The following is a 56,434-nucleotide window of genomic DNA, read 5'->3' as shown; positions in this document are numbered from 1 at the left end:
GTGTAGCACCCCGCCGATGAAGTGATAGGCCAGTTGAGAAAGCCCCAATTCCCCTTGAGGATCGGCAAACAGGTTTTGTTCGCCTTGCCAAAGAGAAATATGGGTGTGGCAGCCGTTGCCCGTCAGCTAGAAATCGCAGGAGCCCCGCACTGTACCCGTAGGGTCAGTGTCGGGAGGAATGCGGAAGTTATGATAGAACCATGACCCAAGTCCTGACCGTCCCCTGCAAGCTCAAGGTGTCCCAGTCGCAAGCCGCAAAGTTGGATGCGACAATGGATGCCTTTGTGCAGGCGTTGAACTGGGTCAACCAAAACACACCAGAAAAAGTAGTCAACGCAGTCAAACTCCAGTCCCTTTGCTATTACCAGATTCGCGCTCGGTTTGGCTTGTCCAGTAACTTGGCAAGGACTACGTCCCGCTTACGCGACCAGCAGGTCTGCAGACGGCTGGCCGGTGCCCGTAAAGTTGCCCGACAGAAAAACCGTCCGGTCAAAGCGTTCAAAGGGGACTTCGCTACCTACGACGCTCGTATCTTTTCGTTTCGCGAGAAAGACTGGACGGTGTCGCTGACCACGGTTGGGGGTCGAGAGCGCTTTGAGCTGGCGATTGGCCGTTACCAGAGAGAACAGTTGGCAGGCTCCAACCCCAAATCCGCCACTCTGGTCAAGCGCAAAGACGGTTTCTACTCCATTCAAATCTGTGTGGAAACGGAACCGTGCCCACCGCAAGGCACGGATAGAGTGCTAGGCGTGGATTTGGGAAGGACGGATATTGCTCATACGTCAGAAGGGGATAACTGGAATGGACAGCAGTTGAACCGAATCCGAGACCACTACTCCAAGCTGAGGGCGGCACTCCAACGTAAAGCCAGTAAGGGCACCCGCAGTTCGCGGCGCAGATGCAGAGAACTGTTGCAACGGCTGTCTGGCAAGGAGAGACGCTTTCAGTCGCGTCAGCGTTGCGTAGCAAAAACGTGGGTCAATCATCGCATCTCCAAAGCTATTGTCTCTAGGGCAAAGACCACAAACAGCGCTATTGCCCTGGAAGACCTGACAGGGATTCGGGAAAGGGTCAATCAACAGCCACGCAGCAAAGCTGAGCGCCGCAGAACCAATAACTGGGCGTTCTACCAGCTTAGGATGTTCGTGGTCTACAAGGCTGCCATTGCCGGAGTACCTGTGGTGCTGGTTCCGCCTGCCTACACGTCGCAGACCTGCCACCGGTGTTTGCACATCCATCCCGATCCTACGCAATCCTATCGCAGTGGAAAGAAGTTTAAGTGTGGACACTGTGGATGGGAAGGGGATGCGGATTTGAATGGTGCGAATGTGATTGCGCTTTTGGGGGCTGCTGTAAACCAGCCTAGAGGTTCGTGGTTGGCTTGCCAACTGCAGGGCTACCGAAAGCCCGCCCTGTACTGCGAAGCAGTCAGGGTCGGGTAGTTTACTGAATTAGGATGGGAAAGCGTGGTTTTCCGCTTGTTCTTCTCTTGGGTAGATCTGGAGCAGCGTAGATGGCAGTTTACGAGGGCAATTTTGTTCAGACGGAGGATCTGCGTCTAGCCATCGTCATCGGTCGGTTTAACGACCTAATCACTGGCAAATTGTTGGAAGGGTGCCAGGACGCGCTGAAGCGGCATGGTGTGGATGTCGGCCCGGAGAGCAAGCAGGTGGACTACTACTGGGTGCCGGGCAGTTTTGAGGTGCCTTTGCTGGCCCACCAACTGGCCCAATCTCGCCGTTATGACGCCATCATCTGCCTGGGGGCAGTGATTCGCGGGCAAACTCCCCACTTCGACTATGTGGCGGCGGAGGTCTCCAAAGGCATTGCGGCGGCAGGATTTCGTACCGGAGTGCCGGTTATTTTCGGGATCCTCACCGCCGATACCCTGCAGCAGGCTCTGGAGCGGGCCGGGGTCAAGAGCAACAAAGGTTGGGAATACGCCATGAGTGCCCTGGAGATGGCGACGCTGATGCGCCAAGTTGCCCCCGTGCTCCAAGGCAGCTACGGCCACAGCGGCAACGGGGCCGGATCCCGTCCGTCTCTGCCCGGTGGAGCGGAAGCCCTGCAGTCTACCCTGGACAGCGCTGCCTATTGAGGGCGGGTGAGCCGAGTCAGCACTTCGTTGGAGCGCTGCACAAAGGCCCGCGCGGCTGCTGGGTCAAAGCTTTTCTGGGTAATCAAAGCCAAATCGTAGATGTGATTGCAGATGAGGTGAACCAAGTCGGGATCCCGACCCTGATCGGCAAGAGACTGTAGGTTTTGGATAAGGGGATGGGCCGTGTTCAGAACCAGCGTGTGCTCTTCCAGAAACTCCAGCGGCTTCTGCTGGATGACGGCGTTGAGCTCCTGCAGGCGCCGCAGCGTCTCCGGTAGCAAGATCATGGCCGGAACCGACTCCGATTTAAGGGCTTCTGCTTGGATCTGCAACTTGTCTTTGCCCAGGGCCTGCCGAAAGAGATCGACCAACTTTTGGCTGCGGGTTTTTTGCGTGACCGGATCCACAATTTCGGCGGCTTTGTCTTTATCCACCAGCGTTTCATCCAGCTCAGAGTCCACCCGCTTAAATTGGATCCCTTCTTCTTTGTATTCCCGCTCCAAAAAGCTGCTGAAGTGGCTGTCGATCCAGCTATCCAGCATGATCACTTCCAGTCCTTGAGAGCGGTGGAGATCGATGTAGGCACTCTGGGCAGCCTCATCGGTGGCGTAGTAAACTCGCTTGTTTTGCCTATCGCGGGTGCGCTCTAGGTATGCTTTCAGGGTCACATATTCGGGTTTATCGGCAGGGGATCCGGCCACTCGGAAAATGAGAATATCCTTAATCTGGGCAAAGAACTTGTCGTTGTTCATCGCCCCAAACTTCATAAAGAGGCTGATGTCGGGCCAGACCTTGACGTATTTTTCGTAATCTTCCCTGTACAGTTCATTGAGACGATCCGCCACCTTTTTGGCAACGTGATCCCCAATGCGTCTTACGGTGCGGTCATTTTGCAAGAAGCTGCGGGAGACGTTGAGGGGAATATCCGGACTGTCGATGGCCCCCCGCAGAGGTAGGAGGAACTTGGGGATGACTTCCTCACAGTTATCTTGGACAAAGACTTGATTGCAGAACAGCTTGACTTGACCCTTGGTGGGATCAATATCCGGGCGCAACTTGGGAAAATAGAGGATCCCTTGCACGATGAAGGGATAGTCGGTGTTGATGTGTACCCAAAAGTGGGGATCCTCTTGGAAGGGGTAGAGGTAGCGATAAAACTCTAGGTAATCCTCATCTTTGAGTTCGGAAGGTGAGGTTCTCCACAGGGGCTTTTGCTTGTTGATCACTTCCCCGTTTAACTTGATGGGAACGGGGATGAAATCGCAGTATTTACGAACCAATTCCCGAATGCGGCTTGGCTCCAGGTATTCTTCATTTTCGGGGGTGATGTAAAGGGTAACGGTGGTGCCGATGCTGGAGCGCTCAGAATCGGAGAGGGTAAAAGTAGTGGTGCCGTCACAAGCCCACTTCACCGGCGTGCTGCCGGGCCGATAGGAGAGGGTGTCGATCTCCACCCGCTGCGACACCATAAAAGAGGAGTAGAATCCTAGACCAAAGTGGCCAATGATTGCTTGCTCTGCGTCTTTGCCCTTGTACTTTTGAATGAACTCTTCAGCGCTGGAAAAAGCCACCTGGTTGATGTATTTTTTCACTTCCTCGGCAGTCATGCCAATGCCGTTATCGGCCACCGCTAAGGTCTTGGCCTCCTTGTTGAGGGCAATCGTAATCTCCGGCTCTGGGAGATCCGCCACTTCGCCGGCAAGGCTGGCCATCTTCAGCTTGGTGATGGCATCAGCAGCATTGGAGATCAGCTCCCGCAAGAAGATCTCTCGATCCGAGTAGAGAGACTGCTTGATGATGGGAAAGATGTTCTCGGTGTGGATGGTGATGGATCCCTGTTCCAGCACGGTCATAGGTGGCTCAGCACTCAAACAAGCTCAGTGCTAATCTACAGAGACCGAAAAGTCCCCGACAAGCAGGCTCTTTTTCGGAAATCCGCACTCGCAACCGAACCGGCTCTCTAGAGCTGAGCTGCTCCGGGCGGAGCTTGGGTTTGGCCGTTGGCGTCAGCGGCACGGAGTGCTTCATCCAAAGCCAACTGTTGAGCCCAATCTTGGCCGACTCGAATGGTGACATCGGAGTTGAGAACGCCAGTAGATTCTACCCGCACTTCTCCCAGGCCAATAGCGGCGCGGATCTGTTTAGCCCCCTCCCGATCCCCGCTCTGGGCGAGGATCTCCGTTTGCTGCAGCACCTGAGTGCTGTCTTCCACGGCAAAAGCATGGACGTATCCTTGTCTCACCAATTCTTGCACCATACGACGGGCCATCCCCGGCTCTCCGGTCGCGTTTTGCACGGCTATGCGCAGGCGGTGTGGAGGAATGCGGGCTACCTCTGCCTCCAGGCCAAAGTGGGAGACGGCCACCCGTCGGATCCCGGCTGGATCCGGCAGCCAGTAGCTGGTGGAGAATTCTCCCGGCTGGCTGAAGCGGCCCGGCAACAGCACCAGGTCGATGCGATCGCCCCCAGAGGTGAGGACAAACTTGGCCAAGCTCAGAACCTCTTCCCAGGTGAGGTTGGTATCGAGGTTGGTGCGGATAACCTGCAAAATCTTTGGGATCCGCGGCCAGACAGCAGGGGAGAGCAGTTCCCGGCTCAGGGCCCGCAGCAATTCCTGTTGCCGTTGCACCCGACCGATATCCCCCAATCCCAGGTGATCGCGGCGAAAGCGGGCAAAGTGGTGGGCTTGTTCCCCGTTGAGGCGTTGCCAGCCGGGCTCCAGGTGGATGAACAACTGCTGGGTGTGATCCACGTATTGCATCGGTTCCGGCACGTAGATTTCCACGCCGCCCACCGCATCGATCAGCTTTTCCAGAGCGTCGGTATTGAGGCGAATGTAGCGGTCAATCGGGATCCCACCCATCAAGTGGCTGACCACCTGAGCCGTCAGCGCCGGGCCCCCTGCCAAGTTGGCAGCATTGATCTTGGCCACACCAAAGCCGGGCAAGCGCACACGAGTGTCGCGGGGGATGGACAAAACGGTAATCCGCCGCGCCTGGGGATCAAAGCGGGCCAAGAGAATGGTGTCGCTGCGGGTGTGGAAGCGATCTCGCTCTGTGGGCAAGGGCAGGCTGGGATCCGGGTTGTCCGTGCCGAGAATGAGGATATGCAACGAGCGATCCAGAGCCGCAGCCCGTAAGGCATCGGGACGGAAGGCTTCTTGTTCTGCAGGTGTGAGGGAAGTTGGGATCACCTGACGGGGCAACATCACGGCCAAGAGGGCACCGGCAGAACCCGCCAACACAGCCGTGAACCCCAACAACAGCCAGAGGATCCCCTGACGAATAGCCTGCTGACGAGCTGCGCGGACACGGTCAGGACGGGGGGGATAGTGGAAGGAGGGCATCAGGTCAGACCAGGTCTCGCGAGCGCGTACAGGAAAGGGTGTACTGTCTGGGTGGTGTTGCCAACTCCACCAATTTAAGGCCATGTTATCCCATCCTTATTCCTTAGAGTTGTCTAGACCCAACTTCACAGTGGGATCCCTGCAGCCGTTGTCGGGAAAGTCAGAGGTGCATCTTTGGCTGCAGACAGTCCCCCCGTTGGAGAAGTTGCTCCCCCAGCTCGGCCTTCTTTCCCCTGAAGAATGTCGGCGGGCAGAGCGTTTACAACTGCCGGCAGATCGGCGCCGCTTTCTGGCCGGTCGTCTTGGGTTGCGGAGCTTGCTCAGCCGCTACAGCGGCATTCCACCCCAGGCGATCCCCCTCGACCACAGTTCTACCGGCAAACCCTACTGGCGGGATCCACCCCTGCCGCTGCAGTTTAACCTCAGCCACTCCCACGAGCGCGTCCTGATCGGCCTGAGATGGCAATACCGCATTGGAGTGGATCTGGAATGGGTTCGACCTGTGCTCCGCTGGCAGCGCATCGCCCAACGCTATTTTTCGGCTGCTGAGCAGGGCCGTTTGGCCAGCTGTCCAGCTCCAGAGCGGGATGCCCTTTTCTTTCAAATGTGGACACAAAAGGAGGCGCTCCTGAAGGGAACAGGCAGGGGTCTGGCCGGCTCTGCAGCTTTGGGCGAGGACTCCCGCTGGGTGACCTTACCGCTTCAGGTTGCCGGTGGCTACGCCGCTGCGGTAGCCCTTGAAATAAGGAAAGACGGAGAGGAAGCCCCAGCCGTGCAGCTCTACGAGGATGTGGATGGCTAGACAGGGCAGAAGGGAATCAAAACCTCTCCGCCTAGAGATGCTATCTTGAATTTCCAGGCTACTCGCAGAGGAGTGAGAAGGGAGGAGTGAGAAGTGAGAAGGAGAAATCTCTTCTCTTTGCTCTTTTCTCTCTCCTCGTTGCTCTTTTCTCTTTGCTCTTTCCTCTCTCCTCGTTGTTGCAATGTTAAACAGGTTCTGTCATTTCCTGGTGCTGGGAATCTGGCTATCGGCCCTCATGATTGGGATCCCTGGCCTGGCGCAGGCGCGGGATCTCTCCAGACAAACGCCGCAGGAGAAGGTTATTGAGTTGGGTACTGCCGACAATCAGTTGGTGTTTGCGCCCAAGGAACTGTCTTTTCACAACGGCAGCCTCTACCGTCTTCGCCTGAGCAACCCCAGCCAATTGAAACATTATTTCAGCGCCAAAGATTTTGCCGATGCCGTTTGGACCCGTAAGTTGGACGTGGCCGGCGTGGAAATTAAGGGCCAGATCCGAGAATTGGAACTGAAGCCAGGCGCTTCGGTGGAGTGGCAATTTATTCCCCTGAAATCTGGAGTCTACGCTTTGGTTTGCACCATTCCCGGCCATGCAGAAGCAGGTATGGTGGGGCAGATTACCATCGGCGATTGAGATCCTCTTCCTGGGCTACCCGGCCAAAAGGGGATAGAAAAGAGAAAGACGCTGCCAGGCCAATCCATGAAAAACCCGCTCACGCCCAAAGCCCTTCGCGCTGCCGACGCGAACGCGGAACACTGGACTCGGGGATGCCAGGCAGCCCCCCCTCGAAAGAGCAGGCTCTCCCTTTCGGAACGGGTTGCTGGCTATGCCATAGCGCTTCTCTCCCTCACTGCTGTCCACGGGATCCGCTACTACAACGAACCACAACTGACCGTCGGCAGCCGCTCCCCGCAGACGTTTCTTGCCCCTGCTGCGGCGGAGATTGAAGATGTGGAGGCTACCCAGGCCCGACAAGCTGAGGCGCGGCGGCGGGTGGTTCAGGCCCTTAAAATCAACAGCACCGCCAACGACAGCATGCGGCAAAATCTGGAGGCTCTCCTGGCTGAGGTGGAGGCCATCCGCCAAGAGGCAGGTTCTCTGCCCTATGTTTCTGTCCAGTTGCTGTCTCTGCCAACGCAGATCTATCTGCGCCAGCTTTCCCCAGAGGAGTGGGAACTCCTTCAGGCTCGCGCCCGACAAGAGGCCATCCGCGCCCGTGCAGCCACCCCATCTCCTTTGGAAGAGCCTTCTTCGGGGCGACCGGAGCAGCTTCCTCCGGAGCAGCGGGCCAAGCAAGAGCTTGTCGAGGTTTGGCAGCGGGTCTGGTTGGACGGATCGGCCACCCAGATGGCGGCGACGGATCCCTATACCCAGTTGATTGCCCAGGTGGAAGCGGCGCAGCAGCGCTATCGGGCAGCTTTGCCGGCTCTGGAGCAGCTCACCCCCCCTGTTCCGGCCACAGTTCTCAACTTGGCAGATGCGGATTGGCAGCATTTGCAAACCTTGAGCCGGCGGGTCTTGGAGCGCCTGCAGAAGATAGGGATTGTGGATGGCCTGCCCCGCGAAGTTCGCGCCGAAGGGATCCAAGCCCAACTGGACGATTTGATTTTTCCGGGCAGCGCCGCCCAACGACAGGAGCTGCAGGCCCTGGTCTATCAGTGGCTGCAGCAGGTGCTCATTCCCAACGTGGAGGTGGATCCCCAGCGCACCGAGCAGCGCATCCGCGCCGAGCTGGAAAAAGTCGAGCCGGTTCTGATCTCGGTTGCCGAGAACCAGGTGATCGTGCGAGCAGATCAGGTCATCACTCCCGAAATTTTCCTCATCTTGGACCACTTTGGGCTCACCCAGCGCGGGATCAACATCTGGGGCTTGGTGGGAGTGGCCGGAGTGATGGGCATGGGCCTGGCTGTCTTTGTGCCTCTGCAGCAACGCTTGCGGCCAGGGTTGCGCCGCCGGGATCGGGTGTTGATCCTCATAGTTTCCCTGACCGCTCCCCTTTTGGCGGCCTTGTTCAAGCTGGAGTTCAGCTCCCTGCCGGCAGTGGGGCTGTTGCTGGGCAGTTTTTACGGGGCAGGGCTGGGCTTGGTGGTGGTGGTAGGCCAGGCGCTGTTTTTGCCCTTGGTCTCCCCTGTCAACCTGCTCACCCTTGTACCCTTGCTCTCCGGCAGCGTGGTGGCCTCTGCCCTGGCCGGGCGTTCCCGTTCCCGCGAAGAGCTGGCCTTGTTGGGAGGAGGAGCGGCAGCGGTGCAGATGCTGGCCTACGGGGCGGTTAGCTTGGCCACCACCGGTGGCATCGACCTGTTGGCCATGGCTTTGGCAGGGGGAACCAGCTTGGGATGGAGCATTGTTGCCCTGGGAGCCAGCCCCTACCTGGAGCGCCTATTTGACTTAGCCACCCCCATTCGTCTGATCGAGTTGAGCAATCCCAATCGCACGCTGCTGCGGCGGCTGGCTGCAGAGGCCCCCGGCACCTTCCAGCACACTCTGCTTGTGGCCACTTTGGCAGAACGGGCTGCCCAGAAGCTGAACCTCAACGTGGAGCTGGTGCGCACCGGCACTCTTTACCACGACATCGGCAAGATGCTGCAGGCCCGCTACTTCATCGAGAACCAGATGGGCAGCCTCAACCCCCACACCCAACTGGACGATCCCTATCGCAGTGCTCAGATTATCAAGGCCCACGTCAGCGATGGCTTGCGCCTGGCCAAGCAATATAATCTGCCTACCGCCGTCCAGGCGTTTATCCCTGAGCACCAGGGGACGATCCTGATTGCCTATTTCTACCATCAAGCCCAGATGAAAGCCGGGGGTCAGCCCGTACCCGAAGAGCCGTTCCGCTACGATGGCCCGATCCCCCAGAGCAAGGAGACGGGGGTGGTGATGATGGCCGATGCCTGTGAAGCCGCCCTGCGCAGCATGACTCTGAGCGATGGCTTCGGCCCCGATGTGGTCGAGCGGGCAAAAGCTGTTGTCCGCAAAATTGCCCAGGCCCGTTGGCAAGATGGCCAGTTGGTTGATAGTGGGCTGACGCTGGAGGATTTGGAGGTGGTGGCAGACGCTTTCGTGGAGGTCTGGCGGGAATCCAACCACGAGCGCATTCCTTATCCCAGTTTCACCCCTGCCCCCTCGCTGCCTGAGACTCCTTCTGCTCAGGCCCAGATCCCGGTGTTGATGAGCCCCTCTACGGGATCCCCTTAGCCAAGTAACCTCTTCCCGAAGAAGCTGGGTAGGTAGAGAAAGGTCTAGCCCTGCGGCTCATCGATCAGTACGATAGGGGATCGTTCTGTGGATCCAATGTGAACCAAGGCAGTCCTAGGATTTGCAGCCCTAGGCGGAGGATTTTTGTTTTATTGTTTTTGGATGGCCTGCTGAATGCTTCATGGAGCTCCTACTTCCTCTGCCGATCCCAAAGCTTCTGCAGCTCCTTTTCAGATTCCACCTCTGTCTCAGTCCAGCCCTGTCCAACTGTCGCTGGTCATTCCCACCTACAACGAAGCCTCTAGCATTGGCAGCTTGGTCAGACAATTGTGCGCCCACCTCGACACGATTCTACCGGGGGCCTATGAGCTGATTGTGGTGGATGACAACAGCCCGGATCACACCGCCAAGTTGGCCCAGGAGCTGCAGGAGGAGTTTCCCCAACTCAGCGTTATCTGCCGGCAGCGGGAACGGGGCCTGGCTACAGCAGTGGTGCGAGGATGGCAGGCTGCCCGCGGAGAGGTGCTGGGGGTTATGGATGGGGATTTGCAGCATCCGCCGGAGATTGTCCTCAAATTGTGGCCGCTCATCCAGAAAGGGGCAGATTTGGTGGTGGGCAGCCGCTATGCACCATCGGGAGGGGTGAGCCACTGGAGCCTGGGCCGGCGCATTGTCTCCCGCGGGGCCCAATGGATTGGGCTGGTTCTGCTGCCGGGAGTTTTCAGCCGTGTTTCCGATCCGTTGAGCGGACTGTTTCTGGTCAGACGCCAGTCTATTGCCGGGATCCCGCTCAACCCCAAGGGTTACAAGCTGCTGATCGAGGTGCTGGCGCGGGGCCGGGTGAAAACCATTGCTGAAGTCGGCTACATCTTTCAGGAGCGCCAAAACGGGGAGAGCAAAATCCAACTGCAAACTTGTCTCCAATATCTTCACCACCTGATGGTGCTGCGCTTTTCGCTAGGGCAGGTGGGATCCTTTTTGCGCTTCAGCACGGTCGGCCTATCCGGCACCTTGGTGGACATGGCTTTGCTCTATGTTTTGCACGATCCCGCCAACTTGGGATGGGATCTCATAACCAGTAAGCTGGTTGCTTCGGAGGTGGCCATTCTCAATAACTTCCTCTGGAACGACCTGTGGACTTTTCGCCATGTGACCCGCTTGCAGCCGGGGCCCTGGAATCGCCTGAAGCGGTTGGCGAAGTTTAACGTTATCTGCTTAATTGGCTTGGTTCTCAACACTTCACTGGTGACCTTGCTGAGCGAGCGCTTGGGCATTCATTATTTGTTGGCCAACTTAATTGCCATCGGTATTGTTGTATTCTGGAACTTCTACCTCAACTCCAAGCTGAGCTGGAGGAGTGCAGAGGTTAAGTCGGACTCTGTGGGTGGCCAGTCTTGAGTATGGCTTTTTCCAGGAAGAGCCAATCCGGAGGTATGGGCATTTCGCTCATTTCCTCACGGTCTGGGCCCCCTTTGGCATCCACCTTCGCCCCTTGTTCCTATGGCTGCGCTAAGTAGAGTTAGGGCGGATCCCCTCTAGGGCGATGATCTCCTGGATCACCGAGCGAACAACGGGAGCAGCCGTCGTCGAGCCGAAGGCATCTTCCCCCTGGGGCTCGTCGATCACCGCCAAGATCACGTAATTGGGGCGAATGGCCGGGAAATAGCCCACAAAACTGGTGATGCGCTTGCCGGGCAAATAGCCCCCCCGTGGCCCGGCTTTCTGGGCAGTGCCGGTTTTGCCGCCGATCTCATACCCCTCGATCTTGGCCGATTGCCCCGTGCCAAAGTCCACCACATCCCGCATTTGGATACGCACTGCCAGGGTGGCTTGCTCGGATAGTACCCGCACCGGCTGGGGCTGCGGGGATCCCCAAACCAGAGTATCCGTATCCTTTTCCACCAAGCCTCGCACCACATGGGGCTGTACTTTCAGTCCGCCATTGGCAATGATGCAGTGCATGGCAGCCAACTGTAGAGGAGTGAGGGCCAGCCCCTGGCCGAAAGCGACAGTGGCCCGCTCCACTGGCACCGTAACAAACTGTCGCAGCGGTTTCAAACGGCTGGCCGGCTCAAAGGGCAAATCCACGCCACTGCGCTCGTTGAACCCCAGCCGCACCAAGGCATTGTAGTACTGGCGGGGATCCAGCTTGCGCATCAGGTGTACCATACCCACATTGCTGGATTGCCGCAGGATATCCGTGACGCTCATCCAGCCATGGGCCCCTCGTTGGTGGTAGTCGTAATTTTGAATGGGCCACTGACCGATGAGAATCCGACCCTCGTCATAGACCCGTTCATCTGCTGTAAAGGCTCCAGCATCCAACCCAATGGCAATGTTGATGGGCTTGAAGGTGGATCCCGGCTCATACAAATCCGTTACCGCCCAGTTGCGAAAAAGACCGGGGTCATACTCAAAGTAGCGGTTAGGGTCATAGGTGGGCTCGCTCACCAGCGCCAGGATTTCCCCTGTCTGGGGCTGGAGGACAATCACCGTGCCCCGCAGGGCTCGAAACCGCTCCAGTTGCACTTTCAGGGCAGCGCGGGCAGCTCTTTGCAGGCGCATATCTAGGGTAAGTTGCAGCACCGTCTCGCGGGATTGCAGCAGCCCTTCCGGTACCTCTGCAGCCAACAGTCGTCCGTAGCCATCGCGAGGAATAGTAACAGGCTGAACAGTACGCTCCAGCAGCTCTTGCCGGGAATATTCCACTCCCGCTTGGCCCTGATGATCCAGATCCACATAGCCTACCACCTCAGCGGCCATCTCTTTTTGGGGGTAAACGCGTTGCCGCTCGCTCACCAGCTCCAGGCCATCCAGATGCAGAGCCTGAATTTGATCCGCCACCTCCTGGGATACCCAGCGCTCCACCCGCACCGCATGATTAACCGACAGCCGCTGCGTCAGTTGCTCTACTGGACGCCGCAACAGGGGAGCAAGAGCGGTGGCAATTTCCTCTGGAGTGCGTTTGCCAAAGAGGCGGGGATGGGCCCAGAGAGTATAGACGGGGCGATCTACGGCCAGCAATTCTGCCTGCTGCTTGGCAATAGAATGACGATCCACAATTGAGCGACGAGGAATGAAAGGTCTTAGCTGGGCTCGCTGCTGGGCTTCGGCTCGCTGCTGCAATAGGGGTGCCTGTTGATGTTGCAAATAAACCAGACGTGCTCCTGTCAGAAACAGGGCAATGGTCAGAGCCAGTCCGGTCATGCCGGCGCGAAAGTCAAGCTGGCGGGCCGTCGGGATCCGATCCCCCAAGAGCCATCCCAGCGCTGTTCCCCACTGCCTAGAGCTTCGCGGTGAAGGGATCCAAGAACCTCTGCGTCGGCGCCGTTGAGCAAGTTGCCGGCCATTTTGCCTTGTCTCCAGGGTTTTCGGCACAAGCCGCCTTACTCCAGCCCTAGATCTGCCTTCCATCACCATCCCCATGTAGGCACCACCGCTAGTTTGGCCCTCATCTCACCTTCATGTCAGCGCTGCGTAGCAACCCTGCCGCCCTCTAGCTTTTGAGAGAAACCTTAGGGGTCCCGAAGAGCAGCCCCAGCAATTCTAGAGTACTGGAGATAACTGAATGCCTCAGAACATGAATGCGGAAAGCCTAACCTTTACTTGCATTCATCCAGCAGTCCATACTTTAACTTGTTTGACTGGAAACATTTCCCCAGCCCTTCGCGCAGCCGATACCCCAACTTCCCCTGCCAGCTAAGGATAAGGAGAATCTGGATACAGCGCAGCCGAAATCGGAGAATTCACAGCTTTTTGTAATTTTTCAAGTGCCTTGTAATCTCGGAAACAGACAACCGACGGACTAGTAAGTAATAATCTGAACAAATTCAGCTTTCCCGGAGTTGAGTCTATGAAATGCGTGGAGGAGAGCCACAACAAGCGCGTGTACCAAGAGTCTTCTGTAGGTTTCCTTGGGTCTCTTGCTACTTTTGTTTTTATCTGTTTCTTTGCGTTCATCCTTTTTATGGCTTTATCTTCGATCTGGTCTTCCCAGGGTGAGCGCCGTTTCACTTGTTTTCGAGTTGACCAGTCTACGGTTAATTGTGAAGTGTCTTTCCAGCCGTTTCTACCTTTGCCGAGCCAAACTACACTTCACATAGATGTAAGAGGAGCTGCAGTCAAAACTGAAATTGTGGAGGATGACGACGGAGAAAGGACTGAGCGCTACTATGTCACGCTGGAAAAGCCTACAGGGGAAACTCCAGCCTGGTTGGCCTTTGGTGAAAGTGAAGCTCAGGAATTGGCAAGGCGCGTTGATTCTTTTGTGAACAGTACAGAGAGTCGGCTCTTGATAGATATCGATAGATTTCACTTACTGGAGTTAGTGTTTGCGATCTTGTATTCTCTCCTTCCAGGGCTATTTCTGGCTCTACTTCTTTGGGTAGGAGCTCTCATGCTGAAGGTGTCTTTTTGGTGTCGCCGTCTAACGTTTGACCGCTCTAGGTACCAAATCCAAGAGGAGCACCTTACTCCTTTTGGGTCGCTAGGGCGGAAAACTTATTCCTTTGGAGATGTACAGCAGATTTTGGTTCAGGCCAAAAGGAATTTTGTTGAATTCTTTTCGGTAGAAGTGAAATTGCAATCGCGGAAACCTTTGCTGTCAGTCTGCTACACTGATAAGGAACCAGAGGCGCGGGCAGAGGCCGAGAAGCTGGGTCAATTTTTGGGGTGTCCGGTCATTTTTTTGCGGGAAACAAAGTCATAGTGCTAGAGGGACGTAGCCCCGAGAGGTATTCAAGGTAAGTTAGATCTGTCCATCTGCCCATAGGGATCCCCTCCATTGCCTAGAGCGGTTTGGCTAATCCTGGGGTTGGGCTTGTTCATGCGGGGCCTGGTGGCTGCCCTTTTGCCGCCGGGCTTTGACGAAGCCTACTACTACCTCTACACCCGCCATCTGGATTGGAGCTATTTTGACCATCCGCCGCTGGTGGCCTGGACAACGGGCTTGGGGCCTGCCTTGACCGGCCAGGTGTCGGCTTTTTCTATTCGACTGGGATCCCTGCTGCTCTATTCTGGCTCTTCCCTATTCCTCTACTACACCGGAGCGCGCCTTTTCTCTGTTCGGGCGGGACTGATCAGCTTGGCGGCCATCAGCATCGCGCCGATCCTTTGGATTGGGTTTGGGGTGCTGACCTTGCCGGATAGCCCGCTGATCTTTTTTACGGCAGCAACCTTGTGGGTGGCCGCTCAGGAGTTTTTTCCGGCTCCTTTGGGGCAGGGGAAATTGGCTGTCTATGGGGCGGCTCGCTATCGGCCAGGGCCTAGGCTAGCGCTCATAGGTCTCTTGGTGGGGCTGGCCTGCTTGGGGAAGTACCACGGCTTGGCTTTGGGGTTCGGCCTGGTACTCTTTTGTCTGCTCAGCCCAGTTCATCGCTGTGCCTTGAGGTCGGGCTGGACGGTGCTGGCGGTGCTGGGTTTTGTGCTGGCCTTCAGCCCGGTGCTGATCTGGAACGCCCAGCAGGATTGGGTCTCCTTTCGCTTTCAGGCGGGGCGGGCGGTGCCGGAGGCAGGGTATCAACTGCCAGCGCTGGGGCTGACGATCCTTTCTGAAATCTTTTACCTGTTCCCCAGCTTGGGGATCCCTTTGGGGTGGGCGAGTTTGGCAGGGACGGGTCGGGTGGCCCTGCAGATTCTCCGCGGGATGCGGCTGACGGATGAAGAGCTCAAGCACCTTTTGATCCTGGCCTGTGGGTTGCCGCTGGTGTTGGCCTTTACCTTGATGGGAGGCTACCGGCCCATTCTGCCCACCTGGCCCATGCCGGGGTTTTGGGTGCTGACGTTGCTGCTGGGATCCTTCTGGGAACGGTGGCCGGGAGCGAAGCGAACCTTGGTGGGGACGGCGGTGATGGTGAGCTTGGTGGTGGGGGTAGGGCTGGCCCATGTGCGCTACGGCCTGCTGCAGGCTCCTGGCGGGCTGGGCCTGTGGCCCGTGGAGCAGGATCCCTCTACTCAGCTCATTGAAATTGAGCAGTTGCGGCAGCGCTTTCGGACGGATCCCCACCTGGCTCAAGCCCTTGAGGAGGCAGAGTTCGTTTTTACCAATGTCTATTTTTTGGGCGGTCAGATCGCCATGGCCCTGGCTCCGCTGACGGACAAGCCTCTGACCTGCCTGGATGCGGATTTGCGGGGCTTTGCCTTTTGGTCGCAGCCGCAGGATTGGCTGGGGCAGGATGGGCTGCTCATCACTTCCAAGTTGTTCCAGCCGAGGGCAGGGATCCCAGCCACCTATGGCGACTACTTTGCCCAAATCGAGCCTGTGGCCGAGGTTCCCCTGGTGCGGGCAGGGGCGGTGGCGCAAACCTTTCAGGTGTACCTGGCTCGACAGATGCGCAAGCCCTATCCCCGCCCTTATTCCCGCCTGCAATAACAGCAGAGGACATCCTGGGCAAAGCTAGAGGGGGCGATGTCTGTCGAACCAGCGCATCAGCATTGCAGCCAAGCGTTCGGGGTTGTGGCGCACCAAGCCGGTCTCTGGATCCTCTTGCATGACGTTAGCCAAAACGGCGCGGCAGCCCAGGTAAGCCAGTTTGTCGGGATCCAACACCACAAACTCAGAACCGCTGCGGCGGTAATGCTCCAAAGCACGTGGGGAGGGTGGCTCCCGCTGCACCAGCACGCCGTCAAATAGGCGCACTCCTGCCACCCGATCCAGAGCCATGACGTGATCCCCAACGGTATAGCCGTCGGTTTCCCCCGGCTCGGTCATGATGTTGCAGACGTAGATGTGGGGGGCCATATTTTTGGCCAGAGCTTCCACAATTTCCGGTACCAACAGGTTAGGGATGATGCTGGTGTAGAGGCTACCCGGCCCCAGCACCACAAACTCTGCCGCCTCAATAGCCTCGATGACTTCCGGTAGGGCGGGAGGGTTGGGGGGGTCACAGCCGATTCGGCAAATGCGTCCTCCGGCTTTGGCAATGTTGGACTCTCCCACCACGCGGCGGCCATCGCTCAGCTCCGCCCAGAGGGTAACATCCGCCAGGGTGGCCGGCAGCACCCGCCCCTGAATGGCCAAGACTTGCGAGGTGGCAGTGATGGCCCGAATCAAGTCGCCGCCGGTTACCGCGGTGAGGGCAGTGATGAACAAATTGCCGAAGCTGTGGCCGCTCAGCCCTTCCCCCGACTGGAAGCGATATTGAAACAGCTCGGTGAGCAGCTTTTCTTCGTTGGCCAGAGCAGTGAGGCAGTTGCGGATATCGCCGGGGGGCAAAACGCCGATCTCCCGCCGCAGACGCCCTGAGGATCCCCCGTCATCGGCCACCGTGACAATGGCTGTGATGTTGGAGCTGTAGCGCTTCAGACCCCGCAGCAGGTTGGAGAGGCCGGTGCCGCCCCCCAGTACCACAATGCGGGGACCACGGCTGAGACGCCGCCGCGACAACAGCTTATCCACCAGCGCTTCATCTCCCTCGGGGATCAGCACATCCTCGATGGAGCGCATGGCGCTGCGAAACCCCAGCACCACCATCACCAGCCCGATCCCGGTCACTAGGGGGCCACTGATGTTGTTCGGGATCCAAGTGGTGATCAGGCGCAGGGTGATGTCGATCAGCCGCTTCAGGCGAAAGATGGGGGTCAACTCCGTCCAGATGGCAATGCCCAGCACCATCAGCAGCACGCCCCCAACCGCCAGGCTCAGCCAGCGTTTAACGGCTAAACCGGGAAAGAGCCATTTCCAGCCACTTCCCGGCCAAGCAGCCTTGCGGCGGCGAATGCCCCAAGCGGCGGACTTGTTGCTGGGCACAGGCTTAGGCATGGGAAGGTGCAGGAACGCCGGCCAAAGGGATCCTAACCTGTTGCTGGGCAACGCCGGCTTCGCCGGGCGCCGGGCCAAAGCGGGCTTCCAGCTCCCGCTGAGAGTCGAGCAGATGGCGATGCTGAACCTGAACATTCAGGTCGGGAAGAACGTGGTTGCCGGCAGGGACAGTCCAAGGCTGCAAATCCTGGGCCAGGCGCTCCACCAGGGCCACCGAGCGGTGCTGACCGCCGGTACAGCCGATAGCCAAAGTCAGGTGGGGGCGACGCTCTGCGCGGTAGTGGGGCCAAAACGCTTTGATCAGGGACAAGATGTGCTGGTAGGTGGATTGTGTGATGGGATCCGCAAACAAGAACTCCTGCAGCAGGGGATCCTGCCCAGTGAGGCGACGCAGATGGGGCTGAAAGAAGGGGTTGGGCAAAAAACGCACATCGAACAGCAAGTTGGCATCGGGGGGAACGCCGTATTTGAAACCGAAGCTGACCAGCCTTAGGTTGAGGGGCTGGGGGATCCCTTGCACCAAAGCTTGCAATTGCTGCCGCAGTTGCTGGGCATTGAGGTCGGAGGTATCCAACCAGTGGGTGCAGCGTTCCCGCACCGGGGCCAGAGCCAGCCGCTCTTGCTCAATGGCCTCCAACAAACCGGCAGCTTCCCCGTAGGGATGGGGACGGCGGTGGGCGCTGAGACGGTTGAGCAACACTGGGGAGCGGGCCTCCAAGAATAGGAAAGGGATCCCTTGCGATTGCACCCAAGCAGCCAGGGTGGGAACTTGATCCCGGTACTCCTGGGCGTGGAGATTCAAGCTGATGGCCAAAGCAGCGTGATGGGTCCGCATCGCCTCAACCAAGGGGATCACCTGGGCAGGCGGGATCCCTTCTAGGCTGGTGTACCCCAGTTGTTCCAACTGCTGGATGGCCAAGGTTTTCCCGGATCCCGTCAGGCCGGCAATGACCAGAACGGGGGGCGCGACTGACATGGGTTTATCCTGCATGGAGCTTATTCTAGGGCGAGAGGCGGCCAAAACAAGCGCCGGAAGAATGGGGGGCTCAGCCACGCGGGGCGCCTAGAAACCATCATCTCAGGCCGGCGAGGCTTTGGTAGCTTTTTTATCCGTTTTCTCGGCCGGTGCAGCCGGTCTCAGGAGGGGAGCGCTGGGGCAGAGATCCACCAAAAAACATTGCTGGCACAGAGGCCTGCGGGCAGTGCAGATGGCCCGCCCGTGGTCGATCAGACGGATAGACCAGTTCTCCCAATCCGCCTGCGGCAACAACTGCATCAGATCCTTTTCGATGCGCACGGGATCCTCATGCTCGGTAAGGCCGAGGCGGCGGCTGAGGCGCTTGACATGGGTATCGACGGTAACCCCGGCATGGATGCCAAAAGCATGGGCCAGCACCACATTGGCCGTCTTACGGGCCACACCGGGTAGGGTGAGCAGCTCCGGCATGGTGCGGGGCACTTGACCACCGAAATGGCTTAAGATCCTGCGGCAGGCTTCCTGAATGTGCTTGGCCTTGTTGCGATAGAAGCCGGTGGAATGGATGAGAGCCTCGATCTCCTCTCGCGGCGCTGTCGCCAGGGCCTGGGCATCCGGGAAGCGACGAAACAGCTCCGGCGTCACCTGATTCACCCGCTCATCCGTACACTGAGCCGAGAGGATGGTTGCCACCAAGAGCTGCAGCGGCGTCTGGTAGTGGAGGGCACAGGTGGAGTTGGGGTAGTGGCGCTTCAGCCGAAGCAGGATCTCCAAAGCTCGCTGGCGCAGGGCCCGTTTGCTGGCCATCTTCCCCTAGCCTGACCCGGTGACAATGGCGAGGGTGTCTTTGAAGATCAGCACCACCCCCAATCCCAGCAACAACACCAAGCCCGTCTGCATCACCCGCTCCTCCAGATGCTTGGGCAGCCGTTTGCCGCGAATCGCCTCCAGGATCAAAAAGGCAATGTGTCCCCCGTCCAAGGCGGGCAGGGGCAACAGGTTGAGAAAGGCCAGGTTAATGCTAATCAAAGCGGTGAAATTAAACAGGCTGGCGGCGTCATCGCGGGCCAGATCCGCCCCAATCTTGACGATCCCCACTGGGCCGGAGACCTGAGCAGCCGTGCTTTGAAAATTCTGAACCAACTGCCGCAAGCCGTTCAGGTTGAGCATCACCACCCGCTGGTAGGCATTTCCCGCCTCCGTGAGGATCTCAGCCAAACTCTGAGGGGGACGCAAGGTTACCTCCTGGTGGGGGGCCAAGGTCACCCCAATGGCCACCGTCTCTCCCCGCACCTCTGGGATCACCGTCAATTGCAGGGGATCCCCTTCCCCACGCTGCACCTCCAGGGGAATGGGCCGGTTCTCGCTGCTGCGGATCAGCACCTGAAAATCGTTCAGAGCTGCCAAGGCCGCCGTCTCGTCGGCAATCCCCCTGTAATCGCGATCGGCTGCCTGCAACACCACATCCCCTGCCTCCAGGCCAGCTCGCTCCGCCGGGCTATCGGGCATCACCTGAGGGATGAGAATGCCGGGATGGAGGCGCGTTACCGAGGGGATCCCCACCGAGGCAAACATCAACACCAGCACCAGATAGGCGAAGAGCAGGTTGGCCATCACCCCTGCACTCATCACCACCAGGCGATCCAGCACGGGGCGGTTTTTCAGCAGATCCGGGTCGTCGGGGGGGTAGGGGGAATGTTCATCCTCGTCAGGAAAGCCCACGTAGCCCCCCAGCGGCAGGGCGCGAATGGCATACTCTGTCTCCCTGCCCTGGTATCGCCACAGCACCGGCCCAAACCCCAGCGAGAAGCGGTTGACATGGATCCCTTGGAGTTTGGCTGCCGCAAAGTGCCCTGCCTCATGCACCAGGATCAGCAGGGCGAGAATGGCGATGGAGAGGAGAACAGACATGCGCTAGCTCTGAAGAAGGCACAGAAGAAAGAAGTGGGGAGCAGAGAGCCACCCGAGGCTATTTATCAAGGCACATAATCCAACACATGATAAAGAACCCTAAAGGAATCTCACAAAAACCTACAGGGCCCCTCAGAATACCTGCTCCACCTCCAAAATATCGGGAATGCTCTCCCGCAACTTGCGCTCAATGCCCATCTTTAGAGTCATGGTCGAGCTGGGGCAGGCTCCACAGGCCCCCTGCAAGCGCAGCTTGACCACCGGGCCATCGATTTCCACCAATTCCACATTGCCCCCATCGGCCATCAAGTAAGGACGCAGCTCGTTCAGGACTTTCTCGACGTTCTCGGTATTGAGTTCCAGTGCTTGTGCCATGGTTGCTTTTAGCCTCGTTGAGATTTGGATTGTAGCGGTTTATCCACAGATCCCTCAAGCTGGCAAGGGATCGCTATGATTTCAGCATAGTCTGAATCCTTCTGGGGGAGGGCTGGCTTGGTTGTCCGGATCCCTCCAACACCAGACGACTAGAATGAGTAGGAAGCAGATTTGCCTATTCCCAGCAGCATCACCCACTCAGCAGGGCCGTCTTTTTTCTTATGCTAGACGCTTTACTGATCGCGATCTTCATGTTGGCGGGAGCTGGCCTCGGGTTTTATGGCCTGGATTTGCTCCCTCCTGCTGCCATTCAGGGGGCCAATGTGGAAGGAGCCCGTGTCGTCACCAGCGGCTTTGGCGTGCTGGCAGGACTGGCTCTGGGATCCCTGGTGCGCTGGAGCTACCGTCGCTTCGAGGCCAATGTGCGCTCCCTGCCGCCGGACGTGTTGATCAGCCGCTCGGTGGGGTTGGTGATCGGCTTGGTGATTGCCAATCTGGCCATGGCTCCTGTCTACTTGCTGCCCCTGCCCCCCCAACTCAATAGGTTCCTCGAGCCGCTGGCTTCGGTCTTTTTCAGCTTGGCCTTTGCTTACCTGGGGGTCAGCCTGGCCGATACCCACGGCCCCTCGCTGCTGCGGCTGTTTAACCCCAACTATGCTTTGCAGGCAGCCCTCTGGGCGGAGGGCAATGTGGTGGCTGCCACGGCCAAGGTTTTGGACACCAGCTCCATCATCGATGGCCGAGTGGCTCAGTTAATCGAGACAGGTTTTTTGGAAGGAACCCTGGTGGTTCCTCGCTTTGTGCTGACGGAATTGCAGACCATTGCCGACAAAGCCGATGCCCAAAAACGAGAGCGGGGCCGCAAAGGTTTGGATACGCTGCAGGCTCTACGAGAAGCCTACCCCGATCGTTTCGTTATTCACGAAGCCAACTATCCAGATCTGACCACTGTCGATGAAAAGCTGGTGCGCCTCACCCAAACCGTGGGGGGAACGCTGCTCACCACCGATTACAACCTGAAGAAGGTGGCGGCTCTGCAGGGGGTCAAGGTGCTGAATGTGAATGAGTTGGCCGAGGCGCTGCGGCCCATCTATGTTGCCGGCGACAGCTTTGATATCAAGATCACCCGCGAAGGAAAAGAGCCAGGTCAAGGGGTAGGCTACTTGGAAGACGGCACCATGGTGGTGGTGGAAGAAGGGCAGCGCTCTGTGGGCAAAACCCGCTCTGTGGTTGTGACCAGCGCCATTCAAACCTCAGCAGGCCGCATGATCTTCGCCCGCCTCAACAAGGACTCTGCCCCACTAACCCGCCCGGCCTCTGATCCGGCCAGCCCGGCTTCCTCTGGAAAAACCTGAGTTTTGGCCTACGTTCCCCTAGCGCAATGGTGGCTTCATCCCAAATGGGCGCCCTCCGACCCACTCCGATGTTCTACACGCAGGATCGCCAGAGGCGCTTCTGGAGTTTTTACTGGGAAGATGCCGAGAAATATGGCATCCACCCTCAGCACATCGTGAGCGGACAGCAAATCTGGGAGGTGGCCAACGCTGGAGAGTACGAAGCCAAGCTCAACCAGGTCTTTGCAAGCGGGGATCCCCTCTCCTACGAATGCCAGGTGCTCTCGCCCCGCTACAAGTTGCATCTGCATCTTTCGCTCAACCCTGTACGGGACACGGAAGGGGAGGTGGTGGCGATTTCGGTGGTGGGCAAGTTGCTGGGGGCCACACCTTTTGCGCTGGCCGGAGGAGCCAGCAGCCCCAACAGCCAGCCCCATCCTGTCCCGGCCGATCCGGTACAGGGGATCACGACGCAGTTGGTGCGCAACATCCGGCATTCCCTGGATATCCGGCAACTGTGCCAGCAGACCGTGGAGCAGTTGGGGCAACTGTTTGAGGTAGATCGCTGCCTGATGGCCCTCTACGAGGTGGGGCAAGACTCCCTCACGGTCAATGCCGAGTACCGCCGCCATCCTGGGGATCCCTCCCTGCTCCACCAGACCCTGAAGCTGGCAGATTACCCCCATTTGTTGCAGGCCCTCAGACAGGAAGAACCGGTGGAGGCGGGGCGACATCTGGCCATTGCCATGTCTTACCAGGGCTACGCCAACAGCCTGCTCTGGCTGGAAATGCTGGATCCGAACAGGGTTCCTGTTTGGCAGCCAAGCCACATTCAGGTACTCCAGAGCATTGCCACCTACCTGGGCGCAGCCATTGCCCACGCCATTTTGCTGGATCAAAGTCGCCAACTGGCAACCCGCTTGCAGTTAGCCAACCAGACGCTGCGCCAGAAAAATAAGGAGCTGGAGCAGGCCCGTGCCCAAGCAGAATCGGCCAACCAGCTCAAAAGCCAATTCTTGGCTAACACCTCCCACGAGCTGCGCACCCCTCTCAACGGGATCATCGGCTTTATCAAGCTGGTGCTGGACGGGATGGCCGAAAACCGCGAAGAGGAGCTGGACTTTTTGCAAGAGGCCTATCGCTCTGCCCTGCACCTGCTGGCCCTAATCAACGATGTGCTGGATATCGCCAAGATCGAGGCGGGCAAAATGCAGTTGGAGTTCCAGCCCTGCGACCTGCGAGCTTTGTTTAAGGATGTGGAGGCCAAGACTAGCCTGCAGGCCAGCCAAAAGGGCCTACAACTGAGCTTCCACCTGCCCAACACCTCGGATCAGATTTTGCTCTTGGGCGATTACCAACGCCTGTTGCAGGTCATGCTCAATTTGGTGGGGAATGCCATCAAGTTTACCCCCAAGGGCTCGGTAACCGTGCGAGCGGATATCCTGCCCGGCAACCCGGGTTTGGCCCGCATCCGCGTCATCGACACCGGGATCGGGGTATCGCTGGAAAAGCAGCAGAAGCTGTTTCAGGCTTTCACGCAGGTGGATGGTTCCACCACCCGCCAATATGGAGGAACCGGCTTGGGCCTGGCCATCAGCCAACGCCTGGTGGAGGCGATGGGAGGGGAGATCAATTTCTACAGCCTGGGCGAAGGGCTGGGATCCACCGTCACCTTTACGGTGCCCCTCTACCGCAAGCCGCTCCTGAGCGGGGATCCGAACCCAGAGGCGCTCCCTGCTCAACCCGCCCGAGATAGACCTGAGGATGCGGATCCCACCTTGATTTCTGTTCCCAACTCAGTCCAGCGATGACCCACCCGGCCATTTCTCCTTCAACCGCTCTGGGTACCTCTCGGTTGCGGCGCAGCACTGCGCGAACATTCCCCCATGCCCTATCCTCGTAAACGGTTTGGTCAGCATTGGCTCAAGGATCCCGCTGTTCACGAGGCGATTGTGCGGGCTGCCCAGTTGAATGATCTAGAGGGAGACGCGGATCCCACTTGGGTGCTGGAGATCGGCCCCGGCACCGGCCAACTGACGCGGCGATTGCTGGCCCAGGGTGTCCAGGTGGTGGCGGTGGAGATCGACCGGGATCTGTGCCGACTGCTGCAAAAACGGTTCGCCGGCCAACCCCGTTTTCACCTGCTGGAGGGAGATTTTCTTCGCCTGCCGTTGCCCCCTCAACCCCGCCTGCTGGTGGCCAATATCCCCTACAACCTGACCGGCCCCATTTTGGAAAAGGTGCTCGGATCCCCGGCCCAGCCGGTTCGGCAATTCGAGCGCATTGTCCTTCTGGTGCAAAAAGAGCTGGCAGAGCGCTTGCAGGCCGGCCCCGGCAGCAAAGCCTATGGTGCTCTGAGCCTGCGGACGCAGTATTTGGCCGATTGCGAGCTGATCTGCAGGGTGCCCCCCACCGCTTTCAAGCCCGCCCCCAAGGTGGAATCTGCCGTGATTCGCCTCACCCCCCGCCCCGCCCCCACCCCCGTCCGGGATCCCTGCTGGTTTAACCACCTCCTTCGACAGGGGTTCTCCACCCGCCGCAAGAAGCTCGTCAATGCCCTGGGAAGCTTGGTGGAGCGAGAAGCGGTTGCAGCAGCTTTGGCTCAGCTCCGCCTCAACCCCGATGCCCGCGCCGAAGAGCTGGCCCTGCCCCACTGGCTGGCCTTGAGCGACCTGCTGCTGGAGAAAGCGCCCAAAAGGGCTGTTGTTCTTCAAGAGGGGCAGGAACCGGGGTAGGGTGAGAGAGGGAAGCTCAGTTGGACGAACCCAAACATCCTCTGGGGTTTTTGAAGTCCCTTCCCGATCTTGTTCTGGATCCCCTTCGCCAATGCAGGTGCATCCATGCAAAGCAACCAAGGCAAGCAAATCCTCTTGACCGGCGGCACAGGCGGGCTGGGTTTGGGGGTGGTTCCCGTGGTGCTGGCCAGCGGCGCAGAGCTGACCTTGACCTATCGCCAAGAGAAAGATCTTGCCATTTTGCGGGAGCGCCTGCCGGCCAATGCTCTGGATCGGGTTCGCTTTGTGCAAGTGGATTTAACAGATGAGGCGGCGGTTGCCCGCGTCATTGCCGACCTACCCCGCGTGGATGGGCTGATCCACCTGGTGGGGGGCTTTGCCATGGGCCCCACCCACGAGTACAGCTTGGCGGACTGGTATCGCGACTTCGACCTCAACCTCACCACCACATTCCTGACCTGCAAGCACAGCCTGCGCAGAATGTGGCAACAGGGCTATGGGAGGATTGTAACGGTGGGATCCCGAGGAGCGGTGGAGCCGGGCCCGCAATTGGCCGCCTACTGCGCTTCCAAAGCGGGGGTGGTGGCCCTGACCCGCACCATTGCCGCCGAAACCCAAGGCACCGACATCACGGCCAACGTCATCCTGCCCAGCATCATCGACACGCCGGCCAACCGAGCTGCCATGGGATCCGAGCGAGCCAAGCTGTGGGTCAAGCCAGAGTCCATCGGGCAGGTGATCGCCTTTTTGGTCTCAGAAGCAGCGCGGGATCTGCGAGGGGCGGTGATCCCGGTGTATGGCAACGTCTAGGCAACTGGTTGACCAAGCCATGAGCCGCCATTCATGATACAGAATATGCACTTATCCCTATCCAGTTCTTTTCCATGCTGAAGCGATTATTCTTGGGTGGTTTGCGCCGGCAAATCGGTCGCATTGAGGTGGCAGGGGCCATTGATGGCAAAACTCGCGAGCGGGTTCTCAAGGCCCTGAAAGAGGTGGAAGAAAACCATATCCCTGCCGTGGTGCTGCGCATCGATAGTCCAGGTGGGACGGTGGCCGACTCCCAAGAAATCTACAATGCCCTCTTGCGTTTGCGGGAGAAAAAGGGCACCCGTATTGTCGCCAGCTTTGGCAACATTGCTGCCTCTGGGGGGGTTTATATTGCCATGGGAGCCGAAAAAATTGTCGCCAACCCAGGAACGATCACCGGTAGCATTGGTGTGATCATTCGAGGCAACAATATCGAACGCCTCCTGGATAAGGTGGGGATTTCATTTAAGGTAATTAAGTCTGGCCCCTACAAAGATATTCTCTCGTTTGATCGCGAGCTAACCCCGGAAGAGCGAAACATCCTGCAAGAGTTGATCGACATTACCTACGGCCAGTTTGTGCAGACGGTTGCCGCTGCCCGCAAGTTAAGTTTGAATGTGGTCAAAACTTTTGCCGATGGTCGCATTTTCAGCGGAGAGCAGGCCCTCCACTTGGGTGTGGTGGATCGCTTGGGCACAGAAGAAGATGCCCGCCTTTGGGCGGCAGAGCTGGCGGGTTTGCCGACGGATGCGAAGTTCTACGACCTGCTCCCGCGGCGCAGAGGTTGGTCTCGATTTCTGCCGGCAGCAGAAGCCTTGGCCCGTCTGCAGTTTGAAGCGAGCACCTCGGGCTTGCCCCTGTGGCTTTACACAGGTTCTTGAGGCAGTTCGCGAACAGCTATTCCGGGAAGTTTAGCGTTCTGTACCGCACAGCCCCCACCCCCGGCCCCTCTTCCAGAGGGAGAGGGAGTTTAACTAAAGTAGCCCAACTCCAATTGCCGGGCCAGATCCAGCAGCCGGTGGGCCAGGGTTGGCTTGGTTGCCAATGGGATCCGCTCTGGACTTCCCTGCTGGGGGATCCAATAGCCTTGGTTGTGGCTGCTGCCAAAGCCGCTATCCGGTTGGTCGATGGGGTTGGCCACAATAGCATCCAGGCCCTTCTGGCGGAGCTTCTCTCTGGCCGGTGGCAAGGGATCCCCACTTTGGGCGGCAAAGCCGATGAGGCGTTGGCCAGGGCGTTTGTGGCGGGCCAGAGCTGCCAGCAGGTCAGGGATCGGCTCCAACGGCAACATCTGGGGTAGATCGGCTTTGGGCAGCTTCCCCGCGTAAACCTGAGAGGGGCGCACATCCCCCACAGCAGCAGCCATCCACAAGAGATCCGCCTGGGGAAATTCCGCCTGCAAAGCCGCCTCCAGTTGGGCTGCCGTCTCCACCGGAATGGCCCGAATGGCGAAGGGCGCTGGATCAAAGGGGATCCCCAACGGCCCATGGACCAGCGTCACTGTCGCCCCCCGGCAGGCTGCCGCCACCGCCAGCGCCACTCCCATCCGACCACTGGCCGGGTTGCCGATAAAACGCACCGCGTCGATGGGCTCCCGTGTACCCCCCGCCGTCACCAACACCCGCTTGCCCTGCCAATCTTTTTTCCCCCCTGTCCAGAGCAAAGCCCGCACATACTCCTGCAGCGCCTCCGGCTCCAACATGCGCCCTTCCCCCACCGCATCACAGGCCAGGCGGCCACTGGCCGTCGGCAAGGCCCAAAAACGGGGATCCTGCTGCAGCCGCTGCCAATTCTCGGCCACCTTCTCTGCCTTCCACATCTGCGTATTCATAGCCGGTGCCACCGCCACCGGACACTGGGAAGCCAGGATCACATTGGTGAGCAAATTATCCGCCAGCCCATGAGCCAACTTGCCCAAGGTGTTGGCCGACAAGGGCGCAATGAGGAGAGCCTCCGCCCATTCCCCCAACTCGATGTGCAGCGGTCGTCCTCGTGTTGCCTGCCAAAAGGCGGCATCCGTAAAAGCCGGCTGGCGGGACAAGGTGGCAAAAGTCAAAGGAGAAATAAAATGTTCCGCAGCTTTTGTCAAAACCACCTTGAGCTCTGCTCCCTGCTGCACCAGAGCAGACACCAAAGCTGCCGTTTTGTAAGCAGCAATCCCCCCGCTCACCCCAATGAGGAGACGCCGCCCCGACCAAAAGGGATCCATATTGAGTGACACGCAAACAGCCTTGTTTCCAGTTTCCCTGCTTTTGCTCAATTCCGGCGGCAAAGCGGGGATCCCTCGCCCAAAGATACTTTGACTTGGACGGATGACCCTGTCGAGAATAGGGCCTGAGAGCCTATCATTCCCCATTTCAGCCAAAGTCTCCCCCATAGGTTCTGGCCTTCAGAGGGAATTCCCCACTGCTGTTTTGCGCAACCAGCCCTCAGATCCCATTGCAGTCGCGCACTCATTCCCTCTAATTAAGAAGAGTTGGATCAAACTCTATTGCAATCGCTGTTTGTTTCTGGCTACACTAACAGTTGTCCCTAAAACCATCTCGATATGGCTACAACCAGTAAACCAAAACCACTCACTGGCCAAGAGCTCCTCGACAAGGTAACTTCAATGGGAAATGCGGATCGCAAGGAAAAAGCTCGCGCCTGTGGTTATGTCACCTACACCAAGAATGGTCAGGAGCGAGTGAATCTGATGCAGTTTAACAACGCCCTGTTGAAGGCCGTTGGCGTGGATCTCGGCGCTAGTGACGAAAATGGATCCCGTGGCCGCGCTCCTACCTTCCGGGTTTCGGTTCATAAGAATGGCAACCTCCTGATTGGAGCTGCCTACACCAAGAAGATGGGCCTCAAGCCCGGAGATGAGTTCGAGATCAAGCTGGGCCACCACAACATCAAGCTGGAGCGGGTCAACTGATTTGCTGTCTCCCTGGATGCTTTTCCCTGCTGGTGAGTTCATCTCAGCTTGGGTAAAGCCTTTGGTATTCCTTTCGGCCTCTAGGGGCTTGGGAGCAGCGACCTCTTCCCTTCGCTCCGGTGCTCATTGTCTTTCTACTTTTCAGAACAAGGGATCCTCATGATCCGCTGGGGATCCCTGGCACTTTGTATCCCATCGGTGGCTGAAGTGTGGGCAAGTTCGCTATTCTGACAACAGTTGAATTGAGTCTGCAACAATGAACACTCCGACCGTGCCAAATGTCTTTCGCCATTGGCGGCGGTGGCGAACTTGGGCGGGGCTGTTGTTGTTGGCAGCAGCGTTCTTTGTCATCGAGTCTCATCGGCAAGTTTGGCCTCAGTCGAATGCTTCTCAAAGTCAGGCATTTTTGGAGTGGGTGTCTTCCCAGCCTACCCCCGAACAGCAGGATGTTTTTGTGGATGGAGTCATTCGGCTGCAATTCAATCGGCCACTGGATCCCAATCTACAACGTCTGGCGGTTCAGTTGGATCCGCCGGCAGCGGTTATTTTTGATGTGCAGGGAGACGAGTTGTTGCTTAAGCCTCGGGATCCCTTGCGCTTTAGCACCCGTTACACCCTCACGCTTTCTCCCCAAGAGGGGCTGCCCCTCGAGCAGGCCATTCAGCTGAGTTTTCGCACCGAACCGCAATTTACCTACGAACGGGATGTCAAACCGCTGCTAGAAGCCAGTTGTGTGGGTTGCCATCAGCCGGCAGGACGGCAGCGCACCCAGTTGCTGGACAGTTATGAGGCCACGATGGCCTATGTCAGGCCAGGGGATCCCAATAGCGAGTTGATCAATCCCCGGTGGACGAGCCGCCACGCCTACATCCTCAACGCCATTAACCGCTCCGAAAGACTTAAACAACATTGGACAAAAGTGGACTTTCGACCAGCGTTGATGCTTTCTTCCTGCTTCTACGACCCTTGCCTAGCTGGGCTTGCAACCCAACCCCGGCAGCGGGATCTCCACAGGCGTGACTTCCCCCCAAGCTGGGGGTAGTTGAGGGTAAATACACCTCAAAATACCACCCCACCAAGTTAATCGCTGCGTTGAGATCCCGGTCTTTCTCTAAACCGCAACTCTCACAACGAAACACCCGCTGGTGCAGCGGCATCTGCTGTTTATGCTGGCAACAAGAACACAGCTGGCTGGACGGATAAAACCTATCCGCCACTACCACCTGACAGCTGTAGAGCCTAGCTTTATACTCTAGCTGTCGCCTGAACTCATAGAAACTACACTCGGCTAGACTACTAGCTAACTTGTGGTTCTTGAGCATCCCCGAGACGTTCAGGTCCTCTATAACTACCACCCGATACCTCTTAGCTAGATAGGTAGTAAGCTTGTGTAGGTTGTCCCGACGAATATCAACTACTCTCTTGTGGAGTCTTGCCACCTTCTTAACTGCCTTCCGCCGGTTTTGCGACCCCTTAACTTTCCTGGACAACCGCCTTTGCAACCTCCTCAGCCGCTTCCTAGCCTTACAATAGGGCTTGGGGTTGCCAAAAGTCCCCCCGTCAGAACACGTGGCTAGATTGTTAACTCCTAGGTCAACCCCAACAACGTCCCCTTCCTTCTCCAGCTCCCCTGGCTCAGGCGCCTCATACTTGAAGGAAATAAACCAACGGTGGGCCCGCCGGCTGATAACAACATTCTTGGGCACAACCGCAGGCAAGACCTCGTAACAAGCTAACCAGCCGAAAATCGGAACCTTGATTTTGTTGCCGGAAATTCTAATCCCACCTTCTAGGTAAAAGCTGTCCAGCTTCCCCTTCTTCTTGAATACTGGAAATCTAGACTTCCCAGCACGCCACCTCTTAATTGCTCTCTCCAGATTCCTAAGAGCTTCCTGCGGGGCACACTTAGAAACCTGATAGTACCAAGGATTAGCCCTCTTCACCTCGGCTACAAGTTTCTTGTGCAGATCAACTGCCGTGGGAATCTTCCGCTTCTCTGCCACAGCTTGCTTACAAAGCTCCAGTCCCCAGTTGTAAGCGTGCCGAGCAACCCCAGCGTGCTGCGCCGCCAGTGTCCTTTGCTTGTTATTCAGTCTTAACTCCGTTTTGAATCCTAATAACAAAGTACGACCTCTAGTTCAGCACTAAACCTATTGCTGTTCCCTTTGGAGCTACAAATTGGGGCATACTGAATATATATAATGTACACTGCATTCAGTCGAGACTAGAGTTCAGCTCAACCGCCCCCAAGCTCGCGGCGGATCCCCTGAGATTGCCTACATTCAAGCCCGCGGGCTGCCCCTGTCCCGTCTAGGTTTTTGGACACCCGAGGAAGTGGAGATCGTCCGCACCTGGATTGTGCAGGATGGCGCCCCCCGCACCAGCGCCCGCTTACAGATGGGCAACTGAATAAGGCATCTGGAACCCAACCCCCACTGCCATGACCCCTCCTCAACCTTTGGCCACCGTGATTCAGGGATCCCTGAGTCGGGGACTGGAGGCTCGCCTCAATCCCGGCGTCTCGGTAGAAGACTTGCGGGTGGGCAAATTCGTGGTGATCCAGGGGCAGCGCAACCGCTTCTTTGGCCTGCTTACTGACGTTACCCTAGAAACCAGCAACCCCCAAATTCTGGTCAATCCCCCCCGCCCGGAAGAGACCTTGCTGCAGGAGGTGCTGGCCGGTACCGGCACCTACGGCATTATTGCCCTCACCCCGATGCTGATGTTGGTGCCGCGGCAAACGGAAGGGGAAAGGCTGTATCCCCTGGTCAATCCCGAACGGCCAGAAGCGTTGGCAGCTCCCCTCGGCCAAGAACCCCCTTCCGCTGGCGCCATGGAGCTGCTGCCCGTGAAAACAGTGCCCGCCCATTTTTCGCAAGTGTATGAGGCACGGGAACTGGACTTTCGCACCGTCTTCGGCTGGGAAGACGACCCGGAGCGGCGCAACTTTGCTATCGGCCAGCCCCTCGACATGGCTGTGCCCATCTGTTTGGACTTGGATCGCTGGGTGGAGCGCAGCAACGGCATTTTCGGCAAATCGGGCACCGGCAAGTCCTTTCTAGCCCGCCTGATCCTGGCCGGCATCATCCGCAAACGGGCAGCGGTGAACTTGATCTTTGACATGCACTCCGAGTACGGCTGGGAGGCGGCCAGCGAAGACAAACACGCCAGCACCGTCAAGGGCTTGCGGCAGCTCTTTCCCGGTCAGGTACAGATCTATACCCTGGATCCCGATTCCACCCGGCGGCGAGGGGTGCGGGATGCGCAGGAGCTCTTCATCGCCTACAACCAGATCGAGGTGGAGGATCTGGCCCTGTTGGCAGAGGAGCTGAACCTATCGGAAGCCAGCCTGGAAAACGCCATTATCCTGCGCAACGAGTTTGGCCGCGACTGGATCAGCCGCCTCTTGAGCCTTTCCAACACCGAGATTCAAGAGTTTTGCGAACAGAAAATGGGCAACAAAGCCTCGATGATGGCCCTGCAGCGCAAGCTCACCCGCCTTGACAACCTCAAGTACATCCGCAGCACCCTGCCCCACAACTACATCGGCCAGATTTTGGATGCCCTCAGCCGCGGCATTCACGTGGTTATCGAGTTTGGATCCCAGTCCAACCTGCTCTCCTACATGTTGGCTGCCAACGTCATCACCCGCCGCATTCACCAGGCCTACGTGCACCAGACGGAGCGGTACTTGCAATCCAAAAATCCCCTCGACAAGCCCCGTCAACTGTGCATCACCATCGAGGAGGCCCATCGCTTTCTAAATCCGCGGGCAGCCAAGCAGACCATTTTCGGCACCATTGCCCGCGAGATGCGCAAGTACTTTGTCACGCTGCTGGTGGTGGATCAGCGCCCTTCCCGCATCGACAGCGAGGTGATGTCTCAGTTGGGCACTCGCATTACGGCGCTGCTCAACGACGACCAAGATATCGAGGCGGTGTTCACAGGGGTGGCGGGCAGCCAGAACTTGAAAACGGTGCTGGCCAAGTTGGACTCCAAACAGCAAGCCCTAATTCTGGGCCATGCCGTGCCCATGCCGGTGGTGGTGCAAACCCGCCCCTACGACCAGCGGTTCTACGCCGAGATCGCCGACCCCGACTGGTCTCAGGCTGAGGATGCGGAGGTGCTCCTGGCCGCTCAGAAGGCCAAGGAGGAGCTGGGACTGTAGGGAGAGCTCCCCCAAAGTCCCGTCATCAAGCACAGCAGCAAGCACCGCAGGGGGGGGAAGGCCATCATCCCTCTCAGGATCCACCGCCGCATAACCACTACGGGCCAGTAGGAGTTGGAGAAAGTGCGGGTGAGCAGATCCGTGAAGAGCAGCACCACCCAGTTTTCCCAGCGGCGACGGCGACCGTAGCGGCGCAGGACTTTGACATCTCCCAGATCCTCATGCCGTCTCCAGGCGTCTAGGAGCACCTGGGCCAGGGCAGCGGCGTCGCGGATGCCGAGGTTGAGCCCTTGGCCAGCCACCGGATGGCAGTGGTGGGCGGCATCTCCCACCAAGGCAAGACGATGCTGATAGTAGCGGCGGCTTTGCCGTAGGCGAGCCGGGAAAACCTGGGGCCGGTTCAGCAAAGTGAGCTGGCCGCTCTGACCGCCGTAGTAGCGCTGCATCTCGGCCAAGAAGTCGGCCTGAGGAAGGGCCAGGGTGGCTTTGGCCTGCTCGTGGGGCATGATCCAGACCACCTGACAGCGGTTGCCGGGCAGGGGCAAGATGGCGAAGGGGCCGGCAGGCCAGAAGCGCTCGTAGGCAATGTTTCGGTGGTCTTGGGAAGGGGCCACCAAGGCGGTGATGCAGGACTGCCAATAGTCCCAGCCGTCGCTAGGGATCCCTGCCCACTGCCGCACCTGGGAGCGCAGGCCGTCGGCGGCGACCACCAGGGAGGCCCGCAGTTGGCGACGCCCCTGGGCCGTTTCCAGCTCTACCTCGGCTGCAGCCTTCCCATAGGTTACGCTCTCCACCTTGGCTTCGTAGTAGCAGCTAATTTTGGGATCGGCAGCCACCTGCTCCTGGAGCGCCTGCTGCAGCCAGGCATGCTCGCCACAGTAGAAAACTGCCGCTTCCCCCACATCCTCCGGTCTAAACGTCACCCGCTGGGGAGCGTTGGCGTCGGTTAAAATCACCTGAGCAAAGGGCGTAATGTGGGGAGCCAGCGCCTCCCACACCCCGACGGCCCGGAAGATGCGGATTGACAGCGGCGAAAGGGCATAGGCCAGGGGGCGCTGTTTGACTGCCTCAGCCGACTGGGCCTCAATGAGGGCCAACCGCAGGCCGGATCCCCGCAGGGCACAAGCTAGGGTTAAGCCCGCGATGCCTCCGCCGACGATAATCACGTCGTAGAGGGCTGCCAAAGTATCCGGAGTGGGAGCAAGAGTTGTCATCTCTCTTATTCTCCTATTGGCTGCTGTGGGCAACCACTTCTGTGCGGGTGGAGTCTGCCGACGTGGCGGCTCGCACGGCCCGGAACATGCCAAAGCGGCAGAGGCCGGTGCCGAAGGCCAGGCGCATGAGCAAGAAAGTGGGCACCTCCCGTAGCGACTTAATCAGGCCCACCAAGCCAAACTTCAGCAACCCTTCGGGACGGACAATGCCCTGCCAGATGGAATCCAGCCAAGAGGGAAGGGTCTCCTGAGTCCAGTCGGCGGTTTCTACCCGTCCCGCCACCAGGCCAGTAGCCTCCAACTGCTCGGCAAAGCCTTCGATGCTGGAGAAGGAAGGGTGTGACCATTGATCCAACAGTTGCCGCATCACCAGCCGCTCCCAAAAGTTCAGGGGCTTTTGCCGGTCGTCCCGCTGGTTCCAGTCGGCCACCACCAGGATCCCCCCTGGCTTCAACACCCGCAGCATCTCTTGGGCATAGCGGGCCTTGTCCGGCATGTGAGGCCCTGCCTCAATGGACCACACCACATCGAAGCTGGCATCGGGGAAGGGCAGGTCGAGGGCATCTGCCACCTGAAACTGGACAGGCAGATCAGGGGGGGTGAGCTCCTGGGCCCGCTTCACCTGCTGAGGACTGATGGTGATACCGGTTACAACAAAGCCGTAGTCGCGGGCCAAGATGCGGCAGCTCCCACCAATGCCGCAGCCCACATCCAACACGGTTGTCCCTGCAGGCAGTCGATCCAACCCCCCCCAGCGCACCATCTCGTGGACAAAGTCGTGCTTGGCCTGCAGAAAATTTTTTCGTTGGGGAGGAGAGCCGTAGTGGCCTAGGTGAATGTGTTCGCCCCAGTAAAACTCTAGGATCCCATCCCGAGTCCACTCGTCGTAAGACTTGGCCACAGAGGCGGGAGACTCGTATTTGCGAGCAGTCAACAGATAGGCTGCCAAGCCCACGGCCAGCAGCACAGCTATGCCCAAAGCCCAAAAGATTGGATTCATCGGATCAACCATGAAGTTTCTATGAAGTCCCTCTGCGTGGTGGCAATCATTGTCGGTTGGATAGCGCAGCCCCAGGCGGAGTGCTTTCCGGTATGGGGCCAGCCAAGCAAAGGCGCAATCCCATCTTGCCCCATCTGCTGGCTCAAGGAAGAAGTCTGGGATCCCAGCAAAGGGCGGCTGGGCGAGATTTTCCAGCACGATTCCAGCATCCGTTGGGGTCGCTGCCATCACCTGCTGGATGGGGTGTTCCAGGGGCGGCAACCTTAGTAGCAGCGGCTGCTCCCTACCAAAGGTTGGCGGCGTAGCGAGCAGCTCCCCTCAGCCCCACCTGCGCATTCACCACCACCTGCACCGACAGTTGCTCCAGAAGAGGACGCATCCGCCCTTTGTCCAAAAACGAGGACAAAAACTCCCCTTGATGCAGTAGGCGCAAGAGCTTGGGCGCGATCCCCCCAGCGATGAACAGGCCCCCGCGCGGCAATAGGTGTAGGGCAAAGTTCCCGACTGCAGCCCCGTACAGGCTGATGAAAAGCCGCAGACACTCCACCGCCAGAGGATCCCGTGCTTCCATGGCAGCATTGGCAATTTGGGCTGCCGGGTCAATATGCTTAGCTCCCTTTTCCCAAGCCTCAATTTGGGCCAGCAGCTGTTCTTCTCCTGAGCCCCACTGGCTATCCCGCAAAAATTGATAAATGGCAACGATCCCCTGCCCCGAGACCACCCGCTCGGTGGAGACACGTCCGTGCCGTTTTTGCAAATACCTCAAGAGCTCCCACTCCAGAGGGGTGCGCGGGGAAAAGTCCACGTGACCGCCCTCGCTGGCATGAACTTGGTAACCCCCTTCTCCCCAGGTAAGGTAAGCCTGCCCCAAACCCGTGCCTGCTCCCATCACGCCAATCGGAGCCCGCGGTTGACGCTCACCCACTTGCAAGGTGTCCAGATCCTGGTCGCCGAGGGCAAGCACGCCATACCCCACAGCGCTGAAGTCGTTGATCAAGGCTACGCGCGGGATCCCCAGCTCTGCGGCCAATTGGCTCGACTGCAGATCCCAGGGCAAGTTGGTCACTTTGGCAGTCTGTCCCTCAGACCCTGAGCCCCTTGTTTCCATGACGGGGCCGGCCACTGCAAAACAGGCGGCAGCAGGCTGTGGATCTCGCCCCAGCTCCCGCCGAGCCTGGGCCAGAAACTCTCCCACCATTGGGGCGAGGTTGGCGTAATCTTGGCTGGCATAGCGGCAGTGGTAAAGGCTGTGCTCGGGATCCTCGGCATTGACAAGGCTGAGGCTGGTTTTGGTGCCCCCGATGTCTCCTGCCAACAACAAGTCCATACGGTTTCCTCCGGCCAGCACCTCCTTCCCACCCTGACATCTCTGGAGAGAGAATGCCAGGCCCCCAAGGCTTCCCCGCTCCTGCTGGGGAGAAGAGGGAAGGGCAAAGAAGGTGCTATGTTAACTGATGTAAAGGTTTTTAATATTGCATTTTGTCTTCTACACCTTTTTTACCCCCTCTCCAAGATGAGCCTCTGCTGTCCTCTGAGCGTTTGGCCGGGCTGGATCCCCGCCCTCTCTCGGTTCAAAGGCGTTTCCGATCCCACCATGCCATTGGGGGAATGGCAGCTCTGCTGGTGTGCCTGCCGGTTTTTGTGCAAGCGCCCCTGGTGCGATATGCCCCTTGGGTCAGTTTGGTGATGTCTTTGGGCTGGCTGGGCCTTAGCTTGCATCTCTACTCCCAGCCCCGTACCCGCCTGTGGGGAGATTTGCTGTACGGCTTTACCCTGACTTGGCTGGCAGGATCCCTGTATTGGGGCTGGCTGCGCTTTGAGCCTCTTTGGCACATGCCCATGGAAGCCTTGGGGATCCCGATTGTCTGGTGGGGGACACGGCGACGGTTTGCCCGCATCGGTACCTGGTTTTATCTCGGCTCCCTGTGGGGTACGGCGGTTACAGATCTCTACATTCACTCGGTGGGGCTGCTGCCTGAGTGGCGGCAGGCGATGCAGTTTGACCGGTTGGAGCAGGCGGTTGTCCCTTTTAGGGCGGCCCTCGACAAAATGGCTACCCCCTGGGGCCTGGGTTGGGGCATCGGCTTGGGCCTTCTGTTGCTGGGTGTTGGATTGTGGAGAGTCCAGGGATCCCGCCGCTTGCACCATTGGGCATTTGCGGGAGCAGTGCTGAATACCCTGTTGGTGGATGGGCTATTTGGCTGGGGGGCAGCTCTGCTGCGGTGAGCTGGGACATCCCCATAACTGATACATTTATGCTGAACACTGCTGAACATCACTGTTCAACTATGCAGCGATAGCATTCTGTTTGTTTCCAAACAGAATGGCGGTATCCCGCAAAGCTTTGAGTAGAATACCCAAAGCGCAGTTTCCGTGTCGTCTTACTACCAATTTTCTGCTTTGCTTTGGCTACCATGTTGGCAGACTCGAAAGTAAACAGAAAGATCAACTGGTAGTAATCCGTACTGAACATATTATACTTATACATTATTTTCAGTATAGTTGAGCTTATTATTGACTAGAGTCATGCTCTACTTCAGGTGGGAGTGGAAGTATTGGTAGGGCTGGGAGCTCCATCGGACTCCGTCCTGCCAACGTCGGCGGCAGCAGGTGCAGTTGCCGGCAGTGTAGGTTCTGGCCCGGCAGGAGGCAACTCCGGTGCCGGTGCGGGCTGAGGCAGAAAGTCGATGACCTCCCAAGTCTTGGAATCCGGTGAGCTGTAGGCCAGCAGCCACCGTTCGGGCACGGTTTTGACGCGGTCGGGCGAGCGTTGTGTAGCAACAGTTTGTGCCTTTTGGTGAGCCAGGGTGATCTGGAAGGGATCCCCTTTGCGGCGATAGGGGCGGCGGGATCCCGGCGGCTGCACGCTCAGGGTGTAGGTGCCGCTGAGGTGATGGCCTTCCAGGGTTTCTCCTGAGGCCAACAGCAAGGGTTCACGGCGATCTTGGCGGATTTTCACATCCTGCAATTCCAGATGTGCCGACAACCGGTCGCTGCCCACTAAGGATCCCACCGGCCCGGACAAATGAGCGATCTGATAGGCGAGGGCCTGCTGCACAATCGGTTTTGGCGGCCTGGGGCCACAGCCGACCAGCAGCCCCACCAGCACAATAGCCACAAGGCTAATCGTGCCCCGCAGAACCGATCCCCTACAACTCCACCCCAGTTTTGGCATCGCTTCCCCTGAGGCCATCAGACGGTAACTAAGGTGGGGTGTTGCTTCAGGTATTCCGTATTCACGCCGGACTCGCGGGTGAGAGCCACCAGGCCGGTACGGGCGATCTCACGGATGCCAAAGCTGGTCAACATCTTGATGATGGCCACCATTTTGCCGGGATCCCCGGTTACCTCGAGAGTCAAAGACTCCTCCGCCACATCCACAATCCGGGCGCGAAACATTTGGGCCACATCCATAATGGCGGAGCGGGTATCGGGGCTGGCATTGACCTTGACCAGCATCAGCTCCCGTTCCACGCAGGGAACATGGGTGATATCGGTAACTTTCAGCACGTCGATGAGCTTGTAGAGCTGCTTCGTCATCTGCTCCACATCGTGTTCATCTCCCTGCACCACCATGGTGATGCGAGAGATCCCCGGTCGTTCGGTGGGGCCAACGGTGAGGCTGTCGATGTTAAAGCCGCGACGGGCAAACATCCCCGCAATGCGGGTTAAAACGCCAGGCTGATCCTGCACGAGGGCGCTGAGGGTGTGTTTCACGGCAACCAGAGGATAGAGAAAAAGCTGAGAAGAGGTTGGGGAAGCACCTGGGAATAACAATACCCTGAGGAAATTTTACGCCAACTTTGCCGGAATGTTTTTCGCATTGCTCCGGTCGGAGCACAGCTGCAGAGCCGGCGCCCTAGAGAAAGACAGCGCAGCCGTTAACTCTCCAAAGACCCGCGCGTAACCCCCAATTGGCTGTATAGCTTTAGCTCCTGCCACAGTTGGGATCCGCTAAGTTGTCCTTGTAAGAGTTGCTGATAGCGATGCAGGGTTTGTTGGATCTCGGCGGGGGATTCATGCAAAAATTCGATGCGCAGATAGCGCAGGCCCAAGGCCAATAATTTCGGCACATATTCTGCCCCCGTTTGGGCCTTGCCGTTGTAGAGGGTATTCCGACAGCCGGCATCGGCCTTCAAAATGTGCTCGACATTGGCCCTGTCCCTCAGCTTCACCTCGTGTTTTTCACATGGGCGACCACAATTGGTGTAATCCGTTCCGCTGGATAAAAAGGCGCAAAAGACGCAGTGCTCCATGTGGAACAGGGGCATATGTTGATGAAGGGTAACCTCATACCTATGGGCGGGGCCGGCTTGCAGCAGGGATCCCAGTTGCTCATGGTTGAGGTCATAGGAAGCCGTCAGGCGCTCCAGGTTGTAACGGGTTTTGAGATAGTGGGCCGTGATGGGATTGGCCACATTCAAGGAAAAATCCCCAATGCAGCGCTGCCCGGCAAAGAAACGGAGATGATCGTAATTTCTCACCAAGTAGCCATCGGCCCCAGCGGCCAACACTTGCTTTAGGATCCAGGTTTCTCCCGGCTTGGTGATGCGGGGCGGGGCAGCCCACAGCTCCACCTCAGGATGGATGGCTTTGGTTGTGCGGATCACCTCCCGATAGCGGCGGGGATCCTCAAACTCCAGATAGATCTGCCTAATACCGCTGGCTATCGCCGCCGGCAGTTGCGCCGGATCCCGCACCAACACCACCAACTGCGGGGATCCCCTTTCGGGCTCCTCCTGAGAAGGCACCAGATCTTGCCAGCGAGCTTCGGGATTGAGTTGCCAGCGCGGGGGCTGAGCTCGCAGAGCTTGTAGGCGTTCCACCGCTTGTCGGCGCATCTGGTTGAGCAGGCTCACCGGCAGCATTACCTCCCCCTGCAAGGCATTGTGCAGGGATCCCAACTTGAAGGGAGTGGAGCCCAAACGGCCCAGTTGCTGTCGCAGTTTTTCGGTGGTGAGGGGTTGGCGGTGGGCAGCTTCCAGGGGCAGCGGCGAATCCACCTGCACCGTATGGCCTTGCTCATCCCGCAGGATCAGCGTCAGCGGGGATCCCACTTGGCCGTGAACCTCCATGTGGACGGGCCGCTGAAAGCGGGGGTGATCCCCGGCGTAGCTCTGGCGCAGGCGCTTTTCCAGTTCCGGGTCGCTGGTCTTCCAGAGGCGATCCCCCACCCGCAGACGTTTGAGATCAATGACCCCCTCTCCGAAGCTGAGCCAGGCCAGCCCCTGCTTCTCTTGCACCCGGTAAACTCGCCCCCCCTGCTCCGGCAACTCCGGCTGCCCCTGGTCAAACACCACGCCGTCCCCAGCTTTGAGGGGTGCCTCCAGCCGGATCCCCACCTGATCCTGTTGGATCCCCACCACCTGCCCCAGGTAAACCCCCCGTTTCTTGCCAAACCGCGCGTGCACCAGCTCCTGGTTGTTGATGCCCCGCAGCCAGCCTGTGTAGAGCCCACGAGAAAAGCTCATCTCCAGCTCGTAGCGTTCCTGTTGCGAGGGCTGCCACGGCTGTCCCACCCCCAGCGCATCCAAGGCCTGCCGATACACCCGCGTTACATTGGCTACATATTCTGGGGATTTCAGCCGGCCCTCAATTTTCAGACAGCGGATCCCCAGCTTCACCAGCTCCGGTAGCACCTCCAGCCCGGCCAAATCTTGAGGGCTGAGCAGATACCGCTTCTCCCCCAAGTCGCGGCGGATCCCGTCTACCACCAGCTCATAGGGCATGCGGCAGGCTTGAGCACATTCCCCCCGATTGGCCGAACGCCCCCCCAGCGCCTCGCTGGTCAGACATTGCCCCGAGTAGGCCACGCACAACGCCCCATGCACAAAGACCTCCAGAGATAGAGGGGATCCCTTCTCTTGCAGATAGGCCTGGATCTGGGCGATTTCCCGCAGGGAACATTCCCGCGCCAGCACCACCACCTCACAGCCCAGCTCGGCGGCAAACTCCGCTCCCACTCCACTGGTGATGGTCATTTGCGTGGAAGCATGGATGGGGAAATCGGGGGAAAGATGCCGGATCAGGCGGGCGATGCCAATATCCTGCACAATCACCGCATCCACCCCCGCCGCAATCATCGAGCGGATGTATCCCTCGGCTTCCGTCAGCTCCCTTGGAAAAACCAGAGTATTCAAAGTAACATAGCCCCGTACCCCCCGCCGGTGCAGCCAGGCCATCAGTTCCGGCAAATCCGCTTCCGTAAAGTTGCGGGCGCGCATCCGGGCGTTGAAGCGCTCCAGCCCAAAGTAAATGGCATCGGCTCCGTTTTCCACTGCCGCCTTGGCACACTCCCAATCCCCCGCCGGGGCCAGCAGCAGGGGCAACTTGGTGGTCAGAGGCGGCGCCTCAAAGTGATCCGTTTCCGCGAAATCTATCCCAGCAGCTTTCATCGGAAGACAGCCCCACAAAGAGAACAAGGGATCCTTTCCCATTCAAAATCAAAAAACCTGAGAGCAGGATCCCCTTGTCTCAGGTCAAGCTGCCTCTGCCGGCGGCCTCTTAACAAAAAACTCGTTCCGTCCGCAAAGGGTCTAGGTGACATACTCCCATCGCTGACCCTACGGGTACAGGGTGGGCTTCTCGCTTCATCGGGGAGCTTTCGCAAGAACCCTCAGCGAGCAGACACGGGATGTCCCACCGCGTAGTCGCACCAGATTCCGGCAAAAGCCGTTTTGTGCAACTGCTCCCATCATACACCATGTGGGGGTATCTGTATCCCGGCACTGACCCTACGTACAGTACGGGGCTTAGCTACCCCCACACCCCCATAAGCTAAGAAGCCACCAGCACATTCAGGATCCCGGTGAGGACGGCGCTGAACAAAGCCAACGTTAGGTAGCGGCCAACAGCCGGGTTGTCACCCAGCAGCCGATCGGAAGCGCTGATGGTGAAAAACAAAGACCAGGCCTGAGTAGCGTTGATGGTCTCAAATTGGTTGAATTCAGTGGTGAAGATCTTAGCCATGACTCAATGCTCCCTACAGCTGTGGGTTCGCACCCCTACCTTAACAAAAGTTAACAGCAGCTGCCACGTTTGCGCGGCTACATCAGGACACCGCCGAACAAGGCTGGAATAGGCAGCGTTTTATGGGAGAGCTGGGTACACAACCCTCGGAGGGATCTGCATCTAGCGTGGATCAGTTGTATGCGACTCCGTATATAGTATTGGGTGATGCGGGATCCCCACCCAAAATAGGGGCTTTGCCCCTCGACAGAGGTCGAGCAGATGTTCTAACCTTGGCTTCTAGGGTGGCCCAAGAGCGCTCTTCAAGATAGGTGTGCCGGGGTGTTGTCAGCGATGGCCAACCGGGATCCTAAGGCTGAGAGTGTGCCGCATCGCTAGCCTAAGCCCTGTTGAGCGGGTTTAATCTAGGCAGCTTTTGATTTGCCCCAGGCTGTTGGTTAGTACTTAGGAAGCTGACCCCATAGCAACCAGAACAAGGCGCGATGCCGGGAGTTGAGATGAGAATGACGCGTTGTAATGTAGTATCGCCTGTGCGCTCCCTCTGCCGCTGTGCAGCTCAGGTGAGCAGCATAGCCGGGATCCTGATCGGGACGGCTTGGGGGGGTTTGGCTGTGACTCCTGTTTGGGCTCAGGAGAGTGCTCTACTGGCTCAGGCTGCGGCAGGCCCCATGAGCCGGCAAGAGGTGGCGGAGCGGCTAAATCTGGTGCCTGTTTTTGCCATTGTGTCTCAGAACGGCACCCCCGTTGTCGCCAATGTGGAGCGAGATGGCCGCACCATCCAAGTGGTTTCCTTCTGGCTGGATCAGGCCCAGGCCCAACAAATGTTGGAGCAGGTGAAAGCCAGCAACCCCGAGATAGCCAGTCAAGCCCGGGTGGTGCCTCTCTCGCTGGGGTATGCCTACGAAAAATCGGAAGAGGAGCGCGCCAAGAATAGTGACCTGTATTTTGAGGTGGTGCCTCGGGCTTCTGATGTGGAAGCAGCCAAGCAGGTGCTGAAGGAAACCGGTCAAGATGTGCCTGCAGAAGCGATTGGTGTGCCTCTGTTCTATGGCCGCTCCGGAGAGGGGCTGCTGACCATCGAGCAGGATGGCCATGAGGTGGTGCCCTTCTTCTTCGACCGCAACGATTTGCGGAGGGCTTTGGATCGGGCGGCGGCGCAGAACCCGGATGTAGTTGGAAAGACCCAGATTGAAGTGACCTCGCTGGCCATTGTGGTGGAGCGCATGTTGGCTCCCGACGCACAGGCCGATGTGCAGAAGATCGCTTTTATCCCCTCTCGCTCGGCGCTGGAGTACATCCAATCGCTGGCCCGACCGGCCAATCCTTCCGCAAGTCCCCAGCCTCAGCGTTAACCTAAGCCCCTGATGGGATCCCCGTCTGCTCTGGTGAAGCGGTTAACAGAGTGGCGTGCCCAAGCCCTGAGGGCGGCAAAAGCGGCTGGGATCCCTGCCGAGGAAGTGGAGATTTTGCTCAAAGAACGGCTGGGGTGGGGGCCGTTGGAGCGGTTGATGGGTCGCGCTCCGGCTGGGGAGGGGGATCCCCTGGAGGAGGTGCAGGCCCTTTGGCGGCAAAGGGTGGAAGAGCGCATCCCCCTACAGTACCTGTTGGGCAAAGTTGAGTGGGCGGGCTTGAGCTTGCGGGTGACGCCGGCGGTGCTGATCCCACGCCCGGAGACCGAGCTGCTGGTGGAGCAGGCTTCCCTTTGGCTACAGGCCAATCCTCTGCCGCCGGGATCCTGTTTTGCCGACCTGGGTACAGGCAGCGGGGCGATTGCCATTGCGTTGGCCCATCAGCACCCCCAGTTGCGGCTTCTGGCCGTGGATTCTAGCCCAGAGGCCTTGGCTATTGCAGCAGACAATGTGGCAGCCCACCATCTGCAGGAGCGGGTGAAGTTGCTGCTGGGATCCTGGTTTGTACCTTTGGATCCCTGGCGGGGGCAGCTGCGCGGCCTGGTTTCCAACCCTCCCTACATTCCCTCTGCCGAGCTGGCCTCGCTCATGCCAGAGGTGCGACTGCACGAGCCGCGACAAGCTCTGGATGGGGGAGAAGACGGCCTAGCCCACTTGCGGCTGTTGATTCAAGCAGCACCGGATTACTTGGCCCCGAACTCCTTTTGGGCGGTGGAAGTGATGCGAGGCCAAGCCCCTTGGGTGGCGGAGCAGTTGCAAGCTAGAGGCTGCTATCGGCAGATCCAAGTTCACCGAGATCTGGCCGGGGTTGAACGGGTGGTCAGCGCCCACTTCGTCGGATAGAAAAGGGTAGGATCCCATAAGACAGGGTATTGCCGCAGCCCGATTGCCTCAGCGGGACGTAGTCCTCGCTGTCCAAAACTCAAAGATCCAAACCCAAGGATCTGAACCTCGACGGGATCCCCCGTCTTTCCTTCGGAGCACCTCTTGAGGAAACCCTTGCCTGCAGCCAAACCCGATCCACTCCCCCAGCAGGCCGCCCCTGCCGACGGGCAAGGGGCTGTGGATTGGCAGTTTGCTTTTGAACGCTCTGAGGTGATGCGGGCCTTTCAACAAGAGTTGCTCGTCAGCATCGGCCACGAGCTGCGCAACCCCCTCAGCAGCCAGATGGGATCCCTGCAGTTGGTGTTGTCGGATCTATGTGACTCTCCCGAAGAGGAGCGGGAATACCTTCAAAGTGCCAAAGAGGCGGTAGAGCGCCTGATCAAGCTGCTTGAGGAATACACCCGCCTGGCTCGCCATAACCTGCCCATCAAACCTCTGCGACCGGAACCGACTCGACTACGCCCCCTCCTGCAGGATGTGTACAGCCTAACTCGCCTACAGGCCCAGGATCAGGGCATTCGCTACGAATGGCCGGTTCTACAACCCACCTCGGCCTTTGAGGTGCCCCTTCTCCCCGACAGCCTCACCGTTTGGGCGGATCCCCACGGCTTGGTGCAGGCGCTGCTGGGAGTGTGTCGCTGGGGCATCCGCACCCTACGCTACGGTTCGATGGCTTTGCACCCCTATCCCACCGCAGAAGAAGAGGGGCGACTGTGCCTGGGGTGGAACCTTGAGGGGCGATGCCATGTGCCCATTCAAACAGAGGGCTGTGCCGTCTGGCGGGTAAGCGAGCGGCTCCTGAGAGAAATGGGAGGCCAGCTGGAACTCTGCGAAAGCGGCCCCTACCGAGTTGGCATCAAGGTGACCCTGCGCCTCGCCCATTGAACCCCAGGCCAGAGGGACTTGGGCCTATCGGCTTCTCAAAGCTGGCCAGTTGGCATCTGCCCTCTTGATCAAGCCGGGGATGTCGCGCTCCCAGTTACGCTGTACCCGCTGGTTGGCGTTCAGGTACAGCTTGTCATCAACAATTTTCCAGGCAAAGGGATCCACCGGGTAAAGGTAGTTGTGGGCCACGGCCCAGGCACAAAACCCGCCGTACTGGGGGGCAAAGCGCTCTGGGTCGTTGCGAAACCGCTCCCGATTCTCGGCGCTGGCAAACCTCCAGGTCACCCCTCCCCACTCCCATTCATACGCTGGGGATCCCTTGACCGGCTTGCCGTCGATGAAATAGGCCACCGGGTCATAGCCCCGCAGGGCCAGGCCATCCGTTGCAAAAAAGGGGCCCGGGGATCCCTCCTCGACAGCCCCAACGACCTGTCCTTGGGCTGGGAGAGACAGGAGCCAAGCTGGGTGAGAAGCAACAGCCCCAACCATCAGCAGCAGCGGGATCAAAGCCCAACGATTTTTGACCATCACAACCTCCCAAGTCCTCAATCGAAAATCGAAATGAGCAAGAAAGCCTTACTCTTCCCCTTCAGGTTCCAAAAGACATCTGACAAAAGACATCTGAGGAGATGCTGGCTTCCGGGGACTGGGAACAGTTTGGCCACAGCGAGGAGATTTGCCTGTGATTTGGATCTCGGAGATCTAAAAAAGCTCAACCTTCTCGGCGCAGGGCCAATTCGGCCCGATCCAGTTGCATTAGCACCCGCTCCACCTTTTCGGGGTTGAGAGGTCGACTGGAAGTGCGGTACTGGGAGGCCAGCGTGTTAAACACCGTGCGCAAAGTGGTAAAAGACTGCAGCTTATCGTAGCGATGGCCGTGGTAGCGCCCAGAAAACTCCTGGATGGCTTGCATGGCTTCCGCTCGCGCCTCTTCCGGGTTCATCAGGGGATCCCCTTCTGAAAGGACGGTGCGCAGGGTTTGGATCAAGGTCATGCTGTCTTCGTAATACTTGCCGGTGAGACGGGCAGCCTGAGCAACTGAGCTCGCTGAGCCCAGCAAAAGGGCTACAGACAGGAGCAGGCTGACAAGACGCAGAAAAAAAGTTTTGAGCATGGGGAACCTAATGTAACTTACTTTTAAGCATAAGCCACAGCAACACCAGAGGAGTCACCCAAAAGATGCTGTTCACCCCCTTCAGCGACTTTCTGCAGAAGCTGGGCCAGTACGGATCCCATTGGACAATGCTGGCCCTAATCTTGGGATTTGCCTGTGCTCACAGCGGACTGGCCTACTTGCGACCCTGGGGGGAAAGCCGGCTGGGATCCCGTCTGTACCGCATCTTCTTTGCTCTGGTGAGCCTCAGTTTGGCACCGCTGTTGCTCATCTATTTTTTCAACCACCGCTACGACGGGGTGATTCTCTGGGATCTCCAAGCCGTCCCGGGCATTCGCACCACCGTTGCTCTTTTGTCTGCCCTCTCTTTTTTCTTTTTGTATCCGGCCACCTTCAACTTGCTGGAGATCGCCGCCATTCGCAAGCCGGAGATCCACCTGTTTGAGACCGGGATCATCCGCATCACCCGTCATCCGCAAATGGTGGGCCAGGTGATCTGGTGTGTAGCCCATACCCTTTGGATTGGCTCCAGCTTTATGGTGGTGACCTCGCTTGGGCTCATTGCCTACCACCTGTTTGCGGTTTGGCACGGGGATCACCGCCTGGAGCGGAAATACGGGCAGGCCTTCCGCGATCTCAAGGCGCGCACCTCCGTGATCCCCGGCTTGGCCATTCTGCAGAAGCGACAGCAACTGCGCCCGCGAGAGTTTCTGCGCTGGGCCTATTTGGGGGTGTTCAGCTTTGTAGTGATTCTTTACGCCTTCCATCCACAAATGGTTTCTGCAGCCAGCCGAGTTGCCTGGTAGCATGATCCCAAAGAACTTCTTTAGTTTGGGAGTGATGGCCTTGCAAGTTGCTTTAGATGCTTTTAATCAAGAACTTTTGACAAGTGATGGGTTGGTTTTGGTGGATTTCGGCGCCCCTTGGTGTGGCCTGTGTCGCTTCATTCAGCCGATTACCGACCGTCTCGTAGCCGAGTGGGGAGGGGCGGTCAAAGTACTGCGGGTGAATGTAGACGACAATTTTTGGCTGCCGCGCCGCTATCGGGTGCGCTCTTTGCCAACCCTAATTTTGTTTGAGAAAGGTCAAGAAGTGCAAAGGCTAGAGCACTTCGCCAATCGCGATGAGGTGATCCGCCGCTGCGAGCAGTTGTTTCTTGACCACCTGCGCTACCTGGGTTCGGGAGCCTGCTCATCCTTGTTTGAGCCCCAAGCCCCGCCGCCCGGCGTGTAGAGGGTGATCACGTCGCCGGCTTTTAGGGAGCGGCTGATTTTGCCGGGCAAGGGATCCCCGTTGAGGAGGTTGATCCCCACTTGGCCTGGCCCGCCTCCCTGTTCTCCTTGGGGGGCATAGTGGCGCCGCTCGGTGAGCAGGGAGAGGGTGCAATCCTGCAAAGTCTGGATGGAGCGGATTAGCCCCCAGCCGCCCCGCTGTTGGCCATGGCCGCCGGAATCCTGGCGTAGCTCGTAGCGCAGTACCCGCAGGGGATACTCCAGCTCCAGAGCCTCGATGGGGGTGTTGAGGGTATTGCTCATGCCCACGTGGACGCCATCCAGGCCCGGTCGCTGTCGGCTGGCCCCCTGACCACCCCCCAAGGTTTCGTAGTAGGTGAAGCGGCGGTTGCCCAGCACACAGTTGTTCATGGTGCCCTGTCCCTGGGCGATGCTCCGCAATCCGGCCACGGGAGCCAGAGCTTTGAACACCACATCGGCAATTCGCTGCGAGGTTTCCACATTGCCCGCCACCACTGCTGCCGGAAACTGGGCATTCACCAAGCAGCCGGGCGGCGCCACGATCTCGATGGGATCCTCCAAGCCGACATTGCTGGGGGCCGTGGGATCCAACAGACAGCGCAGGGCAAACAACACCGCCGAGCGGGTGACGGCCAGGGGCGCGTTCAGGTTTCCCGCCATGGCCGGAGCAGTGCCGGTGAAGTCCACCCGCAGCTTCTCGCCCTCTACTTCCACCTGCACCCGGATCTCAAGGGGCGCGGGCGGATCCCCGTAGCCCTCCAACCAATCCTCAGCCGTGTAGATCCCATCGGGCAGAGCCTGAATTTGCGCCCGCATCCGCCGGCGGCTGTACTCGATGACCCCTGCGATCAACTGCCAAGCTTCCTCTTCTCCAAAGCGGGCCAGCAACTCCCGAAACCGGCTCATCCCCACTGCGCTGGCCCCCACCTGGGCCTGCAGATCCCCCCGCCGCTGCTCGGCATTGCGCACATTGGCCAGGATTAGGCGCAGCAGATCCTCCTGCCAGTACAACTCTCCTTCTAGAGAGAGCCCAGCCAGCCGTATCGGCGGGATCACCAGCCCCTCTTGCCAAAGTTCTGTGGAGTCGGCGGGCATGGAGCCAGGGCGCATCCCTCCAATATCAGCATGATGAGCACGGTTCACAGCATAGGCGCAAATCCGGTCGGGATCCCTCCAGCCGGGAATGGCCGCGACCACCGTAACGTCCGGCAGATGGGATCCCCCCTGGTAGGGATCGTTGAGGAGAAACACATCTCCGGGTCGCGGGTTGGCTGCCACCACCGCTCGCACCGCCTGCGAAAGGGCGCCCAAATGCACCGGGATGTGAGCTGCCTGGGCAATGCAAGCCCCTTGCGCGTCAAACAGAGCTGTGGAGCAATCCCGCCGCTCCTTGATGTTGGCCGAATAAGAACCGCGGATGAGGCGGGCTCCCATCTCTTCGGCAATCCCCGCCAGAGCGTTGGCCATGACCTGCAACCGGATGGGATTGGAGACAGGATAGTTGCTATCCATATCCCTCAAAGCCTACGCCCCAGCCAAACGGCCACCCTGCGGATCCCTTGCCAGAACTGCAAACGACGCTGCCAGCGGGCAAGGGTACGGCGATTCTCGCGCAGACGATCCCGCAGACGCAGCAACTCAGCGGGAGTGGGAGCCAAGGCCTGTTGAGCTGCTTCTCGCCAATCGGCCATGGCCCGCTCCGTAACCCCAAGAGCCGAGCGCAGCTTCAAAATGATGGGGATAAGGGTGATCAGAGCCAGAAACAGCAACCCGTTAAGAGCACAAACTGCCCAGACGGCCCATCCTGAAACTCCCATCGGCATTTACGGAGGTCTCCGGGTAGGGATCCCGACAAGGCTCACTGCTGCTGCAGCATCAAGGGGCGCAACACCCGGCCATCCCCCACCACAACCACCGTTGACAGCACCTGCCCGCCGCGGCGGAAGGTAATCGGCACCGATTGGCCTACCGGGGTATTTTGGATGATCTGCTGCACATGTTGCACGGAGGTGACCCGCTGCCCATCCACTCCAATCAAAATATCGCCCTGGGCCAGACCGGCTCGTTGAGCAGGACCATCCTGGAGCAAGCCGACCACCTGCACCCCCTGAACTCGAAGTGCGGGGCCGAACAGACGACGGCTGATGGCGCTCTGGGCTTGCTCGCCGTTCACCGTTTCAATGGCAACTCCAATGAAGCCGTTGCCGACAGCAGAGGAGGCAGGCGACCACTGAACCCCGAAGCTGTTGGCGTCGCTGCTGACCTGAACCGTGGAGCCGTGGTGGTTGTAAGCTTCACCCCCAACCGAGTCGCAGGGGTAGGCCACAACTGCATCTGCCAGCAAGAAGGAGATGGGCAGGGCTAGGGCAAGCTTGAACAGATGGGTTGGTTTCTGCATGGTTCGACCCTGGAAACGGTGAAGTAGAAATGAGCTTGAATCCGCGAAGCACTTGGGTGGATGCACCAGCCAGGTGTGGGCAGCTTGCACCGCCCCTCCCTCAGTGATAAACCCAAAATCGCCAACTGTCGATAGGCTTGGCCGTGCTTCTGGGCTGGATCCCAAGGTTTTGCCGGCCTTCCTGTAGCAATTCTTCAAGGTCTTGGGATCCCTGGCAGCACTGGGTTGGCTCGGCGGGGCTCACAAACCGGCAAAGCGATCGGTGGCTTCCAGGAGGGCGGTGCGGATTCCGGGCTCGGTGATGGAATGGCCAGCATCGGGGATCATCCGAAACTCTGCTTCTGGCCAAGCCTGATGCAGCTCCCAAGCAGAGATGGGCGGGCAGACCACGTCGTAGCGCCCCTGGACGATCACCGCCGGCAGATGCCGCAGCCGTCCCACCCCCCTGAGGAGCTGATCCTCCGGATCCAAAAAACCGCCGTGGACAAAGTAATGGCACTCAATGCGGGCAAAGGCCTCGGCAAACTCTCCCCGACCAAAGCGCTCGATGAGCTCTGGGCTGGGGATCAACTTGCTGGTGCTGGCCTCCCAGACGGACCAGGCGCGAGCTGCCCTCAGCCGTACCTGGGGATCTGGGTCGTTGAGGCGGCGGTGGTAGGCTGCCAGCAGGTCATCCCGCTCTTCGGGAGGGATCGGCTCCAGGTAATGTTCCCAAGCATCGGGGAAAAAGTAGCCGGCTCCCGACTGGTAAAACCAGCGGAGCTCAAAAGGGCGCAAGAGAAAAATGCCCCGCAAGATAAACCCCAGGCAGGCTTGGGGGTGGGTTTGCCCATAGGCCAGGGCAAGGGCACTGCCCCAGCTGCCCCCGAACACAAACCAGCGATCAATGCCCAGATGCTGGCGCAACTTCTCGATATCCGCCACCAGATCCCAGGTGGTGTTCTCCCGCAGCTCGGCATAGGGGCGACTTTTCCCGCAGCCCCGCTGATCGAACAGCACCACCCGCCAGCGGCTGGGATCGAAATACTGCCGGTAGATGGGATCGATCCCGCCTCCAGGCCCCCCGTGCAAAAACACCACCGGCTTGCCTGCCGGGTTGCCGCACTGCTCGTAGTACAGGGTGTGGAGGGAGGAAACCGCCAGAAAGCCTTGATCGTAGGGCTCGATGGGGGGATAGAGATCGCGCGACATAACTTGAAGCTCTGCTGGTCATCACTCTCAGGGTCTGCGCAGGGCAATGGTGGCCTTGGGCGGGATCCCTTCCTGAAAGGTCTCGCCATCCGCGGCCAGGATGACAAATTGCAGCTCCTGACCCGGCTGGGCGCCCAAATTGCTCCAGGGGATGGCCACCTCCAAACAGGCATCCACCACCGCCTTCACTTGATGGCCGATGGCGTGCCAGGTGTGGTACTCCCCTGCCTGCAAGAGCTGGGCTTGCACCTCTGCCGGATGCTGGCCGGTGCCGGGAGGCGGCAGCGACAACCGCAGCAGGTGGCGGTAGTGGTAGTTGAGAGGAGCTTCTGCCGGCAACCCCTGCAGGGGAATGGGGCTGTTGACGGTGACACGGTTGGGGTAGAACCACAGCACCAGCAATTGCCTGGGCCGCTGCACCACCGAGTTAAAATCCAGCCGCAGGTAGAGGTTGAAGTGATCGAACCCGTACCAGAGGCGACGAACAATGCTGTTGCGGTGCATGGTGCCTCGGGCCGCTCCAATCTCCACCCGCCCCGCTTGGCTCCACTCCCGTTCTGCCGGACGACCGTTGATGGCCGGGTGGATAAACCCCTGCGGCAGGCGATCCCCTAGGCCGTCATGATCCTCCAGGGGAAATCGCAGCACGGTCGGCACTGCCTCTCCCAAAGCGGTGTAGAGCGCCTGCAGGTGCTCCCGAAACAACTGATCGAAAACGGCATCATGGGCGGAGGAGTGGCCTGCCCCAAACCACCAGAACCAATCGGATCCCTCGGCGGCCCAGAGGGCCTCCCAGGCTTGGGGATTGGCGCGGGGATGATCCTGAATCACCTGACGGGCTTGGGCCAGAAGCTCCCAAGCGCGGTTTTTGACGGGATCCCCAATCCAGGTGGTGAAGTCCGCCTCGATCCAGGAGCCACTGTGCAGCTGCTCTGCCGGCAAAAACTCAGTGGGAGGAAACTGATCCAGAAACTCGGAGACCGTCACCAAGCGCAGCGCCGGGTGCTGGCTGAGGCGGGTATAGAGGTTTTCCAAGAAGGGCCGGCCATCTTGGGGGTAGTACTCCCAGCAGTTTTCCCCATCCAGAGCGATGGTCACCAGCCAGGGCTGCTCCTGGGGCAGGCGGTTGCGGATGCTCTCCAGATGGCCAATGAGATCTTTGGCGGCAGCATCGGCGGGCATGGCGCTGTAGCTGAAGCCAATCAAATCCGAAAGGCGGTGATCCCGAAAGACAATCGCCAAATCCCCCCGCTCGGTTTCCAGGCGGTAGGGGCGGTAGAGCTTCTCCGGCTCCAGAATGTGGCCCTGCCCATCGCGATGAAAAGGCTGGCCCAGGCTCCACCCCAAAACCCCTTCGTCGGAGATGATCCAATCAAAGCCCTGTTCTTGCACAATCGGCACAATGGCAGGGCTCACCGATTGCTCCGAAGGCCACAGGCCCCGCGGCTCGCGGCCAAAGCGCTCCCGATAGATCTGCTTAGCCCGCTCCAGTTGGGTGTGGACATCCTGCTCCCAGTGAAAGGGGTAGCGAGGTAAGGGCAACCCTGGGCGGGCCACCCGTGCCGAGCGCTCGCTCACCAACAGGGGCAAGATGGGGTGGGTATAGGGGCTGGTGGTCAGCTCCAGTTGGCCGCTGCTCTGCAGTTTGGCGTGCTGGGGCAGGATAGCGCCGAGGATCTGTTGTTGCTTGGCGTAGATCCGCTGCCGATCCGCCAGGGTAAAACCGGATCCCATTTTGATCCAGCCCTCAATCTCAGGATCCTCCTGAAAGAGAGGATCAAACCAAGACAGGTTGTGCCAGGCCAGCAGATCCCCGAAGTCCTGCGGAGTCCAGTACTGCAGACACCAGTTCACCCCCTGAGATTCCCGTTGGTTGTAGAGCTGCCGGTAACGGGGGTAGGGCTCGATCATGGTGGGGTAGTGGCTGTCGAAAAAACGCTCGACCACAAAGCGCAGTTGATCGGGGCTGAGCTTTTCGACAGGGGATAAGGTCAGTTCCAGGTAAGGATCAAAAGCCGAGCCGGCTACGTACTCTTCGATTTGCACAATCAGGGAGGGCACCAAGTTGACCGTTTGGTGCAGGCGGGGATAGCGCTCCAGCAGCAACACCAAGTCCAGGTAATCTTTGATCCCGTGTAGGCGCACCCAAGGCATGCGATATTTACCCGCCACCGGACTTTTGTAGAGGGGTTGGTGTTGGTGCCAAACCAGGGCGACGTGCAGCGGGTAAGTCATGGGCGGTACGGGATCCAACCATCACCCGGATACTAGCCCATCTGTCTGGCTCGCGATCGTAAGAAACTCTTGAATGTCTGAGCGCTGCCGGTGTCGATGGCGGTGGGGAAAAGCTTGCCATTCGCAAGATTCCTCAGGAGAATGGCGGCAAAAGGAAGAGCTGAGCCATGACTGCCGCTACCCACCTTCTGGAACAGTCGATCGTTGTCTTTTCCCAAAACTATTTGCCCATCAGCCGGGTCAATATCAAGCGGGCAATCGTGCTGCTGCTAACAGGCAAAGCCGAACCGCTCTCGATGATGAATGTGCCGGTGTGGAAGGTGCGCTCCCCCAGCCAGGTCATTGAAGTGCCCGAACATATTCGCCTGACCATCAAGGGCAAAGAGCGCGCTTGGCGCGTGCCCCCTGTGAATCGGCGGGAGGTTTTGCGGCGGGATCACCACACCTGCCAGTATTGTGGCAGCACCCACAATCTGACCTTGGATCATGTCGTGCCCCTCTCCAAAGGGGGATCCCACAGTTGGGACAATGTGGTGACGGCTTGCGAACGCTGCAATCAACGCAAGGGCAACCGCACCCCTGAAGAAGCCAACATGCCCCTGCGCAGCAAACCCCGTGCCCCTCTCCACCCGACGGTGGCTTTTGCGGAGCAGTTCTGGCGCGAACACCAAAGTCGGCAAGAGTGACATCCTCCCGGCGCTCATCCTATGGACAGAGCGCGGGCCACCCTTCCCGTCAGCAGGACGGAGTCCTTACCTCGCGGTCGGGCATTCCTGCCCCACGCCACTTGTCTGGGTCTACAACCCCCGACAGAACAACTGGACAGGCGGTTCCCCTTCCCCAGCCTCCCCCCTAGGCACTGCCAGCTCGCAAAACAACCTCTAATCCACCCAGCACAGTTCCCAAGGCTGAGGCTGAGTCCCGATGCACCCGGTACCGGCATTCAGGGCACTGAGGCCCCCCGACAGCCCAGCTGTTGCTAACCATCCCCCAGCACTTGCAACCGATTTGGCCGCTTCCTTTGGGGTCAACCTTGGCAAAGTCCACCCCACCCTTCCAGCAAACCCACTCCAGAAGGCAGAGAATCTATCCCCAGGCAGCCTCGACGCAATCCTTGGGCAACATCCCCCTTGCCCAGCCCTTGGCCTTGAGGTCTTCCACAAAGATCTTCCACAAAGAAAAGATAGAGAGGGTCTGCCCTCGGTCTCAACGCCAATGGGCCCTCTGGAAATGAAACTCTTGGCAACCATTGGCAATGCCCTGCTGCATCCTGGCAACCTGCAGTGGTGCTCTCTTCCAGTGGCAAGACCCCTGCTGTTTTCTCGCCCCCCTGGGTTGCAGCCTTCTCAGCTGGCCTTGCAGGGCTTTGAAGCCCTTGGGCCGTTCCCAAAAGCGCCCTCTGAAGTTGTCAGGAATTGCTCCAAAACCAGGTCAATCCCCGTCGTCCGCCCGTGAGCTGGTTTGTTGGGAGGCATCTGGATAAGCCCAGTACTTGTAGGTTACCGCCAGCATAAGTAGACTTTACTACAGATTTCGCTCAGGGGTATGGCGGGGATCCATGTATCCCAGTGCTCACCCTGCGGCTAGAGCATGGGACCTATTGCCCCCGCACCCCCGTTAGTTAAAATTGTTGGTACTAGAACTGTAAGGCACAGCTTCTTCTAGCTTTGTCCAGGTTTGCGACTGAGCTACAGGTGCTCTGTTGTGGGCAAAGGGAACTTGCGCCTCGGCTGCAGCAAGCAAGATGGGGGTTGGCTTCCTGCAAGGACTCCGTCCCGCTGACGCGATCAGCAGGTTTTGGGAAAGGTTGAAGGTTGTAAGTTGGCTCAGAAGAGGACTGGGTGTTTTGGGGCAGATGAAAAGTAGCTTAGTGCAGCTCGATTATCGAGTTTATAAGTTGGCGCGGCTGTTGAGCGAATATATTGGACTCCGTCCCGCTGACGCGATTGGAGTTGGGGAAATGGGTTGCCCTGTCTGCTGGCTCGCTGGGTGAAGAGCCTTCTGGCAACGAACATCAAGCCTGGCTGCACAAATTTTCAGTTTACTTGTCAGAGCAGGCTCCTTGCCCTGGCCTCAAGGATCGGGATCCCGTAGGCTAGGTAGGCCCTCCCCTGCTGCACTCAACATCCTGCTGCACTCAACATGTGGATCCCTTCTTGGTGGCCGAAGCTCAGTTTTCAGGTTTGGCTGATCTTTATCGGTCGGCTGCTTTCCCAAACTGGAACCGGCTTTACCTTGTTTTATGCCAGTCTCTTTTTTGTGAATCAGGTGGGGCTGACCGCCACCCAAGTGGGCCTGGGGCTAGGCATTATGGCTTTTGCCGGGGTGTTTGGCCGCATCCTGGGCGGCTCGATGGCCGATGGAGCTTGGGGGCGCCGTTCCACTTTGATCCTCTCTCTGGCTATTTCCACCTTGGGGTCGTTTGGGTTTGCGCTCTCCTATGACTTCTGGAGTTTTGCCCTGGCCAATATGGCTGCAGGCTTGGGGCAGGGGTTGTACTGGCCGCCTGCGGAAGCGATTGTAGCAGATCTAACCACTCGTGAGCAGCGCAACGAAGCCTACGCTCTCAACCGTCTAGGGGATAACCTGGGCCTCAGCCTTGGGGTGGCTATGGCCAGCACGCTGGTGGCTCTGACGGGGGCCTATCGGCTCTTGTTTGTAATCGACGGTGTCACTTTTCTAATCTTTCTGGCAGTACTTTGGTTTTTTATCCGGGAAACTCGGGCGACTTGTCCGGCAGCAGAGCCTGTGTTGGCAGGTTGGAAAACCGCCCTTAGAGATCGCTCCCTTTTGGTGTTTGGCCTGTCGAATATCCTGTTCACCACCTATGTGGCCCAGCTCAGCAGCAGCATGCCCCTTTACTTCCGCAATGGGGTAGGGATCCCAGAGGTGCAAATCGGCATTTTGTTTGCCTTGCATGGGGCCTTGATCGCTCTGCTGCAGATGCCGGTGGCCCGTTGGTTGAATCGCCGGACGCGCATCCAAGGGTTGCAGGGATCCGCCCTGATGTGGGGGGTGGGATTTCTTTTGGTTTGGCTTAGCGGTCTGGCGGCGGAATTGGGGGCTCCGGCCCCGGCGGTGGCAGTCTTGGCGCTGGCGGTGCTCTCTTTGGCGTTGGTGAGCTACAACCCCTCTGCCTCTGCTTTGGTGGCGGATTTGGCGCCGGATCACTTGCGGGGGGTGTATCTGTCGGTCAACTCCCTCTGCTGGGCGGCGGGGTTTGCTCTTGGCCCAATGATTGGGGGGATGGCCTTGGACTTGCCGCAACCGTGGGCAAGCGGGTTGTGGATCTTTTGGGTGATCACCGTCAGTTGGGTTTGGGGGATCCTCCGCTTTCTGAACCGCATTCTGCCCTGCAAGGTGAATAGGGCCGCAGTGCCTCCGGTGATGGAGCCCGCTCCCCTCGGTGACGCAGAACGCTAGAGCCCAGGAAAGAAGCAGATTTTGGGATCCC

The 56,434-nt window shown here is 58.8% G+C and carries 49 protein-coding genes and 3 pseudogenes (1 of these 52 only partly in view); 25 read left to right on the top strand and 27 right to left on the bottom strand.

The genetic code is table 11. The annotated features are described in order from the left end of the window. Nucleotides 1-126: pseudogene (locus ACVWXZ_RS00795) on the bottom strand (type III glutamate--ammonia ligase); its annotated part reaches 483 nt to the left of the window's first position; the annotation flags it as partial. A 74-nt stretch (nucleotides 127-200) separates the two neighbouring features. Here ACVWXZ_RS00795 and ACVWXZ_RS00790 point away from each other — a divergent pair. Next, nucleotides 201-1,442, top strand: coding sequence for an RNA-guided endonuclease InsQ/TnpB family protein (locus tag ACVWXZ_RS00790; RefSeq protein WP_457441284.1), 1,242 nt, complete (start codon nucleotides 201-203; stop codon nucleotides 1,440-1,442). A gap of 71 nt (nucleotides 1,443-1,513) precedes the next feature. Further along, on the top strand, nucleotides 1,514-2,098 hold the full coding sequence (gene ribH / locus ACVWXZ_RS00785; protein ID WP_011432636.1) for a 6,7-dimethyl-8-ribityllumazine synthase: 585 nt from the start codon (nucleotides 1,514-1,516) through the stop codon (nucleotides 2,096-2,098). On the opposite strand, the gene htpG is transcribed toward ribH, so the two are convergent. Both htpG and ACVWXZ_RS00775 read right to left on the bottom strand, forming a co-directional pair. After that, nucleotides 2,092-3,951, bottom strand: a complete 1,860-nt coding sequence (gene htpG / locus ACVWXZ_RS00780) for a molecular chaperone HtpG (RefSeq protein WP_457482013.1) — start codon at nucleotides 3,949-3,951, stop codon at nucleotides 2,092-2,094. The two genes, ribH and htpG, sit on opposite strands and share 7 nt — an antisense overlap. 107 nt (nucleotides 3,952-4,058) lie before the next feature. Then, on the bottom strand, nucleotides 4,059-5,528 hold the full coding sequence (locus ACVWXZ_RS00775; RefSeq protein ID WP_457482012.1) for an LCP family protein: 1,470 nt from the start codon (nucleotides 5,526-5,528) through the stop codon (nucleotides 4,059-4,061). Between the two features lie 121 nt (nucleotides 5,529-5,649). On the opposite strand from ACVWXZ_RS00775, the gene ACVWXZ_RS00770 reads away from it, so the two are divergent. The 4 genes from ACVWXZ_RS00770 to ACVWXZ_RS00755 all read left to right on the top strand — a co-directional run bounded on the left by ACVWXZ_RS00770 (nucleotide 5,650) and on the right by ACVWXZ_RS00755 (nucleotide 10,840). Beyond that, a complete protein-coding gene (locus ACVWXZ_RS00770; protein ID WP_457482011.1) occupies nucleotides 5,650-6,246 on the top strand; it encodes a 4'-phosphopantetheinyl transferase family protein in 597 nt (198 codons plus the stop codon). Between the two features lie 181 nt (nucleotides 6,247-6,427). After that, complete coding sequence (locus tag ACVWXZ_RS00765; protein ID WP_457402224.1) at nucleotides 6,428-6,877, top strand: plastocyanin/azurin family copper-binding protein; 450 nt, start codon at nucleotides 6,428-6,430, stop codon at nucleotides 6,875-6,877. Between the two features lie 66 nt (nucleotides 6,878-6,943). Beyond that, complete coding sequence (locus tag ACVWXZ_RS00760; RefSeq protein ID WP_457482010.1) at nucleotides 6,944-9,442, top strand: HD family phosphohydrolase; 2,499 nt, start codon at nucleotides 6,944-6,946, stop codon at nucleotides 9,440-9,442. 174 nt (nucleotides 9,443-9,616) lie between these two features. Then, on the top strand, nucleotides 9,617-10,840 hold the full coding sequence (locus tag ACVWXZ_RS00755) for a glycosyltransferase (RefSeq protein WP_457402220.1): 1,224 nt from the start codon (nucleotides 9,617-9,619) through the stop codon (nucleotides 10,838-10,840). Nucleotides 10,841-10,951: 111 nt separating this feature from the next. Here the strand turns inward: ACVWXZ_RS00755 and ACVWXZ_RS00750 are convergent, their stop codons facing one another. Next, entirely contained in the window at nucleotides 10,952-12,820 is a 1,869-nt protein-coding gene (locus tag ACVWXZ_RS00750) for a peptidoglycan D,D-transpeptidase FtsI family protein (RefSeq protein ID WP_457402218.1), read from the bottom strand. 508 nt (nucleotides 12,821-13,328) lie between these two features. Between ACVWXZ_RS00750 and ACVWXZ_RS00745 the strand changes: the two genes are divergently transcribed. Both ACVWXZ_RS00745 and ACVWXZ_RS00740 read left to right on the top strand, forming a co-directional pair. Next, nucleotides 13,329-14,150: a hypothetical protein gene (locus ACVWXZ_RS00745; protein WP_457402216.1), complete on the top strand. Its 822-nt coding sequence runs from the start codon at nucleotides 13,329-13,331 to the stop codon at nucleotides 14,148-14,150. Nucleotides 14,151-14,225: 75 nt separating this feature from the next. Then, nucleotides 14,226-15,812 (top strand): ArnT family glycosyltransferase, encoded by a 1,587-nt coding sequence (locus tag ACVWXZ_RS00740; protein WP_457482009.1) that lies wholly within the window; start codon nucleotides 14,226-14,228, stop codon nucleotides 15,810-15,812. Between the two features lie 24 nt (nucleotides 15,813-15,836). Here ACVWXZ_RS00740 and ACVWXZ_RS00735 read toward each other — a convergent pair whose 3' ends face one another. The 5 genes from ACVWXZ_RS00735 to ACVWXZ_RS00715 all read right to left on the bottom strand — a co-directional run bounded on the left by ACVWXZ_RS00735 (nucleotide 15,837) and on the right by ACVWXZ_RS00715 (nucleotide 20,463). Then, nucleotides 15,837-17,201 (bottom strand): gluconeogenesis factor YvcK family protein, encoded by a 1,365-nt coding sequence (locus ACVWXZ_RS00735; RefSeq protein WP_011432626.1) that lies wholly within the window; start codon nucleotides 17,199-17,201, stop codon nucleotides 15,837-15,839. Continuing rightward, on the bottom strand, nucleotides 17,194-18,177 hold the full coding sequence (gene rapZ / locus ACVWXZ_RS00730; protein WP_414349764.1) for an RNase adapter RapZ: 984 nt from the start codon (nucleotides 18,175-18,177) through the stop codon (nucleotides 17,194-17,196). The genes ACVWXZ_RS00735 and rapZ overlap by 8 nt, the downstream gene beginning before the upstream one ends. A 102-nt stretch (nucleotides 18,178-18,279) precedes the next feature. After that, nucleotides 18,280-18,984 carry an endonuclease III gene (gene nth / locus ACVWXZ_RS00725; RefSeq protein ID WP_457482008.1) on the bottom strand — a complete coding sequence of 235 codons (705 nt, stop codon included), beginning with the start codon at nucleotides 18,982-18,984 and terminating at the stop codon, nucleotides 18,280-18,282. Between the two features lie 6 nt (nucleotides 18,985-18,990). After that, the gene (gene rseP / locus ACVWXZ_RS00720; RefSeq protein ID WP_457482007.1) at nucleotides 18,991-20,088 is read right to left on the bottom strand and encodes an RIP metalloprotease RseP; all 1,098 of its coding nucleotides are present in this window, start codon (nucleotides 20,086-20,088) and stop codon (nucleotides 18,991-18,993) included. 132 nt (nucleotides 20,089-20,220) lie between these two features. Further along, a complete protein-coding gene (locus ACVWXZ_RS00715; RefSeq protein ID WP_011432622.1) occupies nucleotides 20,221-20,463 on the bottom strand; it encodes a NifU family protein in 243 nt (80 codons plus the stop codon). 221 nt (nucleotides 20,464-20,684) lie between these two features. Between ACVWXZ_RS00715 and ACVWXZ_RS00710 the strand changes: the two genes are divergently transcribed. The 5 genes from ACVWXZ_RS00710 to sppA all read left to right on the top strand — a co-directional run bounded on the left by ACVWXZ_RS00710 (nucleotide 20,685) and on the right by sppA (nucleotide 26,223). After that, on the top strand, nucleotides 20,685-21,818 hold the full coding sequence (locus tag ACVWXZ_RS00710; RefSeq protein ID WP_414355888.1) for a PIN/TRAM domain-containing protein: 1,134 nt from the start codon (nucleotides 20,685-20,687) through the stop codon (nucleotides 21,816-21,818). 44 nt (nucleotides 21,819-21,862) lie between these two features. Then, a complete protein-coding gene (locus tag ACVWXZ_RS00705) occupies nucleotides 21,863-23,608 on the top strand; it encodes a sensor histidine kinase (protein WP_457443226.1) in 1,746 nt (581 codons plus the stop codon). Between the two features lie 75 nt (nucleotides 23,609-23,683). Further along, entirely contained in the window at nucleotides 23,684-24,532 is an 849-nt protein-coding gene (gene rsmA / locus ACVWXZ_RS00700; RefSeq protein ID WP_414406647.1) for a 16S rRNA (adenine(1518)-N(6)/adenine(1519)-N(6))-dimethyltransferase RsmA, read from the top strand. Between the two features lie 105 nt (nucleotides 24,533-24,637). Beyond that, nucleotides 24,638-25,342: a 3-oxoacyl-ACP reductase FabG gene (gene fabG / locus ACVWXZ_RS00695; RefSeq protein ID WP_414373529.1), complete on the top strand. Its 705-nt coding sequence runs from the start codon at nucleotides 24,638-24,640 to the stop codon at nucleotides 25,340-25,342. A 74-nt stretch (nucleotides 25,343-25,416) separates the two neighbouring features. Next, nucleotides 25,417-26,223: a signal peptide peptidase SppA gene (sppA, locus tag ACVWXZ_RS00690; RefSeq protein ID WP_414424508.1), complete on the top strand. Its 807-nt coding sequence runs from the start codon at nucleotides 25,417-25,419 to the stop codon at nucleotides 26,221-26,223. An 89-nt stretch (nucleotides 26,224-26,312) separates the two neighbouring features. Here sppA and coaBC read toward each other — a convergent pair whose 3' ends face one another. After that, a complete protein-coding gene (gene coaBC / locus ACVWXZ_RS00685) occupies nucleotides 26,313-27,551 on the bottom strand; it encodes a bifunctional phosphopantothenoylcysteine decarboxylase/phosphopantothenate--cysteine ligase CoaBC (protein ID WP_457482019.1) in 1,239 nt (412 codons plus the stop codon). Between the two features lie 339 nt (nucleotides 27,552-27,890). Between coaBC and ACVWXZ_RS00680 the strand changes: the two genes are divergently transcribed. After that, the gene (locus tag ACVWXZ_RS00680) at nucleotides 27,891-28,259 is read left to right on the top strand and encodes an AbrB family transcriptional regulator (RefSeq protein ID WP_011432615.1); all 369 of its coding nucleotides are present in this window, start codon (nucleotides 27,891-27,893) and stop codon (nucleotides 28,257-28,259) included. 256 nt (nucleotides 28,260-28,515) lie between these two features. After that, nucleotides 28,516-28,926, top strand: a pseudogene (locus ACVWXZ_RS00675) (Ig-like domain-containing protein); the annotation flags it as partial. 232 nt (nucleotides 28,927-29,158) lie between these two features. On the opposite strand, the gene ACVWXZ_RS00670 reads toward ACVWXZ_RS00675, so the two are convergent. Further along, entirely contained in the window at nucleotides 29,159-30,382 is a 1,224-nt protein-coding gene (locus ACVWXZ_RS00670; protein WP_457402198.1) for an RNA-guided endonuclease InsQ/TnpB family protein, read from the bottom strand. A gap of 317 nt (nucleotides 30,383-30,699) precedes the next feature. On the opposite strand from ACVWXZ_RS00670, the gene ACVWXZ_RS00665 reads away from it, so the two are divergent. Then, nucleotides 30,700-32,427 (top strand): helicase HerA domain-containing protein, encoded by a 1,728-nt coding sequence (locus ACVWXZ_RS00665; protein ID WP_457439208.1) that lies wholly within the window; start codon nucleotides 30,700-30,702, stop codon nucleotides 32,425-32,427. Here the strand turns inward: ACVWXZ_RS00665 and ACVWXZ_RS00660 are convergent. Together ACVWXZ_RS00660 and ACVWXZ_RS00655 are read right to left on the bottom strand one after the other, a co-directional pair. Beyond that, on the bottom strand, nucleotides 32,397-33,641 hold the full coding sequence (locus tag ACVWXZ_RS00660) for an FAD-dependent hydroxylase (protein WP_457439210.1): 1,245 nt from the start codon (nucleotides 33,639-33,641) through the stop codon (nucleotides 32,397-32,399). The two genes, ACVWXZ_RS00665 and ACVWXZ_RS00660, sit on opposite strands and share 31 nt — an antisense overlap. A 13-nt stretch (nucleotides 33,642-33,654) precedes the next feature. After that, nucleotides 33,655-34,641 (bottom strand): methyltransferase domain-containing protein, encoded by a 987-nt coding sequence (locus ACVWXZ_RS00655; protein WP_041436329.1) that lies wholly within the window; start codon nucleotides 34,639-34,641, stop codon nucleotides 33,655-33,657. A 21-nt stretch (nucleotides 34,642-34,662) separates the two neighbouring features. Here ACVWXZ_RS00655 and ACVWXZ_RS00650 point away from each other — a divergent pair, with 21 nt between their 5' ends. Beyond that, nucleotides 34,663-34,908 (top strand): hypothetical protein, encoded by a 246-nt coding sequence (locus tag ACVWXZ_RS00650; protein ID WP_457439212.1) that lies wholly within the window; start codon nucleotides 34,663-34,665, stop codon nucleotides 34,906-34,908. A gap of 16 nt (nucleotides 34,909-34,924) precedes the next feature. Here the strand turns inward: ACVWXZ_RS00650 and ACVWXZ_RS00645 are convergent, their stop codons facing one another. Further along, on the bottom strand, nucleotides 34,925-35,968 hold the full coding sequence (locus ACVWXZ_RS00645) for a glucokinase (RefSeq protein WP_414344654.1): 1,044 nt from the start codon (nucleotides 35,966-35,968) through the stop codon (nucleotides 34,925-34,927). A 152-nt stretch (nucleotides 35,969-36,120) separates the two neighbouring features. Between ACVWXZ_RS00645 and ACVWXZ_RS00640 the strand changes: the two genes are divergently transcribed. Then, nucleotides 36,121-36,867, top strand: coding sequence for a DUF3120 domain-containing protein (locus ACVWXZ_RS00640; RefSeq protein ID WP_457439214.1), 747 nt, complete (start codon nucleotides 36,121-36,123; stop codon nucleotides 36,865-36,867). Nucleotides 36,868-36,927: 60 nt separating this feature from the next. Here ACVWXZ_RS00640 and ACVWXZ_RS00635 read toward each other — a convergent pair. The 5 genes and pseudogenes from ACVWXZ_RS00635 to ACVWXZ_RS00615 all read right to left on the bottom strand — a co-directional run. After that, a pseudogene (locus ACVWXZ_RS00635) lies at nucleotides 36,928-37,123 on the bottom strand (hypothetical protein); the annotation flags it as partial. 54 nt (nucleotides 37,124-37,177) lie between these two features. Continuing rightward, entirely contained in the window at nucleotides 37,178-37,759 is a 582-nt protein-coding gene (locus ACVWXZ_RS00630) for a hypothetical protein (protein WP_457439216.1), read from the bottom strand. A 74-nt stretch (nucleotides 37,760-37,833) separates the two neighbouring features. Then, complete coding sequence (gene ilvN, locus ACVWXZ_RS00625; RefSeq protein WP_011432604.1) at nucleotides 37,834-38,358, bottom strand: acetolactate synthase small subunit; 525 nt, start codon at nucleotides 38,356-38,358, stop codon at nucleotides 37,834-37,836. A gap of 164 nt (nucleotides 38,359-38,522) precedes the next feature. Further along, nucleotides 38,523-41,036 (bottom strand): DUF3656 domain-containing U32 family peptidase, encoded by a 2,514-nt coding sequence (locus ACVWXZ_RS00620; protein WP_457441272.1) that lies wholly within the window; start codon nucleotides 41,034-41,036, stop codon nucleotides 38,523-38,525. 382 nt (nucleotides 41,037-41,418) lie between these two features. Beyond that, entirely contained in the window at nucleotides 41,419-41,610 is a 192-nt protein-coding gene (locus ACVWXZ_RS00615) for a hypothetical protein (RefSeq protein WP_457439220.1), read from the bottom strand. Between the two features lie 503 nt (nucleotides 41,611-42,113). Between ACVWXZ_RS00615 and ACVWXZ_RS00610 the strand changes: the two genes are divergently transcribed. The 3 genes from ACVWXZ_RS00610 (at nucleotide 42,114) to ACVWXZ_RS00600 (ending at nucleotide 44,789) form a co-directional block, all read left to right on the top strand. Continuing rightward, a complete protein-coding gene (locus ACVWXZ_RS00610) occupies nucleotides 42,114-42,962 on the top strand; it encodes a Tic22 family protein (RefSeq protein WP_457441270.1) in 849 nt (282 codons plus the stop codon). 12 nt (nucleotides 42,963-42,974) lie between these two features. Further along, nucleotides 42,975-43,862, top strand: a complete 888-nt coding sequence (prmC, locus tag ACVWXZ_RS00605) for a peptide chain release factor N(5)-glutamine methyltransferase (protein WP_414424626.1) — start codon at nucleotides 42,975-42,977, stop codon at nucleotides 43,860-43,862. Nucleotides 43,863-44,018: 156 nt separating this feature from the next. Then, on the top strand, nucleotides 44,019-44,789 hold the full coding sequence (locus ACVWXZ_RS00600) for a sensor histidine kinase (RefSeq protein ID WP_457439225.1): 771 nt from the start codon (nucleotides 44,019-44,021) through the stop codon (nucleotides 44,787-44,789). Nucleotides 44,790-44,813: 24 nt separating this feature from the next. Here the strand turns inward: ACVWXZ_RS00600 and ACVWXZ_RS00595 are convergent, their stop codons facing one another. Next, nucleotides 44,814-45,317: a YHS domain-containing (seleno)protein gene (locus ACVWXZ_RS00595; RefSeq protein ID WP_457482006.1), complete on the bottom strand. Its 504-nt coding sequence runs from the start codon at nucleotides 45,315-45,317 to the stop codon at nucleotides 44,814-44,816. Between the two features lie 184 nt (nucleotides 45,318-45,501). Continuing rightward, the gene (gene psb27 / locus ACVWXZ_RS00590) at nucleotides 45,502-45,903 is read right to left on the bottom strand and encodes a photosystem II protein Psb27 (RefSeq protein ID WP_414350230.1); all 402 of its coding nucleotides are present in this window, start codon (nucleotides 45,901-45,903) and stop codon (nucleotides 45,502-45,504) included. Between the two features lie 65 nt (nucleotides 45,904-45,968). On the opposite strand from psb27, the gene ACVWXZ_RS00585 reads away from it, so the two are divergent. Next, nucleotides 45,969-46,709 (top strand): NnrU family protein, encoded by a 741-nt coding sequence (locus tag ACVWXZ_RS00585; protein WP_457482005.1) that lies wholly within the window; start codon nucleotides 45,969-45,971, stop codon nucleotides 46,707-46,709. A gap of 34 nt (nucleotides 46,710-46,743) precedes the next feature. Then, complete coding sequence (locus tag ACVWXZ_RS00580) at nucleotides 46,744-47,136, top strand: thioredoxin family protein (RefSeq protein WP_457482004.1); 393 nt, start codon at nucleotides 46,744-46,746, stop codon at nucleotides 47,134-47,136. On the opposite strand, the gene ACVWXZ_RS00575 is transcribed toward ACVWXZ_RS00580, so the two are convergent. From ACVWXZ_RS00575 to ACVWXZ_RS00555, 5 genes are all read right to left on the bottom strand, one after another. Beyond that, complete coding sequence (locus ACVWXZ_RS00575; protein WP_457482003.1) at nucleotides 47,073-48,668, bottom strand: hydantoinase B/oxoprolinase family protein; 1,596 nt, start codon at nucleotides 48,666-48,668, stop codon at nucleotides 47,073-47,075. The two genes, ACVWXZ_RS00580 and ACVWXZ_RS00575, sit on opposite strands and share 64 nt — an antisense overlap. Nucleotides 48,669-48,673: 5 nt before the next feature. Continuing rightward, nucleotides 48,674-48,979: a hypothetical protein gene (locus ACVWXZ_RS00570; RefSeq protein WP_457482002.1), complete on the bottom strand. Its 306-nt coding sequence runs from the start codon at nucleotides 48,977-48,979 to the stop codon at nucleotides 48,674-48,676. Between the two features lie 35 nt (nucleotides 48,980-49,014). Further along, complete coding sequence (locus ACVWXZ_RS00565; protein ID WP_457482001.1) at nucleotides 49,015-49,554, bottom strand: PDZ domain-containing protein; 540 nt, start codon at nucleotides 49,552-49,554, stop codon at nucleotides 49,015-49,017. Between the two features lie 240 nt (nucleotides 49,555-49,794). Beyond that, the gene (gene pip, locus ACVWXZ_RS00560; protein WP_414417410.1) at nucleotides 49,795-50,745 is read right to left on the bottom strand and encodes a prolyl aminopeptidase; all 951 of its coding nucleotides are present in this window, start codon (nucleotides 50,743-50,745) and stop codon (nucleotides 49,795-49,797) included. 27 nt (nucleotides 50,746-50,772) lie between these two features. Then, entirely contained in the window at nucleotides 50,773-52,980 is a 2,208-nt protein-coding gene (locus tag ACVWXZ_RS00555) for a glycoside hydrolase (protein WP_457439235.1), read from the bottom strand. A gap of 167 nt (nucleotides 52,981-53,147) precedes the next feature. On the opposite strand from ACVWXZ_RS00555, the gene ACVWXZ_RS00550 reads away from it, so the two are divergent. Further along, nucleotides 53,148-53,666, top strand: a complete 519-nt coding sequence (locus tag ACVWXZ_RS00550; protein WP_414350223.1) for an HNH endonuclease — start codon at nucleotides 53,148-53,150, stop codon at nucleotides 53,664-53,666. A gap of 166 nt (nucleotides 53,667-53,832) precedes the next feature. On the opposite strand, the gene ACVWXZ_RS00545 is transcribed toward ACVWXZ_RS00550, so the two are convergent. Further along, the gene (locus ACVWXZ_RS00545; protein ID WP_457402261.1) at nucleotides 53,833-54,054 is read right to left on the bottom strand and encodes a hypothetical protein; all 222 of its coding nucleotides are present in this window, start codon (nucleotides 54,052-54,054) and stop codon (nucleotides 53,833-53,835) included. Nucleotides 54,055-55,122: 1,068 nt separating this feature from the next. On the opposite strand from ACVWXZ_RS00545, the gene ACVWXZ_RS00540 reads away from it, so the two are divergent. After that, complete coding sequence (locus ACVWXZ_RS00540; protein ID WP_011432585.1) at nucleotides 55,123-56,403, top strand: MDR family MFS transporter; 1,281 nt, start codon at nucleotides 55,123-55,125, stop codon at nucleotides 56,401-56,403. Nucleotides 56,404-56,434 lie beyond the last annotated feature (31 nt).

Source organism: Thermostichus sp. MS-CIW-38, from assembly GCF_054058415.1.
The sequence above is the reverse complement of the archived record's forward strand: the minus strand, read 5'-3'. Positions and strand labels throughout refer to the sequence as shown.

Coding starts and splice junctions, on each gene's coding strand:
- ACVWXZ_RS00790 (WP_457441284.1), top strand. CDS start 201: ATGACCCAAGTCCTGACCGTCCCCTGCAAGCTCAAGGTGTCCCAGTCG.
- ribH (WP_011432636.1), top strand. CDS start 1,514: ATGGCAGTTTACGAGGGCAATTTTGTTCAGACGGAGGATCTGCGTCTA.
- htpG (WP_457482013.1), bottom strand. CDS start 3,951: ATGACCGTGCTGGAACAGGGATCCATCACCATCCACACCGAGAACATC.
- ACVWXZ_RS00775 (WP_457482012.1), bottom strand. CDS start 5,528: ATGGCCTTAAATTGGTGGAGTTGGCAACACCACCCAGACAGTACACCC.
- ACVWXZ_RS00765 (WP_457402224.1), top strand. CDS start 6,428: ATGTTAAACAGGTTCTGTCATTTCCTGGTGCTGGGAATCTGGCTATCG.
- ACVWXZ_RS00760 (WP_457482010.1), top strand. CDS start 6,944: ATGAAAAACCCGCTCACGCCCAAAGCCCTTCGCGCTGCCGACGCGAAC.
- ACVWXZ_RS00755 (WP_457402220.1), top strand. CDS start 9,617: ATGCTTCATGGAGCTCCTACTTCCTCTGCCGATCCCAAAGCTTCTGCA.
- ACVWXZ_RS00735 (WP_011432626.1), bottom strand. CDS start 17,201: ATGCCTAAGCCTGTGCCCAGCAACAAGTCCGCCGCTTGGGGCATTCGC.
- rapZ (WP_414349764.1), bottom strand. CDS start 18,177: ATGTCAGTCGCGCCCCCCGTTCTGGTCATTGCCGGCCTGACGGGATCC.
- nth (WP_457482008.1), bottom strand. CDS start 18,984: ATGGCCAGCAAACGGGCCCTGCGCCAGCGAGCTTTGGAGATCCTGCTT.
- rseP (WP_457482007.1), bottom strand. CDS start 20,088: ATGTCTGTTCTCCTCTCCATCGCCATTCTCGCCCTGCTGATCCTGGTG.
- ACVWXZ_RS00715 (WP_011432622.1), bottom strand. CDS start 20,463: ATGGCACAAGCACTGGAACTCAATACCGAGAACGTCGAGAAAGTCCTG.
- ACVWXZ_RS00710 (WP_414355888.1), top strand. CDS start 20,685: ATGCTAGACGCTTTACTGATCGCGATCTTCATGTTGGCGGGAGCTGGC.
- ACVWXZ_RS00705 (WP_457443226.1), top strand. CDS start 21,863: ATGGGCGCCCTCCGACCCACTCCGATGTTCTACACGCAGGATCGCCAG.
- rsmA (WP_414406647.1), top strand. CDS start 23,684: ATGCCCTATCCTCGTAAACGGTTTGGTCAGCATTGGCTCAAGGATCCC.
- fabG (WP_414373529.1), top strand. CDS start 24,638: ATGCAAAGCAACCAAGGCAAGCAAATCCTCTTGACCGGCGGCACAGGC.
- sppA (WP_414424508.1), top strand. CDS start 25,417: ATGCTGAAGCGATTATTCTTGGGTGGTTTGCGCCGGCAAATCGGTCGC.
- coaBC (WP_457482019.1), bottom strand. CDS start 27,551: ATGGATCCCTTTTGGTCGGGGCGGCGTCTCCTCATTGGGGTGAGCGGG.
- ACVWXZ_RS00680 (WP_011432615.1), top strand. CDS start 27,891: ATGGCTACAACCAGTAAACCAAAACCACTCACTGGCCAAGAGCTCCTC.
- ACVWXZ_RS00665 (WP_457439208.1), top strand. CDS start 30,700: ATGACCCCTCCTCAACCTTTGGCCACCGTGATTCAGGGATCCCTGAGT.
- ACVWXZ_RS00660 (WP_457439210.1), bottom strand. CDS start 33,641: ATGACAACTCTTGCTCCCACTCCGGATACTTTGGCAGCCCTCTACGAC.
- ACVWXZ_RS00655 (WP_041436329.1), bottom strand. CDS start 34,641: ATGAATCCAATCTTTTGGGCTTTGGGCATAGCTGTGCTGCTGGCCGTG.
- ACVWXZ_RS00650 (WP_457439212.1), top strand. CDS start 34,663: ATGAAGTCCCTCTGCGTGGTGGCAATCATTGTCGGTTGGATAGCGCAG.
- ACVWXZ_RS00645 (WP_414344654.1), bottom strand. CDS start 35,968: ATGGACTTGTTGTTGGCAGGAGACATCGGGGGCACCAAAACCAGCCTC.
- ACVWXZ_RS00620 (WP_457441272.1), bottom strand. CDS start 41,036: ATGAAAGCTGCTGGGATAGATTTCGCGGAAACGGATCACTTTGAGGCG.
- ACVWXZ_RS00615 (WP_457439220.1), bottom strand. CDS start 41,610: ATGGCTAAGATCTTCACCACTGAATTCAACCAATTTGAGACCATCAAC.
- ACVWXZ_RS00610 (WP_457441270.1), top strand. CDS start 42,114: ATGACGCGTTGTAATGTAGTATCGCCTGTGCGCTCCCTCTGCCGCTGT.
- prmC (WP_414424626.1), top strand. CDS start 42,975: ATGGGATCCCCGTCTGCTCTGGTGAAGCGGTTAACAGAGTGGCGTGCC.
- ACVWXZ_RS00595 (WP_457482006.1), bottom strand. CDS start 45,317: ATGGTCAAAAATCGTTGGGCTTTGATCCCGCTGCTGCTGATGGTTGGG.
- psb27 (WP_414350230.1), bottom strand. CDS start 45,903: ATGCTCAAAACTTTTTTTCTGCGTCTTGTCAGCCTGCTCCTGTCTGTA.
- ACVWXZ_RS00585 (WP_457482005.1), top strand. CDS start 45,969: ATGCTGTTCACCCCCTTCAGCGACTTTCTGCAGAAGCTGGGCCAGTAC.
- ACVWXZ_RS00580 (WP_457482004.1), top strand. CDS start 46,744: ATGGCCTTGCAAGTTGCTTTAGATGCTTTTAATCAAGAACTTTTGACA.
- ACVWXZ_RS00575 (WP_457482003.1), bottom strand. CDS start 48,668: ATGGATAGCAACTATCCTGTCTCCAATCCCATCCGGTTGCAGGTCATG.
- ACVWXZ_RS00570 (WP_457482002.1), bottom strand. CDS start 48,979: ATGCCGATGGGAGTTTCAGGATGGGCCGTCTGGGCAGTTTGTGCTCTT.
- ACVWXZ_RS00565 (WP_457482001.1), bottom strand. CDS start 49,554: ATGCAGAAACCAACCCATCTGTTCAAGCTTGCCCTAGCCCTGCCCATC.
- pip (WP_414417410.1), bottom strand. CDS start 50,745: ATGTCGCGCGATCTCTATCCCCCCATCGAGCCCTACGATCAAGGCTTT.
- ACVWXZ_RS00555 (WP_457439235.1), bottom strand. CDS start 52,980: ATGACTTACCCGCTGCACGTCGCCCTGGTTTGGCACCAACACCAACCC.
- ACVWXZ_RS00550 (WP_414350223.1), top strand. CDS start 53,148: ATGACTGCCGCTACCCACCTTCTGGAACAGTCGATCGTTGTCTTTTCC.
- ACVWXZ_RS00540 (WP_011432585.1), top strand. CDS start 55,123: ATGTGGATCCCTTCTTGGTGGCCGAAGCTCAGTTTTCAGGTTTGGCTG.